Consider the following 49,257-nt stretch of genomic DNA (forward strand, 5'->3'; position numbering starts at 1 on the left):
CCCTGGGTGGCCACGCCGACGCCGGCGTCCGTCTGCCATTGGCCCGGGATGCCCAGGCGCGGCACGCCCGGCACATAGCCGGCCGAGGCGTCCAGCGAGTCGGGGTGGCGCGTGTACTTCGGCTTCATGTCGGCACCGAAGTAGCCGAAGATCACCGTGAACTTCTCGTCGTTGGTCATCGCCGCCACGGCGAGGTCGGCGCGCTTGTCGGCGTCCAGCCTGGCGTCCAGCCAGGGGCGGGCCGAAGGGGCGGCGGCGGGGCTCTGCGCCAGGGCGCCGGTGGCGGTCAGGGCCGGCGCCGAGGCGCCGATCAGCAGGGCCAGGGTCAGGCCGCGCCAGGTCGTCCGGGTCATGTGTCCTCCGTCTTTCGTCTTGTCGGCCGCGCGCCTCTGGGGGCGCATCGGGCGGGGTGTTAGGGCTTCCGGCGGGGCGGCGAGCCGCTTCCCACGGGGCCGGTGGATTCGCGCGCCACAAGCGAATGGCGCGCGAGGAAGGGGGCGTTGATCCGGCCGGCGCCTTCGTTGGCGTTCCACGCCGCGAAGGTCTGCAGCGCGCGCAGGGCCATCTGCTCGAACGGCTGGCGGATGGTGGTCAGGCTGGGCCAGATCACGCTGGCGATCGGCTGGTCGTCGAAGCCCACCACCGAGAGGTCGTCGGGAATCCGCAGGCCCCGGCGCTGAGCCTCCATGCAGGTGGCGGCGGCCATTTCGTCATTGGCCGCGAAGATCGCGGTCGGCGGCTCGGCGATGTCGAGCAGGGTCTTGGCCGCCTCGAGGCCGGTCTTGAAGGTGAACTGGCCCTCGACGACCAGCTCGGGGCCCGGACGCGGCAGGCCGCGCGCGGCGTAGGCCTCGTAGAATCCGTTGCGGCGGTGCGTGCTGGCCGCGTGGTCCGGGTGGCCGGCGATGTGTCCGATCCGCGTATGGCCCAGCGAGAACAGGTGCTCGACCACTTCCCGCGCGGCGGCGCGGTCGTCCATGGCGATGGCGGGGAAGCGAGGGTCCACCGTCGTCGGCGAGATCAGCACGCAGCGCACATCGAGTTCGCGCATCAGGTCCTTCATCGGCCCGAAGTCGCATTCGGGCGGCAGCAGGATCATCTCGCGCAGGCCGCCGTCGCGGACAAAGGCGCGGACGCGATCCTGCCAGCCGGCGACGGGGCCCTCGGACAGGTCGACGGTCAGGTGGCGGCCGGTCTCGACGCAGGCCAGCAGCAGGGCGTGGTGGATGCGGGTGTGATAGCCGCCGGACGGATCGCCCATCAGCACGCCGACCGAGCCGGAGCCTTGCGACCGCAGGCTGCGGGCCACGGCGCTGGGGTGATAGCCAAGCTCCCGCATGGCCGCCTGGACGCGGTCGCGCGTCTTGGCGCTGACGCTCTCATGATCGTTGAGAACGCGCGAGACGGTCTTGGGCGACACGCCCGCCCGCTCAGCCACGTCATGGATCGTCGTCATGGGTCCCCGCGTCCGTTCGCGCGTCAAGCTAGGCCGGGCGTTCCGCCCTGGAAAGGCTGACCGCGCGACGTCGAACGCCGATGGCTGTAGCCGATGATGTCTCGTCTGTCATGTGTTAGGACATTATGAGGTCATTTCATCGGACATTTTTAGGACATTTCAAGGCGGCCACGGCGGGCGTTCCGGGCGGGGGCGGTCGCTAGGCTCCCGGGAGGTGTCGCGCGTCAGGCCGAGGGGCTGTCTGTCGCCCAGGCATAGGGCCTCCGACCCTAGAATGGCGGTTTTTCCAGCGCTGTAAGGGATTTTTCTATCCGGGTCGGTGGCGGCCGATGTGACCGGTACCTTCCCGGCGGGCGTTGGATCACAGGGGCTGCGGCCCGTCGCTGCTCATATGACAACGTTGACATTCTTGTTGACTTGACCGGGACATTTCTGAAATGTGCCGGCGTTCGACGAAGGCTCGCAGGCCAGAGTCGGATGTCCGGGCGCTGGGGCGCCACGGCTTTTGGACAACCGCCGACCGGCGGCCGGACAAGCCCGCAAAGTCCCAGTCGCGACCCGAGACCGCCGCAAGACCGGCGGCGCCGGGCGGAGTGGGCGGCCAATAAGAACGATCTATTGGGGAGCGAGGAATTGTCTCAGGAAGCAAGGAAAGCCGTGCTCGCGCGCGGCCTGACGCTGGCGCTGGTCGCCGGCGCATCGCAGCTGGCTTTGGCCACGGGCGCTTTCGCGCAGGAAAGCAGCGCCGGCACGCAGGTCGAGGAAATCGTCGTCACCGGCGTCCGCGGCTCGCAGATGAAGTCGGTCGACATCAAGCGCAAGCAGTCGGCCATCGTCGACGCCATCTCGGCCGAAGACATCGGCAAGCTGCCGGACGTCACCATCGCCGACTCCCTGCAGCGCATCTCGGGCGTGCAGATCCAGCGCAACGCCGGTGAAGGCGCCACGGTCAACATCCGCGGCCTGGCCCAGGTCATCACCCTGCTGAACGGCGAACAGTACCTCAGCGCCGGCAACATGGGCTCGGCCCAGCCGAACCTGCTGGACGTGCCCTCGCAGCTGATGAACCAGGTGCTGGTCTACAAGTCGACCAACCCGCGCAACGCCCTGTCGGGCATCTCGGGCACCCTGGACCTGAAGACCCGCCGTCCGTTCCAGTTCGGCGAAGGCCTGACCTTCACCGGCGCGGCCGAAGCCCAGCGCGGCGACCGCACCAAGAAGGACGACTATCTGGTCAACGGCGTCGTCAACTGGCGCAACGACCGGGTCGGCCTGATGGTCGGCGCGGCCTCTAGCAAGTCTAACCTCGGCAACAACTATTCGGGCGTCGCCAGCCTGTCGGGCAACAACGACTGGGGCGGCAGCAATCCCAACAACTTCGTCTCGCCGCACGGCTTCGAGAGCTTCAACCGCGTGGTCGAGCGCAAGCGCCTGGGCGTCAACGTCGCCTTCGAGGCCAAGCTGGGCGAGGGCTTCACCCTGATCGCCGAGGGCTTCTACGCCAAGCTCGACGAATACAACCGCGCCGTCGGCATCAACATCTCCAACCGCTGGGACGGCGGCGCCTTCGGCGTCTGGACCAAGCCCACCGTGTTCGACCCGACCGGCGTCAGCGCCCCGACCACCAACGGCGGCAATGGCCGTCCCTGGGTCGCGGTCGACGAGTACGACATCGACGCGTGGTGGGTGAACTCGTTCACCGTCAACCGCACCACCAAGTCGGAATCGAAGAACTACAATCTCGAACTGAAGTACGACAACGGCGGCCCGTTCACCTCGGAAGTCCGCGCCATCCGCGCCACCGGCGACCGTCTCAGCATGAACGGCCAGGCCCAAGGCGACCTGTCGAACTGGCAGTATGGCCCCAATCGCTTCACGCTGTTCCGCGACGCCAATGACCGCACCCGCGGCACCTTCTATCCGAAGGGCATCTGCGATCAGTATCCGGCGGCGCAGCGCAGCAACGCCGTCGTCGGCAGCGCCGGCGGCTGCTACCTGAACCCGAACCCGATGGGCTACGGCCAGAACCCGCAGCTGCACTACAACATCGCCGGCGATCATCCGGTGTGGAGCGGCTTCGATCGTCCGATCATGGGTGGCCTGGGCGCCGGCAAGTCCCTCAAGGACTACATGGCCAACAAGGACAGCTACGCGATCGGGGCGTTCTCGTCGGAAGGCAACAACCAGGTCGCCTCGGACATGAACGTGTTCCGCGCCGAGGGCCACTACCGGTTCGACGACAAGCTGCTGGGCTTCATCACCAAGGTCGACGCCGGCGTCCGCCAGAGCGACCGTTCGGTCAGCGTCGAGCAGTTCCACCTGTTCTCGGGCTTCTACGGCGGCGTCCCGGGCGCGGTGCAGGCCAACGGCTCGCCCGTGCCGGCCGGCGGCTGCGAGGCCCAGTGGAAGGCCATCGACGTCGTGATGAACCAGAACCAGTGCCAGGCGGGCGAGTTCGTGCCCGACCCGATCACCGGCAAGCCGGTGTTCCAAGGCTACACGGTCAATCGTCCGACCAAGCTGACCACCTACAACAACACCGTCTGGGTCGATGACCTGGGCGGCGTGACCAGCGGCATTCCGGGCTTCTGGGCCATCGACCCGCGCGACTTCGACGACGCCGAGGCCTTCCACAAGAAGGTGTTCGGGGGTGCCATCCGCGTGATCGTCCCGGGCCAGACCTACGACGTGACGCTGAAGGAGCAGAGCGCCTACGGTTCGGCCGACTTCGAGATCGGCAACCTGCACGGCGACATCGGCCTGCGGGTCATCCAGACCGAGCTGAACGTCAAGCAGAACCTGACCGGCGACGTGCGCAACTACGGCGATACCAACGCCGACGCCGGCGACCAGGTCACCAAGCGCAAGTACACCGACTGGCTGCCGTCGGTGAACGCGGTCTATGACCTGACCGACAACATCAAGCTGCGCGCGGCCTACGCCAAGACGATGCAGCCGCTGGACCTGGGCAACTACGGCGGCGGCCTGTCGATCTTCACCGCCGACTGCGGCAACGGCCTGAACATCCGCTGCGTCACCGGCGCCAGCTCGTCGGGCAACCCGAACCTGAACCCGTGGCGGGCGTCGAACTTCGACGGCGCCGTCGAGTACTACTTCGGCCGCGCCTCGATGCTGAACATCTCGGCCTTCCAGCTGAAGATCGACAGCTTCGTCACCGGCGGCACGATCAAGGGCCGCTTCCCCGACCAGGACGGCGTGATCCGTCGCGACGTCGATGTCAGCCTGCCGCTGCAAGGCGACGGCGGCTCGGTCAAGGGCGTGGAAGTCGGCGCCAAGATCGCCTTCGCCGACGTGCTGCCCGACATGGGCCTGCTGTCGAACTTCGGGGTGGACGGCAACTACACCTACTCGCCCAGCCACGAGAGCCGCCTGGACCTCGCCGGCGACGAGATCCCGTTCTTCGACAACTCCAAGCACCAGTTCAACCTGGTGGGCTGGTACCAGGACGACAAGCTGCAGGCCCGCGTCGCCTACAACTACCGCACCGATCGCCTCTCGGGGACGATGGGCGGCGGCGGCAACCGCGTGATCCCGGTCATGCAGAAGTCGACGGGCTATGTGGACGTGAACGTCAGCTACAACGTCCGCGAAAACGTCACGGTCTACTTCAACGGGTCGAATGTCACCGGCGAGATCGAGGATTACTACCTCCGCTTCGCCAAGGGTAAGACCCAGTACTCCAGCCAGAACGAGTTCGAGCCCCGCTACACGCTGGGTATCCGCGCGCGCTGGTAAGCTTTCCCTCTGACCTCCTGCCGGCCGCCGCGCTTCCCCCTTGCGGCGGCCGCTTTTTTTGTGCGGAGGGACCTGTCGGGCCTCGGTCCCAACCGATAGCCTGACCCAACCGGACGTCAGATCCGGAATTCAGTAAGCACTCAGGGGAGCTGTCCGATGGCGGACAACAGGATCCGCAAGCTGGTGATCGTCGGCGGCGGGACCGCCGGCTGGATGGCGGCCGCGGCGCTGCGCCGGCGCTTCCAGGGCGGGCCGCTCGAAATCACCCTGGTGGAGAGCGCCGAGATCGGCACGATCGGCGTCGGCGAGGCGACCATCCCGACGATCCGCGGCTTCTACCAGCAGCTGGGCCTGAACGATCTCGAGGTCATGCGGGCGACGCAGGCGACCTGCAAGCTGGGCATCCGCTTCGACGGCTGGCTGCGCGAGGGCCATGCCTTCATCCACCCCTTCGGCCTGTTCGGCCAGGACCTGCGGGGCGTTCCCTTCCATCACTACTGGCGCAAGCTGGCCCAGGGCGGCGAGCCGACCAACATCCAGGATTACTCGCTGGGCGCGTCGCTGGCGGCGGCGGGCAAGTTCATGGCCCCGCCGCGCAATCCGAGCAACAGCCTGTCGATCTTCGACTGGGCCCTGCACCTGGACGCGGGCCTGTTCGCCCAGCTGATGCGACGCGTCGCTGAGGACAACGGCGTCCGGCGAATCGACGCCAAGATCATCAAGGTCAACCTGCGCCCCGAGGACGGCTTCGTCGCCTCGCTGGATCTCGACACCGGCGCCACCGTCGAGGGCGATCTCTTCATCGACTGCTCGGGCTTTCGGGGGCTGCTGATCGAGGAGGCGCTGGGGACCGGCTATGAGTCCTGGAGCGACCTTCTGCTGTGTGACCGCGCCTTCGCCGTCCAGAGCGAGGGCGTCGGCGATCCCGCGCCCTATACCGAGGTCAAGGCGCACACGGCCGGCTGGCGCTGGCGGATCCCGCTGCAGCACCGCTACGGCAACGGCTATGTCTTCTCCTCGCGCCACAGCAGCGACGAGGCCGCCCTGGCCGAGCTGAAAGCCGCCGTCCCCGACCGCCTGCTGCACGAGCCGCGCCTGATCCGCTTCACCCCCGGCCGTCGCAAGCAGGCCTGGAACCGCAATGTCATCGCCCTGGGCCTGTCATCCGGTTTCCTGGAGCCCCTGGAGAGCACCTCGATCGCTCTGATCGAGACGGGGATCGAGAAGATCAAGGCGCTGTTCCCCGACAAGGACTTCGCGCCCGAGCTGGTCGACGAGTTCAACGACTGGTCGCGTCGCGAGATGGAGCGCGTGCGCGACTTCATCATCCTGCACTATTGGGCGAACCAGCGGGCCAAGAGTGGAGGGGGGGGCACCGCCTTCTGGCGCGACTGCAACGCCGTGACCTTGCCCGAGAGCCTGCGCCGCAAGGTCGAGCTCTTCCGCCAGCGCGGCCACTTCGTCCGCTACCGTTGGGAGATGTTCCAGCCCGCCAGCTGGATGGCGATCTACGCCGGCTTCGAGCTCCTGCCGGAAACGATCGACCCGGCGCTCGACGGCATCGACGCCCAGGCGCTGAGCGCACCGCTCGCCGAAATGCGCAAGGCCATCGCCGAGGTCGTGGCCTCGGCCCCGCCGCACGCCGCCTTCCTCGACCAGTATTGCCGTCCCGCTCCAGTCGCGGCGCAGTAGGACCCGTAGCGATGACCCACACCCATCCCAACGCCATCCGCAAGATCGTCATCGTCGGCGGCGGCTCGGCCGGCTGGATCACGGCGGCCATGCTCAGCCACTACTTCCAGGCGGGCGGCTGCGCGGTCGAGCTGGTCGAGTCCGAGGAGATCGGCACGATCGGCGTCGGCGAGTCGACCATCCCGCCGTTCCTGCGCCTGCTGGCCAGCCTGGGGATCGACGAGCGCGACTTCATCCAGTCCACCCAGGCCAGTTTCAAGCTGGGCATCCGATTCGAGGACTGGAAGAGCCTCGGCGACCGCTACATGCACCCGTTCGGCGTGATCGGCGGCCCGTTCGGTCCGCACGAGTTCTACCAGTGCTGGCTGCGCGCCAAGGCGGCGGGGCATCCGTCCGGCCTGCACGACTTCGCGCCCGGCGCGGTGATGGCCGAGCAGGGCAAGTTCATGCTGCCGTTCAAGGCTGAGCGCACCCTGATCGGCGGCGCCAACTACGCCCTGCACGTCGACGCGCGGCTGGTCGCCCGCTACCTGCGCGACTACGCCGAGGCGCGCGGCGTCAAGCGCTCCGAGGGCATCGTCTCCGACGTCGTCACCCACACCGACGGCTCGGTCGCCAAGGTGCGGATCAAGGATGGCCGCGAGATCGAAGGCGACCTCTTCATCGACTGCACCGGCTTCCGGTCCCTGCTGATCGGCAAGACGCTGGAGACGCCGTTCGAGGACTGGTCCGACATGCTGCTGTGCGACCGCGCGGTGGTCGTGCAGACCGAGAACGTCGGCGCGCCGCATCCCTACACCCTGTCCAAGGCCGAGGCGGGCGGCTGGCGCTGGCGCATCCCGCTGCAGCACCGGGCCGGCAACGGCTATGTGTTCAGCTCACGCCACATCAGCGACGACGAGGCGCGCGCCACCCTGCTGGGCGGGCTTGAGGGGCGCGCGCTGATGGAGCCGATGTTCATCCCGTTCAAGACCGGCGTACGCCAGCGCCTCTGGGAGAAGAACGTGGTGGCCGTAGGCCTGTCGGGCGGCTTCATCGAGCCGCTGGAGTCGACCGCCCTGCACCTGATCTATCGCGGCGTCGACTTCCTGCTGCGCTTCTTCCCCGACCGCGACTTCGATCCGGCGCTGCGGGCCGAGTACAACCGCCGCATGGTCGCCGACTACGAGGAGATCCGCGACTTCATCGTGCTGCACTACTGCAAGACCCAGCGCGACGACACGCCGTTCTGGCGGGCGGTGCGCGAGGCCCCGATCCCCGACAGCCTGAAGGAACGCATGGCCCTGTTCGAGCGCAGCGGCGTGCTGCGCGAGGGCGTCGACGACATGTTCCGCAATCCCTCCTGGCAGTCGGTGATGGAGGGCATGGGCGTGAGGCCCCAGCGCTACCAGCAACTGGTCGACACCATCCCCTACGAAGTGATCAGCCAGACCCTGGACCAGTCGGCCCCGATGCTGGCCGCCCAGGTCGCGGGCTTGCCCAGCCACGGCGAGTTCCTGGCCAAGCACTGCCCCGCGCCGCCGCCCGAGGCCGCGGTCGCGCCTTTCAAGACGGTGGCGTGAGGCTGGGCGCCTTGACGGGCTAGATCGAGGCTCCCGGGCGAACCCTTGCCCGCTTCATGCGGGACGTCAGGCGATCCGGCGCTTCTCGAGCTTTCGGGCCAGGGTGCGGCGGTGCATGCCCAGGCGCCGGGCGGTTTCGGAGATGTTGAAGTCGGTCTCCACCAGGGTCTGGTGAATCCGCTCCCATTCCAGGTTCTTGATCGACGTCGCCTTGCCCTCGATCGCGGCGTCGATATCGCCCTCGCGCTTGCGGAAGGCCGCCTCGATGTCGTCGGTGTTGGAGGGCTTGGCCAGGTAGTGGCAGGCGCCCAGCTTGATGGCCTCGACCGCCGTGACGATGCTGGCGAAGCCGGTCAGGACGACGATCAGCATCTCGGGGTCATGCTCGGCCAGGGCGCGCACGCAGGCCAGGCCCGACTCGCCCGACAGCTTCAGGTCGACGACCGCGTAGCGCGGCTTGAAGTCGGTCAACGCCGCCTGGGCGGCCTCCAGCCCGCGGACGTGCGCGACCTCGTAGCCGCGGCGCTCGAAGGATCGTTTCAGGGTCCCGGCGAACTTGTCGTCGTCCTCGACCAGGATCAGCTTGCGCTCAGCCATGACGGGTGACCTCCAGCATCGCGATCGGCAGTCTCATGGTGACCCGGGCGCCGCCCGACGGCAGGTTCTCCGCCTCGGCCGCGCCGCCCAGCTTCCGCAGGACATTGACCACCAGGAACAGGCCCAGTCCGCCGCCGGCCCGCCCCTTGGTCGAGTTATAGGGCTTGCCGAAGTCGGCCAGCGCTTCGCGGGTGAAGCCCGCGCCGTCGTCCTCGACCTCGATGCGGATCCAGCCCTCGCGCATGACCGCGCTGAGCCGGGTCGTCGTCGCCGAGGCCTCGACGGCGTTGTCCAGCACGTTGTGGATCACCTGCTTCAGCGTCGACTCCGCGACGATCGGCGTGGCGTCCAGCAGGTCGGTGTCGTAGCTGAGATTGTGCTCGGCGCGGCTGGAGCGCCACTCGGCGACGACCTCGTCGAGGAAGCCGCGCAGGGTGCTGACCCGCACCTCGCCGCTGCGGGCCTCGCCCGCCGACTGCAGCACGCCGGTGACGATCGATTTGCAGCGCAGCACCTCGCCGCGCATGTCTTCCAGCTCCTGCGCCAGCTCCGGATTGGAGGTGAAGACGGGCATCCGCCGCCAGTCGCCCAGGATGACGTCCAGCGTCGCCAGCGGGGTGCCCAGCTCATGGGCGGCGCCGGACGCCAGGAGACCCATGCGGACGATGTGGGTCTCTTCGGCCTGGCGTTGGCGCAGCTCGGCGAGACGGGCGTCGTGGCGGCGCAGATTGGCCGTGATGCGGCCGACGAAGGTGACCAGCAGCAGCGCGTCCAGCACCACGCCGATCAGCATCCCCATGATGAACAGCTCGAAGAACAGCCGGTCGCTGAGGCCCGAGGTGATGATCGGGCGGTTGAAGGCCACCAGGGCCACGAAGCAGAAGCTGATCAGGGCCACGATCGCCCAGGTCGCCCGCGCCTCCAGCAGCACCGTCGCCAGGATCACGTGCAGCAGATAGAGGGTCGTGAACGGGTTCGTCGCGCCGCCGCTGAAATAGAGCTGGATGGTCAGGGCCAGGGCGTCGAGGGTCAGGGCCAGGAACAGCTCGTAGCGGCCCACGGGCTCGGCCCGCTTCAGCCGCAGCAGGCTGAACAGGTTCAGGGCGACCAGGCCCGCCAGGACCAGCATCATCGCCGTCAGCGGCAGATCGAAGCGGAAGCTGAAATGGACAACCAGGATGGTGACCACCTGGCCCAGCACGGCCAGCCAGCGCAGGTGGATCAGTTGCAGCATGTTCTGGCGCGCGATCGCGTCGGCGGGGCCGTTGGCGTTCTCGGCGGCCCGCGCGCCCGAAAGCCATCCCGAAAGCCCGGAGATGACCATGTTGGCGGTGGGCGTCATGCGGCCTCTTGCTGGCGGCCCCGGCGCGCCTGCGCCAGGACATAGACGGCCGCGCCGCCGCAGAACAGGGCCAGCGCGAACCAGGTGAGCGCATAGATAAGGTGGCTGTTGGCGAAACGCACGACGGTCAAACCGCCGCGGGGCCAGCCGCCGGGATTGGCCGTCGCGTCGGCGTCCACGAAGTAGGGGGCGATCGGGGCCAGGCGGCGCGCCTGGGCGATGGCGGCGACGTCCCGGGAATACCAGCGTCCGGCCTCGGGTTGGTTGCGGCGCAGGAAGCCGCCCTTGGGCTCGCTCATCCGCAGAAGGCCCGAGACCTGGGTCTCGCCCTCGACTAGGCCGGCCGCTCGGCGGTTCTGGGCCAAGCGATCGGCGGGGACGAAGCCGCGGTTGACCAGGACGACGAAACCCTGATCGGTCCGCAGCGGGGTCATCACCCAGAAGCCGGGACCAAGGTCGGTGACCGCCTGAACCAGGGTTTCCTGGCGATGATCGAAGGCGCCGGTCAGGCGGACGCGCCGGTAGGCGTCCTTGTCGGCGGAGATCTCGGACCAGCCGGCGGGGCCGGGAGCAGGGGCGGGGGGCGCCGCTAGGCGCTGCTCGACCCGGGCGATCAGGTCCAGCTTCCAGGCCAGGCGCTGGACCTGCCAGCAGCCCAGCGCCCCGAACACCAGCATGAAGCCGGCGCAAAGTCCGACCAGGGCGGTCGTCCTTGCGCCGGAACGCTTCACGGGACCTCGCGCATGTCGTGCGGCATGTCCGGCATCATGTGGGTGTTCAGGTTGTGCATCACCCACAGCGAGCCGCTGAGCGTGATCACCACCAGGATCAGGGTGAACATCAGGGCCAGCAGGGTCCATCCGCCCTCCGAACGCGAGTTCATGTGCAGGAAGTAGATCATGTGGACCAGCACCTGGATCGCCGCCAGCCCCATCACCGCCACGGCGGTCATCTGGGCGGTCGGCAGCACGTGGCCCATGACCAGCCAGAACGGGATGGCGGTCAGGATCACGGCCAGGACGAAGCCGATCACATAGTCCTTCAGCGAGCCGTGGGCGCCGCCGTCGTGGTCTTCGTGCGCGCCGTGCGCATCGTGGCTGGCCGCGCTCATTTCAGGACTCCGAGCAGGTAGACGAACGAGAAGACGCCGATCCAGACGACGTCCAGGAAGTGCCAGAACATCGACAGGCACATCAGGCGGCGCTTCATGTCGGCGCCGAGGCCGCGCTGGGCGACCTGGACCATCAGGGTGACCAGCCAGATGATGCCGAAGGTCACGTGCAGGCCGTGGGTGCCGACAAGCACGAAGAACGACGACAGGAACGCGCTGCGCTGGGGGCCGGCGCCTTCGTGGATCAGGTGGTGGAACTCGAAGAGTTCCAGCGACAGGAAGCTGAGACCCAGCAGGCCGGTGATCGCCAGCCAGGCCAGGACCGGCTTCACCTTCTTGGCCTGGGCCGAGATCATCGCGAAGCCATAGGTGATCGACGACAGCAGCAGCAGGCCCGTGTTCACGGCCACCAGCGGCAGGTCGAACAGGTCCGCGCCGGACGGGCCCGCCGCGTAGTTGCGGCCGAGCACGGCGTAGCAGGCGAACAGCACCGCGAAGATCAGGCAGTCGCTCATCAGGTAGATCCAGAACCCAAGCAGGGTCCCGTTCTCCGGATGATGCTCCTCGGTCATGTAGAAGCGCTTCTTGTCCGCTTCCGTCAGGGCATGGGCATGAGAGGCCATGGTCAGGTCAGGCTCCGCAGGGCTTCGGTGCGCGCGTCCTCGACGCGGACGACCTCCTCGGCCGGGATGTAGTAGTCACGCTTGAAGTTGAAGGTGTGGGCGATCGCGCTGGCCACCAGGGCGACGAAGGCGAGGGCCGCCAGCCACCAGATGTGCCAGATCAGGGCGAAGCCGAGCACCGTGCTGATCCCGGCCAGGACCACGCCCGCGCCGGTGTTAGCCGGCATGTGGATCGGGATGAAGCCGGTCGTCGGGCGCTGGTAGCCCCGCGCCTTCATGTCCCACCAGCTGTCCAGCTCGCTCACCACCGGCGTGAAGGCGAAGTTGTAGGCCGGCGGCGGCGACGAGGTCGACCACTCCAGCGTCCGGCCGCCCCAGGGGTCGCCGGTCTCGTCGCGCAGGGCTTCGCGGTTGCGGATGCTGACCACGATCTGGACCAGGAAGGCCAGAATGCCGAACAGGACGATCACCGCGCCGATGGCCGCGATCACGAACCAGATCTGCAGGGACGGATCCTCGAAGTGGCTCATGCGGCGGGTCACGCCCATCAGGCCCAGCACGTACAGCGGCGTGAAGGCGACCCAGAAGCCGATCAGCCAGCACCAGAACGAGACCTTGCCCCAGAACGGATCCAGCTTGAAGCCGAAGGCCTTGGGGAACCAGTAGTTGATGCCGGCGAACATGCCGAACACCACGCCGCCGATGATCACGTTGTGGAAGTGGGCGATCAGGAACAGGCTGTTGTGCAGCACGAAGTCAGCGGGCGGGACGGCCAGCAGCACGCCGGTCATGCCGCCGATCACGAAGGTGACCATGAAGCCGACGGTCCACAGCATGGGGACCTCGAACCGGATGCGGCCGCGGTACATCGTGAACAGCCAGTTGAAGATCTTCGCGCCTGTCGGGATCGAGATGATCATCGTCGTGATCCCGAAGAACGAGTTCACGCTCGCGCCCGAGCCCATCGTGAAGAAGTGGTGCAGCCAGACGATGTAGGACAGGATCGTGATGACGACGGTCGCGTAGACCATCGAGCTGTAGCCGAACAGGCGCTTGCCGCAGAAGGTCGAGACCACTTCCGAGAACACGCCGAAGGCCGGCAGGATCAGGATGTAGACCTCTGGGTGACCCCAGATCCAGATCAGGTTCACGTACATCATCGGGTTGCCGCCGAAGTCGTTCGTGAAGAAGTTGGTCAGCAGGTAGCGGTCGGCGGTCAGCAGGGCCAGGGTGGCGGTCAGGATCGGGAAGGTCGCAACGATCAGGACGTTGGTGCACAGCGAGGTCCAGGTGAAGACCGGCATCTTCATCAGGCTCATGCCCGGGGCGCGCATCTTGATGATGGTGACGACCAGGTTGATGCCCGAGAGCGTCGTGCCGACCCCGGCGACCTGCAGCGCCCAGATGTAGTAGTCGACGCCGACGTCCGGGCTGTAGGCCAGGTTCGACAGCGGCGGATAGGCCAGCCAGCCGGTGCGGGCGAACTCGCCCACGAACAGCGAGGCCATGACCAGAACCGCGCCGCCGACGGTCATCCAGAAGCTGAAGTTGTTCAGGAACGGGAAGGCGACGTCGCGCGCGCCGATCTGCAGCGGCACGGTCAGGTTCATCAGGCCCGTGACCAGGGGCATGGCCACGAAGAAGATCATGATCACGCCGTGGGCGGTGAAGATCTGGTCGTAGTGGTGCGGCGGCAGGTAGCCGGCCACCTCGCCGAACGCCATGGCCTGCTGGGCGCGCATCATCAGGGCGTCGGCGAAGCCGCGCAGCAGCATGACGATGGCCAGGATGATGTACATCACCCCGATCTTCTTGTGGTCGACGCTGGTCAGCCACTCACGCCACAGATAGCCCCACAGCTTGAAGCGGGTCAGCAGGGCCAGCACGGTCAGGCCGCCCAGGGCCACCATGCCGAAGGTGACGAGCAGGATCGGCTCGTGCAGCGGAATGGCGTCCCAGGTGAGACGGCCGAAGATGAATTTGACGAGGTCCGGGGACATTTGGCGTCTCTAGGAGGAAATCAACGCGCCGAGGGGCCGGCGAAGGGAGCGCACAGGGCGGCGACGAACGAGCGGAAGCCGCCGCCCTGCTCGCCGCGCCGAACGCGCTTGTCGTATTCGAGGGTGGTGACGTTGTAGACGCCCGCCATGCCGAGGCCGCCCTTGGCGTCGATCGCCATCATGTCGTGCTGGCACATCTTGCCCGGCTCGACGCAGCGGTTGACGGCCTTGTGGAAGAGGTCGGCGTCCACCGCGGCGAAGCGCTGGGGCGGGACCTTCTCGCTGGGCTTTTCCAGGACGAGGTAGCGCTGGCCGTCCAGGCGATCGGAGCCCTTGCGGACGCCGTCGGCCCAGCGGGCGAACTCGGCTTCGCTCATGCCGCGGAACTTGAAGCGCATGTGCGAGAAGCCCTCGCCGCTGTAGTTGGCCGAGAAGCCGTCATAGACGCCGGGCTTGTTGATCACGGCGTGCAGCTTCGTCGTCATGCCGGGCATGGCGTAGATCTGGCCAGCCAGGGCTGGCACGTAGAACGAGTTCATCACCGACGAGCTGGTCAGCTCGAAATTCAGCGGCCGATCGACCGGCGCGGCCAGTTCGTTGACCGTGGCGATGCCCAGCTCGGGGTAGATGAACAGCCACTTCCAATCCAGGGCCACGACCTGGACCTTGAGCGGCTTGATGTTCTCGGCCGTGCGGCCCGGCGCGATCCGGTCCAGCGGACGATAGGGGTCCAGCAGGTGCGTGCTGCTCCAGGTCACCGCGCCCAGGATGGTGATGATCACCAGCGGCGCGGCCCAGATCACGATCTCCAGGCGCGTGGAGTGGTGCCAGTCCGGATCGTACTTGGCCGCCTCGTTCGAGCGCCGGTACTTCCAGGCGAAGAACAGGGTCAGCGCGATCACCGGAACGATGATCAGCAGCATCAGCACGGTCGCGACGATGATCAGGTCGCGCTGCTGGGCGGCGATGTCGCCGGACGGGTTCATGACCACCCAGTCGCAGCCGCCCAGCGCCAGCAGGGCGGGCGCGACGGCCACGGTCTTGAACAGGGTCGAAAGCGATTTGGGACGGAGCGTCGGTCTCATGGGCGCGCCCGATACGCCATGGCGCCGCGCTGCAACATTGGACCGTTTGTCCTAGGTCAAAAACGCGCTTGTCGCGGATCAATCAACCCTGCGGTGATTTGAGGCGCCGGAGCCAGACCGTGATCAAGGCGTTTGCCAGGAGCGCTCCGTTGGGTTCATGCTCTCCTCAGACCGCCGGAAAGGCGGCGAGACTGGATTTTGGGACGGAAACGCAAAGGCAAGGGTATCGGCACATGGTTCATGATTTCGCGATTCCAACCTCCTCGGGCCTCGAGCGCGACGCTCGGCGGATGCACGCCGACGAAAGGGGGATCCGTCCGGGTGAAATCGCGCTCGGTGTGGTGATCGGCCGCACCTCCGAATTCTTCGACTTCTTCGTCTACGCCATCGCCTCGGTGCTGGTTTTTCCGCAGCTGTTCTTCCCGTTCGTCGACCGGCTGACCGGGGTGATGCTGTCGTTCGCCCTGTTCGCCCTGGCCTTCGTCGCCCGGCCGTTCGGCTCGGCGATCTTCGGCGCGATCGACCGGCGCTATGGCCGCGGCGTGAAGCTGACCGTGGCGCTGTTCCTGCTGGGCGGTTCGACCGCCGTCATCAGCCTGCTGCCGAGCTTCGCGGTGGTGGGGGCGCTGGCGATCTGGGCCCTGGCCGCGTGCCGGGTTGGTCAAGGTTTGGCCCTGGCCGGCGCCTGGGACGGCATGGCCTCGCTGCTGGCCCTCAACGCGCCGGAGAACAAGCGCGGCTGGTACGCCATGATCCCGCAGCTGGGCGCGCCGTTCGGTTTCATGCTGGCCAGCGGCCTGTTCGCCTATTTCCTGGCCAGCCTGTCGCCGGCCGACTTCCTGGACTGGGGCTGGCGCTACCCGTTCTTCGCGGCGTTCGCGATCAACGTGGTCGCCCTGTTCGCCCGCCTGCGCATTGTCGCCACCGAGGAGTTCGGCGCTTTGTTCGAGGCGCGTGAGCTGCGTCCGGTCCGCATCACCAGCCTGATCCGCGCCGAGGGCGGCAATGTGCTGATCGGCGCCTTCGCGCCCCTGGCCACCTTCGCCATGTTCCACCTGGTGACGGTGTTCCCGCTGTCCTGGGTGGCGCTGCATGACGACCACCAGGCGCTGGTCTTCCTGCGCATCGAGGTGATGGGCGCCCTGGTCGGGGTGGCTGGCATCCTGGCCTCGGGCTGGATCGCCGACCGGATCACCCGCCAGAACCAGCTGGCGCTGTCGGCCCTGCTGATCGGCGCCTTCAGCCTGCTGGCGCCGCGGCTGCTGGACGGCGGCTCGGCGGGCCAGACGGCCTATGTGATCATCGGCTTCGCGATCCTGGGCCTGTCCTTCGGCCAGGCGGCGGGCGCGGTGAGCTCGGGCTTCTCCAAGCGCTATCGCTACACCGGCGCGGCCGTGACTTCGGACCTGTCCTGGCTGATCGGCGCCGGCTTCGCGCCCCTGGCCGCTCTTGGCCTGGCGACCCTGTGGGGCCTGCCGGCCATCGGGCTCTATCTGGCCTCGGGCGCGGTCGCCACCCTGGTGGCCCTGACCCTGGACCGCCGCCGGCGGAAGGCTCGACCGGCCACCGGACGCTGAGCACAGTCGCGCTGAGGGGCTCGGAGCGCTGCTCCGAGCCCCTCAGGCCCTGGGTCGTTATATCTTACAAGGTGTCCGAGCGGTGAGACCGCTCGGACGACGGCCAAGCCCTTTGAGGTTCTTGGCCTCTTAGTACTTGAGCTTCAGGCGCGCGTACCAGAAGCCGCCGTTCATGCCGAACGGACCGCCCGAGCGCGGATAGATCTGGCCGTCGGCCGTGCTGCCGGTCAGGGCGTAGATCGGGTTGGCCGTGGTCGGCTTCAGCTTGTCCGGATAGTTGTCGAACAGGTTGTTGGCGCCGATCGTCACCGTGTACTTCTCCGCGAACGTATAGCTCACATCCAGGTCGGCCGTGATTTCCGAGCCGAAGGTCTGGCCCGGATAATCCTGATCGGTGCTCCACTTGCTGTAGTAGTTGCCGCGGGCGTTGATCATGAAGCCGGCGATCGAATAGTTGGCCGACAGGTTGGCCCGGTGCTTGGGCGTGATGTTCTCGATGTCGTAGATCCGATCCGTGCCGATGGCGGCCGGGTCGTACTTGGTGACATTACTCTTGTTGTAGCTGTAGGCCAGCGTCAGGCTCAGCGGGTTGTCCAGCAGGTCGGTGCGATAGCTGGCCACCGCGTCGACGCCCTTGGTCTCGGTGTCGAAGCCGTTGGTGAAATAGGCCACCGCGCCGCCGATGCCGACCGCCGACAGAGCCGGCTGGGCGGCGATGTCGGCCGCCGTGACGTCGAAGGTGCTGGTGATGCTGATCCGGTCCCTGACCTTGATGAAGTAGCCATCGACCGTGAAGGTCAGGTTGCTGATCGGGTTGAGGATGAAGCCGACGCCGTAGTTGGTCGACTTTTCCGGAGTCAGGGTCTTGGCGCCGAAGTACTGGGCGATGGCGCTGGTCACCGGATAGGTGCCGGTCTGGACCTGCTCGCCGCCGGGGGCGAAGGCCGTCGTCAGGATCTCGGTGTTGCTCTGGCCGGGCGAGGGGGCGTGGAAGCCCGTGCCCACCGTGCCGCGCACCGAGAACATGTCGGACACCTTGTAGAGGGCGTTGACCTTGCCCACCACGGTGTCGCCGAAGGTGTTGTACTTCTCGTAGCGACCCGCCACGCCGACCGTGAGGGCCTCGGTGACGTCGGTCTCGGCGCCCAGGTAGACGCCGAAGTTGCTCTGGGTCGAGGTCTTGGCCGAGGCCGGGCTGGTGCCGCCGTAGCCGCTGGCGCCCGGCGACTTGCTGGCCGATTCCGGCGAGCCGTTGACGATCGAGCGCGTGTAGACGCCGGGCGAGACCTGAACGTAGAGCGGCTGCACGGCGTAGGGGCCGGCGGCGTACGACTGCAGGTCGCCCGCGGTGGCTTCATACTCCTCGTGCCGGTATTCGGCGCCGCCCGACAGGGTGACCGGGCTCGCGAAGCCAAGCTCCAGCGGATAGGTCAGGTCGAGGTTCAGGTTGGTCTCGCGCTGGATCAGCTTGCCGAACTTGAACTCGGTCTGGCTCTTCGGGCCGAACGAGGCGTTGAGCGATTGGGTCATCGCCAGGTCGAGCGAGTTCTTGGCCACGGTGCCCGACAGGTCATAGGTCAGGCCGTTGTCGGCCTTACCCTTCACGCCCATGGTGCCGTAGAATTGCTCGACCACGCCCTGGAAGCGGGGGGTGAAGCCCGCCGGATAGATGGACGTGAAGTTGTAGGTGTTGGAATCCTTGACGAAGCCGCCGGCGGGGCAGGTCGCGTTGCCGGCCGGGCAGGGCGTCAGGTAGATCGGGGCGAAGGCGCCGTTGCGGCCGGGCGAGCCCGTCGCCGGCTGGCCGGTGCCGTTGTCGACGATCAGCGGCGTCGGAGCCGAGATCGGCGAGCGGTAGTTGAAGCTCTGGTCGGCGTCGCGATGGCCGACATTGGCCGTCATGTAAAGGCTGGCGTTGTCGCTGATGTCGTAGCCGGAGTTCAGGAACAGCTTGTAGCCGTGGGTCGGCGATGTCCCCCAGATCTGCACGGGGCCGGGGTAGTTGGGCAGCTTGCTGGCGAGGCTGGGATTGTTGGCGGCGAACACAGCGGCGAGGGGGCGTGTGGCGCCGCGGCTGGTCTGGCCGTCGTCGAAATACTCGCCCGATACGTTGACGAAGCCCGCGTCGAACAGCTTGAAGCCGGCGTTGACGGCGAACTGGTAGCTCTTGCCGTCGCCGGCGTAGGTCTTGCCATAGCGCGCCTGGGCCTCGAAGCCATTGTCGCTGTTGCGCAGGCCATAGTTGATGACGCCGCCGATGGCGTCGGAGCCGTACTGGGCGGTCGCGCCGTCGCGCAGGATCTGCAGGTCCTTGACCGCGATCGACGGGATCATCGAAAGGTCGACCGCCTGCGCGCCGAGGGACAGCGCGGTGTCGCCGCCGGTCACGACCTGGACCAGGGCCGAGCGGTTGTAGCGCTTGCCGTTGATCATCACGAGCACCTGGTCGGCGCCCAGCCCGCGCAGCGACGGCGCGCGCACGAAGGTCGAGGCGTCCGAGATGGTGTTCTGCGGCACGTAGAACGACGGGACGATGTTCTTGACCACGTCCAGCATGTCGGCGGCCGGCTGGCGGGCCAGCTCTTCACCGCCGAACACATCGATCGGCGACGGCGAGTCGACGACGGACCGGTCGGTCCGACGCGTGCCGAGCACGATGACCTGCTCAACCTGGGTGGCGGTCGGCTCCGTCGTGGCGGTCGGCTCCGCCGTCGCGATCGGCGCCGCCGGGTCGACCGGCGGCGTGGCCGCATTGGCGAGATGAGCGGCGGCCAAGTTAAGAGAAAGCGCCGAAACCCCCGAAAGCAGAATATTCAAAGAGTACTTAGTCATGCAGATCCCCCGTGCGCGATGTATGCGCGATTGCAATGACTCTGTGGACTTCCCCAGCGTATGTTTTCTTATGTTCTATAACCGACGACCGGCGCTTCCTTCCTGGAATGTCGCCGTTGTAACCTTTTGTCAGTCTTGAAATTGATGCGCCTGTGACAATGGATCATCCGATCCGAGCGGGAGGATCGGGATCCAGGCGCCCCTTTGCACGGCGCTTGGCCAAAAATTTCGCAGTTCGGTGATCATGATTATGGCGCCGACGGGGCCGCGATACGGACGCCGGCCGCCTTGGGGAGTCAGCGGTCTTGCCGTCGCGGGCGCCGCCGCCACGTCGCGCTCAGGCGCGGCCGGGGCGTGGTCCCGCCAGCATCGGTCCATAGGCCAGCGCGAAGCCGCCATAGGCCAGGGTCCAGAACGACGCGGCCAGGACCAGGAGCCCAGCCTGATAGCTCGGCGCAGGCGCTTCGGGTGGTTCAACATGGCGCCGACGTCTTCACCGCCCCGCCGAACCCGCACAAGGGCGGCGGCCACTAGGACGAGACGCCCCTGGGGCGGACGCGAGGAATTCGCATTCGCTTGCTCCAGAGCAAGGTCCGCCCGCCTCGGCCGGTCTATCGGTGGCCGCGAGCGGGCGGGTCGCCCGCGCCCAGACAAAGGTGAGTGAAGATGTTGAAGTCCGTTCTCGTCGCCGGCGCCATGATCGGCGTCGTGGCGATCGCCGGGGCCGCCGGCGCGGCCGAACTGCAGGTCAAGATGCAGAACCAGGGCTCGCAGGGCATGATGGTGTTCGAGCCGGCGAACGCCAAGCTGAAGGTGGGCGACACCATCCGCTTCATCCCGACCGACGTCGGCCACAATGTCGAGACCATCCCCGGCATGTGGCCGGCCGGCGTCGCGCCGGTGAAGGGCGTGATCGGCAAGGAAGTGGTCGTGAAGGTCGCCAAGTCGGGTGTCTATGGCTTCAAGTGCACGCCGCACTGGGCGATGGGCATGGCCTTCGTGGCCAAGGTCGGCGACGGCAAGCCGAACGCCGCCGAGGCCGAAGCCGCCATCGCCACCGCGCCGACCATGGCCAAGAAGCGCCTGGCGGCCGACTTCGCCGCGATCAAGTGAGGTCGCGAAGGCGCCGCCGCTCCGGGAGTGGCGGCGCTTTCGCTTTCTGGCTGTGGAAAGCTCAGCCCGCTTCGGCGAGGTTCGTCAGCACGTCCAGCCGGCGAACAACGATGCGGCGGCGGGCGCTGGCGGTGACGCCGCGCTCGTCCCAGGCCGCCAGCGTCCGGCTGACGGTGTGCAGGGGCGAGCCCGCCATTTGGCTGAAGACCACGCGCCCGGCCGCCAGCGGCCGCACGGTTCCGGCCCCGAGCACATCGGCGGCGGCGATGTCGTCCAGATGGCTGGGCCCCTCCATCGCCCATACCTACGAGCGGGTGGGGAGCTTCTTCGAGACCCTGATGCGCGAGGTCGATCTGGGCACCCGCCGCCCCGCCGTCGGCAAGGCCGCGACTCCGGTCGCGGCGGAGTCGAGCCATCGAACCGGCGTGCGTTGCTTGCGCGCCGGTTCAGACCTCGCCGCCGATCCGTTCGACCTCATCGGCCAGGGCGGGCAGATCCAGGACATGCAGGGTCCGGCCGGTCTGGCGCACGATGCCGAGGCCCGCCAGGCGGTTCAGCTCCCGCGTCACCGGCTCGCGCTGGCTGCCCAGCAGCGTGGCGAGTTCGGCGTGGGTCGGGCAGGGGTTGATCACCGCCTGCCGGCCGTCGGTGCTGGCGGCGCTGGCCATCCGCAGCAGTTCGATGTCGACCCGGCAGGCCACCGACACGGCGGTCAGCTCGAACAGCCGGTCGGTCAGGGACCGCGCCAGGCCGGCCATGTCCTCCAGCAGCGCCTTCATGAAGCGCGGCGATTCTTCGAACAATCGTCGCACCAGAGACTGCGGCAGGCGCGCCAGGCGGGAGTCTTCCAGCGCCACGATATTGACCGAGCGAGGCAGGCCGTCGATCGCCGAGATCTCGCCGAAATAGCTGCCGGCGGTGATCCGGCGATAGCCGACCTCGCGCCCGGACTTGGCGTACTGGTTGGCCAGGAGCACGCCGTCCAGCAGCAGGTAAATTCCACCCTCGCGGTCGTGTCTTTGCAGAATCATTTCGCCCTTGCCGTAGGTCAGGGTCTCGATGACGCCGCCCAGCGCTTCCACCTCCGGATGCGACATGTGGCGAAACACACGATTTGCGCGATAGTCTTTAGGCGAAGCTTCTTTCGGCGTATGGGACGGCGAGGGGGCGAGCGATGGGGAAAACGTTTTCATCGAAGGACGCTCCTGCTGTCGATCAGGGTCGACGTATGGATAGCCGACAGCGGTACAAGGCGTTTATCAGCTATAGTCATCGTGATCGCAAAGCCGCTCAATGGCTGCATCGCGCGCTGGAGACCTATCGGCCGCCGCGCCTTGTCGCCAAAGGACCTGGCGAGGTTGCAAGCGCCACGCTGCGTCCGATTTTCCGCGACCGGGACGAGCTGAGCGCCTCGTTCGACCTCAACGAAGCCATCCGGACCGCGCTCGATCATTCCGACGCCCTCATCGTTCTGTGCTCCGAGGCCTCCGCAGCCTCGCGCTGGGTCGATCAGGAGGTGGAATATTTCCTGAAGACCCGCGCCGTCGAGAAAACCATTTGTGTGATCACGCCGGAAGTCGGGGCCAATACTGACCTCGCCGCGATCCTCCCGCCATCCCTGCGCGCGGCGCTGCCGCCGGGTGTGGAGCCCTTGGCGGTGGACCTGCGCAAGAACGGCGACGGCCGCCGGCTGGCGCGACTGAAGATCGCCGCGCGGCTGCTCGGTGTGGCCCTCGACCAGCTGGTCCAGCGCGACGCCCGGCGGCGCCTGCAGCTGATGGCCGGGTTCACCACGGCGGCGGTCGCCCTGGCGATCGGCATGGGGGCCATGACCGTGGTGACCTTGAAGTCCCGCCAGATCGCCCGCGAGCAGCGCGACGAGACCGAGGCGCTGGTGGCCTTCATGCTGGGCGACCTGCGCGAGCAGCTGGAGCCGGTCGGACGCCTGGACGTGCTGGACAGCGTCAGCGCCAAGGTGCTGGCCTATTATGGCAAGGCCCAGACCGATCGCCTCGACGACAAGGCCCTGGCCCAGCGCGCCAAGGCCCAGACCCTGCTGGGCACGATCCGCGACCAGCGCGGCGATCTCGCCGGAGCCCAGAACGCCTTCGCCCAGGCCGCGGCGACGACCCACATCCTGGTGCAGCGCTACCCGCAGAACGGCGACTACATCTTCGACGAGGCCCAGAACGTCTTCTGGCTGGGCTACATGCAGTGGCGGCGCGAGGACCTGACCGGCGCCGAGCAGCACTTCCGACGCTACGGCGAGCTGGCCCAGAAGCTGGTGTCCCTGAACCCCGATCGCGCCGATTGGCGGATCGAGGTGGCCTACGCCAAGAACAACATCGCCACGCTGTATTACGAGCAGGGCCGGCCGGCCGAGGCCCTGGCGGCCTTCCGCGTCGCCTCCTCGGTGTTCAAGGGCGAGCTCGCCCGGACGCCGAAGGACCAGACGCTGGTCCAGGGCCTGGCCAATTCCTACGCCTGGTCGGCGGACTGTCTGATGCGCCTGGTGCGCCCGCGCGAGGCTTTCGTCGAGCGCCAGGCCGCCGTGCAGCTGCTGGACGCGGCGCTACGGGCCAACCCCACCGACAAGCGCCTGGCGGCGCGCGCCGTCGCCGCCGAGGTCGCCCTGGCCCGCCTGGAGCTGGATCTGGGCCGGCTGGACTCGGCGAGGGCCCGGTCGGAGCAGAACCTGGCGCGCCTGCGCAGCCTGTCGGCCCTGGACCCGACCAATGCGCGCTGGCGCGAGTACCTGGCCGCCAGCCTGATGGATGCGATCGACCTGGCCCTGTCGGCGGGCCGCCTGAGCGAGGCCCAGAAGATCCACGCCGAAACCAGCGCCCTGATCGCCAGGCCGGCCGCCGGAGACAAGGCTGAGCCCTGGGCCGCCAAGACCGAAGGCCGCCTCCAGCAGCTGGGGATCATGCTCGCCAAGCGGGCCGGCGACACCGCCAAGGCTCGCCAGCTGGCCGAGGCTCTGGCCGCGCAGCTGAAGGCCACCGTCTGGCGCAAGGAGCTAGGAGCCGTCGGCCTCTATGCTTCGGCCGAACTCGAGGCGGGGCGACCCGCTTCGGCGATCGATATCCTTTGGAGCCAGCGCGCCTCCATGACGCCTGGCAACCGCGACACGCTGGCGCGCGCCCTGATCGAGGTCGGTCGTCGGGGCGAAGCCGCGGCTATCGTCCGCGATCTGGAAAAACAGGGTTACGCCCACCCCGGTTTCCTTGCATTTTGGCGAGACTCCCTTCCTGGTGGAGCTTCCTTTCGGGAGGCGCAATCATGACTGAACACAGGCCTATGAAGATTGTTGAAATCGTTATCGGCATCGAGGGGCCGCGCTACAATTTCCTGAACTACGCTGATCCCACGGATCCCAAGCGGCTCAAGCTGGATCTCTCCGAACGATGCGAACTGTTCTTCCGCTATACCGACGAGCTGATGAACGAGGGATGGCGGTTCCAGGCCCGGCCGATCCGCATCGCCGACGACTACGGCGTCAACTTCTCCAGCTACATGTGGGTGGACGTTCTGCCCGACGAGACGGAGCTTCCGCCCCGGAGCGCGTTCAAGATCATCTATGAATGCAACCGGATGGGCATCTACACCTACAGCCTGTTCATGCTCGACCCGCTGGGCCAGAAGATCGACTTGGATCCGGACATCGAGAACGGCACCGGGCGGATTCCCTGAGCCTCGAGACGCCGTTCAATCCTGACGAGATCGCCGCGCTGATCCGGCGCGGCGAGATCCTCGCCGCCTACGATATCGCCCACGCCGCCCTGGCGTCGGACTCCCCGCCCCCCGAGGCGGCCTATTCGGCGGTGCTGTGCCTGGCGCGGGCGGGCGCCCTGGACTTCGCCCGTTCGGAATATGTCCGGCTTGGCCTGGCGGAGCGGGACGATGCTGACGCCATCGCCCTGGGCGCGCGGCTCTTGAAGGACGTGGCCCTGGGCAGCCGGGGCGAGCGGCGGGTCGCGTTCGCGCGGGCCTCGCTCGCGCGCTACGAGGCGCTGTCCCAGCGGTTCGGCGGCGTCTATGGCGCGATAAACGCGGCCACCATGACCCTGGTCGCCGGCGACCGGATCGGCGCCGCCGAGCGGGCCGCGGCGGTGTTGCGGGCGAGCCCGACGCCTGGCCTGTCTGGCGAAGCGGCCTATTACGAGGCGGCCAGCCAGGCCGAGGCCCTGTTCCTGGTCGGCGACGGCAAGGCCGCCCGCGCGCGCCTCGAACAGGCGATGACCTTCGCCCCGCGCGCCTACGCCGCCCACGCCTCGACCCTGCGCCAGATGGAGATGCTGTGCGGCGAGGTCGGGGCCGATGCGGCCTGGCTGAAGCCGTTCCGCCCGCCGGCCTGCGCACATTTCACCGGTCACATCCTCAATGTCTGCGAGGCGGAGCTACGGGAGCGGATCGGCGCGGCGCTCAGCGCCGAGCGCGTGGGCTTCGGCTATTGCGGCCTCGCCGCGGGCGCGGACCTGGTGTTCGCCGAGACCCTGCTCGACACCGGCGGAGAGCTGCACGTGGTCCTGCCCGTCCACCGCGCCGCGTTCGTGAAGGTGTCGGTCGCGCCCTCCGGCGAGCCGTGGGTGGCGCGTTTCGAGCGCTGCATGGCGCGCGCCGCCTCGATCCGCTACGCCTCGCAGGATCCCTATCTGGGCGACGACCAGGTGTTCGCCTACGGCAGTCAGTTCGCGATGGGCTGCGCCGTGTTGCGGGCCCAGACCCTGGCGACGGAGGCGGTGCAGCTGGCCGCCTGGGACGGGCGGACGGCGCCAGGCCCCTCCGGCGTCGCCGCCGACATGGCCTATTGGACGCGGAGCGGGCGCCGGGCCGTGGTGATCCCGGTCGACAGGCCCGCTCCGGCGCCGCCTGCGCCCCCGTCGGCGGCGTTCGGCTCGCGCGCCATGAAGGCCATGCTGTTCGCCGACGTCCAGGGCTTCGGCGCCCTGCGCGACGACCAGATCCCGGCCTTCATGGATCGGGTCATGGGACGGCTGGCCGAGGTGGTCGAAGGCCTGGCGGCGCCGCCGCGCCACATCGAGACCTGGGGCGACGGCCTCTTCCTGGTGTTCGACCAGCCGATCGACGCGGCCCTGGCGGCGCTCGATCTGCTGGAGGCCTATCGCGCGGTCGACCTGAGCGCCTTTGGCCTGCCGCGCAGCCTGGGCCTGAGAATCGGCGGCCACTACGGGCCAGTGCATCTGCGGACCAACCCTTTGACCAAGGCTCCCGCCGTCGTGGGGGCGAACGTCGTCGTGGCGGCCCGCATCGAGCCCGACGCCGCCCCGGGCTCGGCCTATGTCAGCGAAGCCCTGGCCGGGGCGCTGGCGACGTTCCACGAAGACCGCGTCCGCTGCGGCTATGTGGGCCGCACCCAGGGGCGAAAGGGCTTTCCGGCCACGCCGATCTTCAATCTCTCCCGCGCCTGACCGCAGCGCGAGCCCGCGAGAAAAATTGCTATTTTTCTCGATGTGAAAATCCGCACAGTCAAAACCAGCTTCACCGGAGATTGTCTGGGGGTCGACCGGCGGCGTCAGGAGCCTCTGCCCTGCAGCCACCGGCCGCGTGAACCGACCTAGGGCCCGGCCACCCGCCGGTCGGGTCCCTTTTCTCAAACCGCTCCGGGGCAGGGCCCCGGCCTGATCGGGAGTCGCGCGATGTCCCAGACCAACCCCGCCTTGGCCAAGGCCGACGTGGGCAACACCTTCCTCCGCCACGCCCTGACGATCTGGGCGCGCGAGCAGGGCGTCGCCGAACCCAACCTGTCCGACGTGGCGCGAGACGTCCTGACCTTCGCCCAGTCGGTTGTGCGCGACAACAGCGGCGAGCAGGTGCTGAGCGCCTGACGTCGCTGGCGCGGACCGACGCCTGGCCAAGCCTTGCTCCGGTCGCCGATCCTGAGCCATCCGAGCGCCGGCGCGACTTGTTCTTCGCCTGCGTTTCCGACAGCCTCGCCTTTCTCTACGACTTGGCCGTGACCCAGAGATGCTGAAGACCGACCTTCTCGCCCTGCTGAGCGTTCTCGACACCCCCGTGGTCTTCGCCGCGGCCCTGGGCCTGGCGCTGGCCGCCGCCGTCGTCGCGGGCTGGCTCGCCGGCTATGCGATCCGCCTGCGGTCTCAGCTGGCGGAGTCGCGGCGGGACGTTGTCGTCGCGCGCACCGCCCTTGACAGCGCTATCGTCGAGACGGGCTTGACGCGCGCCCGGCTGGGCGAGGTCGAGGACGCGCTCGCCAAGGCCGAGGCCAAGGCGACCGAGTTGGAGGCGCGGCTGCAGCCCGAGATCCAGATCGAGCGCGGCTTCGGCGAGAGCCGGTTCGAGGCCGCCAACCGCGTCCTGCGCGACGCGCTGCGCGACCGCCCGCAATAGGCCGGCCGCCCTGCGGGGTTCAGCGCGGTTTGCGGGCCTTGATCTCTTCGGCGGACAGCTTGCGGATGGCGGTGACCGGATAGCGCTGCACGCCGATCGCCTCCGGGACGATGATCGTGGCGTCGGAGCCCGCGCAGATCCAGGAGCCGCCCCGTGACTCCACGCCGATCCGCTGCGTCCAGTCGATGTCCGGAGAGGGCGCGAACAGGGTCAGCCGATAGACGTCCCGCCTGACCGAGACGTCCACCGTCTCCTTGTCGACCGCGTTGAAGCCGTCGACGTCCTGGGCCCGAAAGCAGGCGCGCTCGGCTTTTGGCGCGGCGGGCTTGTCGGCTTGGGCGGCGGCGACCGCCGGCGCGGCGGCCAGCGCCACGCAGATCGCGGCGCAGAGGTTTGAGTGACGCATGTCATGAACTCCGTCGAGCGCCCGCCCGCGTGAAGCTTCGCGCCAAAGCGCGCGGCGCTCAAGCCTCCGCTGCGGCGTTCCCGGGCTTGGCTGAGCGCAGGATCGCCAGGCCGAGCAGCGCCGAGGCCAGCGAGCCGACCAGGACGCCGATCTTGGTCTCGTCGATCAGCTTGGGATCGTTGAACGCCAGGCCGCCGATGAACAGGCTCATGGTGAAGCCGACGCCGCACAGCACCGCCACGCCGTAGAGCTGGGCGATCGAGGCCCCCGCGGGCAGCCGCGCCCACCCCATGCGGATCATGCCGAAGGCGACGCCGAACACGCCCAGCTGCTTGCCCAGGAAGAGGCCCAGGGCCACGCCCAGCGGCACGGGGTCGAGCAGGGCGGCCAGCCCCATCCCGGCGAAGGACAGGCCGGCGTTGGCGAAGCCGAAGATCGGGGTGACGCCGAAGGCGACGGGCTTGTGCAGGGCGTGCTCCAGCCGGTGCAACGGGCAGCGGTCGTCGGCGCGCAGAGGGATGGTCAGGGCCAGGGCGACGCCGGCCAGGGTGGCGTGGACGCCCGACTCCAGCACGAACCACCACAGCACGACGCCGAGCAGTAGGTAGGGCCACAGGCTGTAGACCTTGAGCCGGTTCATAATCACCAGGGCCGCGAGCACCGCGCCCGCGCCGGCCAGCGCCATCACGTGCAGTTGGTCGGTATAGAACAGGGCGATGATCACGATCGCCGCCAGGTCGTCCATGATGGCGATGGCGGTCAGGAAGATCTTCAGCGAGGCCGGAACGCGCGGCCCCATCAGGGCCAGCACGCCCAGAGCGAAGGCGATGTCTGTGGCCGAGGGGATGGCCCAGCCGGCGACGCTGTCGGGATGGCGCAGGTTGAAGAAGAGGTAGATCGCCGCCGGCAGGGCCACGCCGCCCAAGGCGGCCGCGCCGGGCAGGATCACGTCGGCGAGACGCGACAGCTGGCCGTCCAGCACCTCGCGCTTGATCTCCAGGCCCACCAGCAGGAAGAACAGGGCCATCAGGCCGTCGTTGATCCAGTGCAGCACGCTCTCGTCCAGATGAACCGGGCCGAGGGCGAAGCCGAGGTGCGTCTCCAGGGCCGCGAAATAGGCCGGCGCGAGCGGCGAGTTGGCGACGACCAGGGCCAGGGCGGCGGCGACCATCAGCACATAGCCGCCCGCGGCCTCGTTCTGAAGGAAGTGCGCCAGCGTCTCGCGGGCGCGGCGGCTGATCGCGCGCAGGGCCATGTCAGAGCCTCTTGAGGAAATGATGGGCCAGAGCGAGCCCCAATAGGCCAAGGCCGCACGCCCCGTAAGCCCCGGTCGCCAGGAAGCGTTCCCAGGGAATGTCCAGCCGCGCGAAAGACTTCGCGAGGAGCAGTGAGATGCTGCCCAGGTACCCGAACGAGTCCGCGACATAGATCAGGAAACCGGCCGTGCCGACCTTGCCCGTGGCCGCGATCATGCGATCGAACAGCATGGCGTTGAACGGCGTGTAGCCCATGTAGAGCCCCGCGCCGGCCAGGATCATCCACCAGCCGGGCGCCAGGACGTGAAGCTGGTAGGCCAGGGTCGCGCCGCCCAGCAGGACGAAGCCCAGCGCCACGAAGCCGAGGTTGAAGCCGACGGCGCGGCGGTTGTCCTTCACGCCCATCAGGGCGGCCAGGCCCGCCAGCACGATCGCGGCGACCGGCAGCTCCGACAGGGTGAAGATCGCTGCGGCGTTGCTGTAGCCCAGCTCGGCCCAGATCTCGGCCGAGAAGTTGTCGCGGAAGTCCCGCAGCGCCGTCAGCATCACATAGACCGCGATCAGCAGGATCAGCGCCGGGGCGTGGGCGGCGAACAGGGCGGCGCGTTCCTTGGCGTCCATCGGCGCGCGCCGCACGCGCTCGGCCTCGTCGGCGGGGCTGGGCGGCGGCAGCTGGGCCAGGGCGGCCACGGCGACCAGCATCAGCGGCGCGAAGATCAGGCCCGACAGCGCCGGCATCCAGCGTTCGTCGACACTGGCCAAGAGCAGGCTCTTGCCGACCGACTTGGCCACGCCCGACGACAGGATGAAGCTGGCGCACAGCATCGCCCCGAGCACCTCGGTCAGGCGCCGCCCCTCCAGAAAGCCGAACACCAGGCCCCAGATCATGCCCAGGCACAGGCCGTTGAGGTAGAGGGCCAGCGGTCCGGCCAGGGCGGGCAGCAGGCCAAACAGCGCCAGCGATAGCTCCGCGCCGGCGATCAGCGCCAGGATCGCGCCCGCGCGGCGTCCGGGCCGCATCTCGGAGATAACCTTGACCCCGATGAACTTGGCGGTGGCGTAGCCGGCCACCTGGGCGATCACCAGGGCGATCTTGAAGTCGAAGGCCAAGGACCAGCCGGCCGGGTGCGCGTAGGCGGCGGCCGTGAACGGCTTGCGATAGCCGAACATCGCGAAATAGACCGCGAAGGACGACAGCCCGCCATAAAGCGCGAACACCCAGGGCGGCGCGACGGAGAGGTAGCGGGTGATCCGGCCGCCGGTCGATGTGGTCGCGGCCGTAGCCTCCATGCGTGTCGCTTCCCCTCGACGGCGATCGGCCTTCAGCTAGCCCGCTTCTTCCGTCTCCCGCAATGGCCGATGGCGCGCCTGGGCCAGCCGCTGCTCGGAGACCTCGCCCAAGTCCAGCCAGTCGGTGAACGGCAGGCGATAGGCGCGGTCGAGGAACTCGGCCTGGAACCGGAAGGGCAGGCCCGCGTCGCTGTTCCACAGCATGACGATGCCGGTCTTGGTGGCCGGGTCGAACACCATGGTCGAGCGGTAGCCCGACACTGCGCCGCTGTGGCCGATCACGCGATGGCCGCGATAGTCGAAGCTGCGCATGCCTAGGCCATAGCCAGCGTGCCTGATCTCACGCGCGAACGGCGTGCGGCCGTAGGGTGCGGCGGTGCCTATGCGCGGGCGCTGGGCGGCGTCCAGCACGGCCGGCGGCAGGACGTCGGGGCGAAGACCCATCTGGGCCTGCATCCAGACGGCTAGGTCGACGATGGTCGAGTTCACGCCCGCCGCGCCGGGCACCCGGTAATAGGCCTCGGACATCGGCAGCAAGCGGCCTTCGCGATGTGGGCGCGCCCAGCTCTTGGCGTTGATCAGACCGGCCTGGCCGATCGAGGCGGTGGTCATGCCGAGCGGCGCGAAAAGCTTCCTCTGCACGGTGAGGGCGTAGGCCTCGTGGGTGCGGGTCGTCAGGATCTCAGTGATCGTGTCGTAGGCGACGTTCTGGTAGGTGTGGCAGCGCCCGGGCGCGCAGGCGACCGGCACGTCGCCGAGGGCGTGGCGGATCACCGCCGGATCCTGGCCGTCCTCCAGCCGATCGTCATAGGCGTTCTTCGGCAGGCCCGTGCGCTGCGACAGCAGTTCCTCGATCGTCAGCTCCCGCTGGGCGTCGCGCGGCAGGCGCAGGGTCGTGTGGAAGGTCTCGACGGGCTCGTCCAGCGACAGCAGGCCGTCGGCGGCCAGCTTGGCGGTCAGGGTCCCGGCGACGGTCTTGGACAGCGAAGCCCAGCGGAACACGGTGTGGGCGTCGACCGGCTGGCCGTCCTTGGCCGAGGTCAGGCCATAGCCCTGGACGAAAGACAGCCGGCCGTCCTCGACGACGGCCACAGCCAGGCCCTCCATCGAGTGGTGCGACGCCATCTGCGCCAGCCGCTGGTCGAGCGCGCGGTAGTCGATGCGGCCGCGCCAGTCCTCAGGCTTGCTCGGCAGCACGATCGGAGCAGGCGCGGGCGCATGGGCCGAGGTCAGGGCGGCGATCGGCGTCTCGGCGCGGAAGTGGAACGCCAGGGCCGCGCAGGCGACCAGCACGCCCAGCCCGCCAGCCGCCAGCCACTTGCGGCGCGACATCTTGGGGGCGGAGATCGGGTCCTGCGGGTCCGACAACGGCGATCGACTTTCGGCGGCGAGAGGGAGAGGGCCTGTTCTTATGGGGGGAGCCGCCAGCCGCGCCAAGAGGCCAAGGCGTCGCGTCGTCCAACGGTCCACAAACAAAGCGGGCCGCAAACAAAAACGCCCCTCGCGAGGGAGGGGCGTCTTCGATCCGGTGGAGGCCGGAAGCCTTAGGCGGCCTTGACCAGCGACTTGGTCAGGATGCCGATCGCGGCTTCGCGGTCGATGCGCTCGATGGCGGCGACTTCGCGGGCCATGCGGTCCAGGGCCGATTCATACAGCTGGCGTTCCGAATAGGACTGTTCCGGCTGGTTCTCGGCGCGGTGCAGGTCGCGGACCACCTCGGCGATCGAGATCAGGTCGCCCGAGTTGATCTTGGCTTCGTATTCCTGGGCGCGGCGCGACCACATGGTGCGCTTCACGCGGGCGCGGCCCTTCAGGGTGGTCAGCGCCTGGCTGACGGTGCCGCCCTCGGCCAGCGGGCGCAGGCCGGCGGTCTTGGCCTTCTTGGTCGGCACGCGCAGGGTCATCTTCTCGTGGTCGAAGGTGATGACGTAGACTTCGAGCGACATGCCGGCCACTTCCTGGGTCTCGATCGCCTGAATGTTGCCCACGCCGTGCGCGGGATAAACGACGTGATCGCCGACCGAGAATTCCAGACCAGTCTTGCTCATGTTCGTCCTCATCAATACGGACCCGCGGGGCCCGAACGCCGTCTTCTGTCCCAAACCAAAGGCGACAGCTTCCCGCTCCGCGGAATACTGGTCGCGGGGCCAAGCCTGTCAGGATTTGGAATAGAGCTCTAAGACACCCTTCGCCTTCATCGGCGGGCCGGCCAGAATGAACTCTGAAGCCGGCTTCTTCGCCAAGACGGACCGTCGCGAAGAACCGCAACCGTCACGTCGGCGAAGACAATAGCATAAAATTCAGCCCGAAGAAAGGGTTGCGTCCAGCCACGCCGGATCGCCCCGCCAAGCTTTCGCATCGCGGCGGGGTTGCAAGCTTCAGAATTCGCGGGGCGATCAGGAGCCCTTGCCGGGCTTTTCGCTGAAGTACTTCTCGAACTTGCCGGTCTCGCGCTCGAACTGTTCGCGGTCTTCCGGGGGCACGCCCTTGACCGTGATGTTCGGCCAGACCTTGGCGTAGTCGGCGTTGATGCGCAGCCACTTGCCGTCCGACTCGTCCTCGGTGTCGGGCTTGATCGCGTCGACCGGGCACTCGGGCTCGCAGACCCCGCAATCAATGCATTCGTCCGGATTGATGACGAGGAAGTTCTCGCCTTCGTAGAAGCAATCGACCGGGCAGACCTCGACGCAGTCCATGAACTTGCAGCGGACGCAGGCGTCGGTGACGATATAGGTCATCGAAAACTCGAATGAGATCGGGGACGGAGTTCGGCGGGCGCGTTTTCGAAGCCTCGCGGCCGCTTGTCAATGCGGCGTGATCGCGTACGGGCCCAGGAATTCTGAAGACGAGGCCAGCCGGCTCGCCTTTTGGTCGCAGGCGGACGGTTGCAAACCATTTCTTATGGAAGCCCGGCGACGATGCCGCGTCTCAAAGATTCAATAAAATCAATGTCGGAAACCCGACGGACGGAGGATGGCGCCCTGGCGACCGTAGTCAGCATCAAGGACCAGATTCGAGCGGGGGACGCGGCGCGCGCCCGCGCGCTGGCCTATGGCGCCTTCGTTCGCGACGCCCCGCTCCCGGCGGCCCTGCTGGATGGCGATCTCGTCCTGGTGGCCGCGAGCCCGGCCTGGATCGCGCAAGGCGTCGCGCCCGACGTGGCGGTGGGCGGCGACTGCGGCGGCCTGGTGGGAGCGGATGATCGCGGCGCGCTGCTGGCCTGCGTGCAGGAGGGCGTCGATTTCTCGCGCGTCCTGCCGTCGTCGACCGGAGACGGCGCGCACAAGGTCTGGCGCATCGAGTTCAACGCCTGCCGCGACGCCGAGGGCCAGATCTATGCGGTGATGGTGACCGCCCGCGACGTGACCGGCTACGCCGAGAACGTGCTGCGCGCCGAGCGCGACGAACAGCGCTTGCGCATGGCGCTGGAGCTCGACGATCTGCTGGTCCGGGAGTTCGACCTGCGCACGGGCGAGCTCTACTTCTCGGACACCGCGCCCGAGCTGCGCAAATGGTGCGTCTTCAAGGACGATCCGCTGGAGGTCGTGCATCCTGACGACCGCCAGCAGTGCGCCGAAGTGGTGGCCCTGCGCAAGAATGGCGAGGCGCGGGTGCTCGAGTTCCGCCTGAACCGGGACGACGGCGTCGAGACCTGGGTCCGATCGGTGGGCAAGGTCTTCGTCGACCAGGACGGCCAGCCCGAGAAGCTGGTGAACCTTTTCAAGGACATCACCGACCGCCGACGCCAGACCGAGGCCATCGAGACCCTGGCCTTCAAGGATCCCCTGACCGGCCTGCCCAACCGCGCGCTCTTCCAGCACCGCTTCAACGAGGCGGCGGCCGCCTCGGAGGCGCTGGGCGAGATGTTCGGCCTGATCATGATCGATGTCGATCACTTCAAGGACATCAACGACACCCTGGGCCACGACGCCGGCGACGCCCTGCTCAAGCGCCTGGCGGGCATGTTGCAGCGGGCCTTCCGGTCGGGCGACACGGTCGCGCGGCTGGGCGGCGACGAGTTCGCGGTGATCCTGCGCGGCCTGCACAGCGAGGCCGACATGATGCGGCCGATCCAGACCCTGCAGGCGCTGCTGCGCCGCCCGATCGAGCATGCCGGCCGCAGCTTCACCGCCAGCGCCAGCATCGGCGCCGTGCTGCACGGCGATCCCGACGCCGATCCCGAGCACATGATCAAGAACGCCGACATCGCGCTCTATCGCGCCAAGGCGGCGGGGCGGAACCGCAGCATCGTGTTCGAGCCGTCGATGCGCTCCGAGGTCGAGCGGCGGATCGAGCTGCTGCGCGACGTCCGCGCCGCCCTGGCCCAGAAGGAGTTCACGCTCTTCTACCAGCCGGTGATCGACATCCGCGAGAACCGCGTCGCCGGCTTCGAGGCCCTGATGCGCTGGGAGCATCCCGAGCAGGGGATTCTCACCCCCGCACGCTTCATGCTGGCCTTCGAGGACCAGGAGCTGTCGCTCAGCCTGGGCGACCTGGCCCTGGAGGAGGCGCTGGGCCAGATGCGCGCCTGGCTGGACCAGGGCGTCGAGTTCGGGCGGGTCGCGGTCAACATCTCGGCCGCCCAGTTCCGCAGCGGTCACCTCGCCGAAGAGATCCAGGAGCGCCTGGCGCGCTGGAACGTGCCCAGCCAGCGGCTGACGATCGAGGTCACCGAGAACGTCTATATGGGCTGGGGCTCGGACGTGGTCAGCGAAACGGTCCGTCGGCTGCACGCCTCAGGCGTGATGATCGCCCTGGACGATTTCGGCACCGGCTACGCCAGCCTGGCCAATCTTCGCCAGTTTCCGATCGACCGCCTGAAGATCGACAAGTCCTTCGTCCAGAACGCCGAGGACGAGGCCATCGTGAAGGCCGTGATCACGCTGGGCGCCTCGATGGGCATGAAGGTGGTGGCCGAGGGCGTCGAGGACGCCGCCCAGCTGGCCATCCTCAAGCGCTACGGCTGCGACCAGATTCAGGGCTACCACTTCGGCCGGCCGATGCCGGCGGAAGAGGTGGCCGGGTTCCTCAAGGGCTTTGGCGCTTGATCGGCGAGGGCGCGCCGATGCGGCCTTCCTGGACCGGCCAGAACTGGTCGCCGGTGACGATATACAGCGGCTGCCGGTAGGCGAGGCTGAGGAACACGTGGGTCTCGACCGGGGTCGGCGAGACGACATGGCTGGCGACCAGGCCGGCTCCCCCGGCATTGGCGGGCGGCGGCTGCAAGGTCAGGCAGCTGGCCGACAGCGCATCCACCTGCTTGACCGTCTGGCCGTCGGCGCTGATCGAGAAGCGATAGTGGCCGCCCACCGGAACGGCGCCGCGGGTCGGGCTGGGCGACAGCAGCCAGACCAGCCAGCCGTCGCTGGTCGGATCCTTGGCGACCACGCTGTTGAAGGTTCCGGCGCACGGCCTGGGCGCGATCCTTGCGGCGGTCATGCGCGCGGCGAAGGCGGCGCGCGCCGGTTCGCTCAGGACGCGGTCGGACGGCGCCGTTGGCTTGCCGGCGCCCTTGGCGGTGACCTCGACGTCGAAGGCGAGCTCGGGACCCTGGCCGGCGTCGCGCACGAAGCGGACGGTCTCGGCGTCGCCATGGCCCTCGACGACCCAGCCGATGATCTTCTCCTTGGCGGGATCCTTGATCTTGGCTGTCAGCGCGTCGCTGGCCAGCCAGGCGGCCCGGTCCTGGCGGTAGATCGTGGCGCCCAGCTGCTCCAGCGTCCGGGTGTCGAACGCCCGGATGGGCGGCCGCACAGTCTCTGCCGCGAGCGTGGGCGCGGCCACGACCAGCGCCAGGCCCAGCAGGCCCGAGAACAGACGCGACGCCATCTACCCCTCCGCGTAAAACTCCACTCAAGGTAGCGATCCGCGCGGCCGCGTCTAGCCCTCCACGGCCTCGTAAAGGCCCCGCGCCTCGGACGCGGGCCCGCGCCGTTCGCCGCAGTCGAGCACGCGGATCGCGATCAGCCGCCCCGCCAGGCCGAACACCAGCACGTCGCCCGGCTTCAAGGTCCGGGACGGCTTGTCGATCCGGCTCTCGGCGCCGGCGCGGGTCAGGCGGATGCGGCCTTCGTCGACGAACTTGGCGGCCAGGGACCGGGTCTTGAAGAAGCGGGCGCGCCACAGCCAGACGTCGGCCCGAGCAGCCTCCTTGCCGGCGTCGTTTCCGCCAGCCTCGCTCACGACGCCGCCTGCTTGGCGGCGGCCGGCTTGCGGCGGCGAGGGCGTTTGCGGCGCGCGGGCGGAGGCGGCGGCTCGGTCAGCTTGGCCAGGGCCGCGAACGGCGAGTCCGGCCGCGCCTTGACCGGCTTCTGTTCCAGCTTGGCCGCGCCCCGGCGCTTCCAGACGATCGGCTGGTCGGGCTTGGCGCGGATAGCGGGGGTGTAGTCGAGGGCCCGCAGCACGGCCGAGGCCTGGGCGGCGGTCCAGCCCAGCTTTTCCAGCGCCGCCTCGGTCAGCACCACGCCCCCGGGCCGCTGCTCGGCGCGCAGCAGCGTGTCGAGCGCTTCGAGCTGCTCGACCGGAACGCTGCAGCCCGCCACGGCGCGCAGGCCGCTGGCGGAGAGCTCTCGGGCCGAGGGCTCGGGCGACGGCAGTTTCTCCAGCGTCGTCAGGGCGCCGCGCCAGGCGGAAGGGTTCAGGGCTCGCGCGCAGGCGATGGCCTCGGCCCGCAGCACGCCGGGGCAGTAGAGGCTGAAGGCCCCGATCCGAACGCCCAGGCTCTTCAGCGTGCGCCGCTCGGCCTGGCTCAGCGCCTTCAGTTCGGGATCGACCGGACGCTTGTCCAGCACGCCGCCGGCTTCGAGCAGTCGGTGGGCGATCCCGCGCGGCAGGCCCTTCAGCTCCCCGCCGGCCAGGGCCCGTTCCAGCTTGCGCAACGGGGCCAGATGTCGATCGACCTCGGACGCGAGGAAGGCGTCCAGCCGCCGTTCGGCCCGCTCGCGCACGGCGGCGGGACCCAGCTCGCCCAGCAGGCGGGCGCGGGGCGAAAGCAGCGGCAGGTCGCGACGGACGGCGCCGGCCGCCTCGCCGCGCCACAGGATCATGCCGTCGGGCGTCAGGGCGAAGGCGTCGTCGGCCTCGCTGGCCAGCACGCCGAGGCGGCGGGCGATCTCGGGACCGACCGCGCGCTGGGCGGCGTTGCGCAGGGCCTTCTCTTCCAGCGGCGAGGCGCCCTTGGCCGGGGTGAAGGCCACGCCCGACAGGTGGCCGACCACGTGGCCCTCGACGGTCACCTCGCCGTCCTGGCCGACGCCGGCATAGAGGGTCTCACGCTCGCCGAGCTGTTTCATCAGCACGCTGGTGCGGCGGTCGATGAACCGAGCCATCAGCTTTTCGTGCAGGGTGTCGCTGATCCGGTCCTCGAGCTGGCGGGTCAGGCCCTGCCAGTGGGCGGGATTGGCGACCCAGTCCGGCCGATTGGCGATGTAGCTGAGCGTGCGCACGCCCGACAGGCGCGCGGCCAGGCTGTCGATCTCGCCGTCCGTGCGGTCCAGCGCCTTGAACTGGCCGCCCACCCAGTCCTCGGGCAGGCGCTTGCGGCCCGTGGTCAGGTCGTCGAACAGGGTGCGCGCCATGCGCTGGTGCTCGTCGTCGGTGGTCTTGCGGAAGTCCGGCGTCTGGCAGACCTCCCAAAGGCGGATCAGGGCCGAGCGGTCGGTCTTGCAGCGCTTGATGACGTCCTCCTGCTGGGCCAGGGCCCGCAGGGTGCGCTCGTCCAGGGCCTCGTCCGACAGCTTCAGGCCGCCGCGCTGGGGCGTCTCGGCCAGGGAGCGCAGCAGGCCCGGCAGCGAGCCGAAGTCGAGGCGGGCGTTGCGCCACTCGGCGGCGACGATGGGCTCGAAGGTATGGCTTTCCACGGCCTCGACGAGATCCTCGTCGATCTCCTCGCAGTCGCCCGTCACCCCGAACGTGCCGTCCCGGGTGTAGCGGCCGGCGCGACCGGCGATCTGGCCGACCTCCTGCGGATAGAGCCAGCGGGTGCGCTTGCCGTCGAACTTGCGCAGGCCCGCGAAGGCCACGTGGTCGACATCCATGTTCAGGCCCATGCCGATCGCGTCGGTGGCGACCAGGAAGTCGACCTCGCCGGACTGGTAAAGCGCCACCTGCGCGTTGCGGGTGCGGGGGGACAGCGAGCCCATGACGACGGCCGCGCCGCCGCGCTGGCGGCGGATCAGCTCGGCGATGGCGTAGACCGCGTCGGTGGAGAAGGCGACGATCGCCGTGCGGCGCGGCAGGCGGGTCAGCTTCTTGGAGCCGGCATACGAGAGGTTGGAGAACCGCTCGCGGCTGACGATCTCGGCGTCGGGCAGCAGGCGGCGGACCAGCGGCGCCATGGTTCCGGCGCCCAGGAACATGGTCTCGAACTTGCCGCGCGCGTGCAGCAGGCGGTGGGTGAAGATGTGGCCGCGCTCGGGATCGGCGCACAGCTGGATCTCGTCGACGGCCAGGAACTCGACCTCGCGGGCCAGCGGCATGGCCTCGACCGTGCAGACGAAATAGGCGGCGCGGGCGGGGACGATCTTCTCCTCGCCGGTGATCAGGGCGACGCTGGCCTTGCCGCGCAGCTTGACGACCCGGTCGTAGATCTCGCGCGCCAGGAGGCGCAGCGGCAGGCCGATCATGCCCGAGGCGTGGCCCAGCATCCGCTCGACAGCCAGGTGCGTCTTGCCGGTGTTGGTGGGCCCCAGGACCGCGGTCAGCTTCGAAGGGGCCAGGCCGGTCGAACGGTCGCTCATGATCCGAAAGTGGGACGGGAATCGTGCCGGGGCAAGCGTGGCGGCGAGCGGCCGATGACGTTAAGGTCTCCGCCGATGGAGGGGATCATGACCGCATCGGATCGGGAAGCCTTCGCGCCGCTCCTCGGCGGATGCCACTGTGGCGCGGTGCGCTATCGGATCAGCGCGTCGCCGCGCCGGCATTCGCTGTGCTGCTGCGTCGATTGTCGCCGCAGCGCGGGCGCGCCCCTGGTCGGCTGGGCGTGCGTGTCGGAAAGCGATCTCAGCGTCACCGGCCAGACCGCCGGCTACAACTCTTCGGGCGATATCGAGCGCGCCTTCTGCCCGCGCTGCGGCACGGGCCTGTTCTACCGTAGCGCCTCGCTGTTCCCGGGCGAGGTCGATGTCAGCACCGGAACGCTGGACGACCCGGGCGCTCTGCCGCCGACAGAGGTCATCCAGGTCGCCGACGCGCCGCCCTGGTGGGAGACGATCGGGTCGCTGCCTCGCCACGCGCGGTTTCCCGGCGAGGGATAGGCGACCCGACCCTCGGCGTCAGGCCGTGACCGCTTCCAGGGCCAGGCGCAGGCGGCGGAAGGCGGTGGTCAGGCCCGAGGCGGCCAGCGACAGGCGATTGCCGTTGCGCAGGCGGCGGTTGGCCTCGGCATATTCCCCGCGGTTGATCAGTTCAGCCACTTCGACGGCGGCCTGGTGGAACTCGCGGTGGGCCTCCACGCAGTTCAGATAGGTGTGGTTGCCGGCCCAGCGCTGCTGGAGCGGGCCGTAAAGCCATTGGCCGGACCCGCACTGGCGTTCGGCGCGAAGGGCGGCGGCGTCCACCGACCGCCGTTCAGCAACCGCGTCCCTCAGTTCGTCATAGATCTTGGTGTGCGCGTGCGCGTGTTCAGTAAGGTCCATCGCTAAACCCTAGGGTTGGCTCACATCGGTCCGCGCTTTTTTGAAAAACCCTGGTTTATACTCCGTAACCGCTCAGCGTTAACTTGGACCCGTCGTGTGGAAGCCTCTGACGCGTCTGTGGACGAAGCGGCTCAGCGGGCGAAGACCACCTTTCCGTCGACGATCGTCAGAACCGGCTGAGCCGTCAGGATGGCCTTGGGCGCGATGGTCATCAGGTCCTGGTCGAAGGCCGTCAGGTCGGCCTTTTTCCCGGCTTCCAGCGTGCCGAGGTCCTTCTCGCGGAACGCCGCATAGGCCGGCGCCCAGGTGAGCATCCTCAGCGCCTGGGCGCGGGTGACGGCCTCGTCCAGATGCCAGTCATCGTTGGCGAAGCCGTCCAGCGAGTGACGGTAAACGGCGGCGTAGAATTCGATGCGCGGATCGCCCACTTCCACGGGGGCGTCCGAGCCCGCGGCGACCACCACGCCGGCCTTCAGGAAGTCGTTCCAGCGATAACCTTCGTGCAGGCGACCCTTGCCCAGGCGCGCCGGCGCGAAATAGAGGTCGCCGATCGCGTGGCTGGGCTGCATCGAGGCGATGACGCCCAGCTTGGAAAAGCGGGGCAGGTCGGTGTCGGCGACGATCTGGGCGTGCTCGATCCGCCAGCGGGCCTTGGTGTCGCCTGCCAGCGCCTCCTGGAACCAGTCCAGCGTCATGCGGTTGCCGCGGTCGCCGATGGCGTGCATGGCGACCTGGGCGTTCACGGCCTTGGCCTGCTTCATCAGGGCCAGGCCCTGGTCGCGCTGGGTCAGCTGTAGGCCCAGGCCCTCGGCGTCGCTGTATGGCTCAAGAAGAGCCGCCCCGCGCGAGCCCAGGGCCCCGTCCATGTAGAGCTTGATCCCGCGCACGCGGATCAGGCCGGTGGCGTCGGTCTGCGGCCCCTTGGCCAGCACCTCGGACGCGCCGCTGGGGTCCATGTAGTTGTCGACACGGATGTGGAACTGACCCTTGGCCGCCTCGTCGCGCAGCAAAGCCAGGTCGTCGGCCGTGACGCTCATGTTGCCCAGACCCGTCCAGCCGCGCGAGGCGTAGAGCTGGCCGGCCTTGCGCAGGGCCTCGCGTTTCAGGGCTTCGCTGGGCGGCGGGATGACGCCCTCCACCAGGCTCTGGGCGTGGTCGATCAGCATGCCGTCGGGCTGGCCGTCGGCGCCTTTCAGGATCTGGCCGCCGGCGGGGGCGGGCGTCGCGGCGGTGATCCCCGCCTTGGCGAGGGCGGCGGTGGAGGCGACGCTGGCGTGGCCGTCCGAGCGGCCCAGCACCACGACCCGGCCGGGCGCGGCGGCGTCCAGGTCGGCCTTGGTGGGGAAGCGCTTCTCGGGCCAGTGGGTCTCGATCCAGCCGCGCCCGTAGATCGCGCCCTCGGGGTGGGCGGCGGCGTAGGCCTTCACTGCGGCGACCAGTTCGGCGACCGACTTCACCTGGTCGAGATTCAGCGTCAGCTCGCGCAGGCCGATACCGGTCAGGTGGGCGTGGGCGTCGACGAAGCCCGGATAAGCGGCCGCGCCCTTCAGGTCGATGTTCCGAACGCCCTTGGCCGCCTTGGCCTTGGCGGCGGCGAGGTCGCCGACGAACAGGATCCGGTCGTCGCGGATCAGCACCGCCTGGGCGGTCGGCGCGGCGTCGACGCCGGTATGGATCGGGCCGCCGTGGATCAGGATGTCGCCCGCCTTGGCCGTCGAAAACGACGTGAAAGCGAGCAGGGCGGCGAGAGCGAGGCGGCGCAAGGGCGATCTCCGGCGGCGAGTGTCTCAAAATCGTAAGGGCGGTTCTTCGCCGGGGGCAACAGGCCTGCTATTTTTCTTCCCATGCCGACCCAGGGTTTCGCCCTTTTCGACACCAGCATCGGGCGCTGCGGCCTCGCCTGGGGCCCCGGCGGCCTGATCGGTCTGCAGTTGCCGGAGGCCACGCCCGGCGCGGCCTGGGGGCGTCTGCGGCGGCGCTTCCCCGAGGCCGTGGAGTGCGAGCCCCCGCCCGAGGTCGAGGCGGTGATCGAGCGCATCCGCGACCTGCTGTCGGGCGGTCGCGACGACCTCGCCGACGTGCCGCTGGACCTGGGCGGCCAGTCGGCCTTCAACCTGCGGGTCTATGCGATCGCGCGCGCCATCGCCCCGGGCGAGACCACCACCTATGGCGAGGTGGCCAAGGCCATGGGCGAGCCGGGCGCCGCGCGGGCGGTCGGCAAGGCGCTGGGCGAGAACCCCTGGCCGATCGTCGTGCCCTGCCACCGGGTGCTGCCGGCGTCCGGCGGGATCGGCGGGTTCTCGGCCCCCGGCGGCGGGACGACCAAGGCCCGGCTGCTGACCCTGGAAAAGGCCAAGACCGACGCCGTTCCGACCCTGTTCGATCTTGAGTTCTCGGTGGCCCCGCCGCGGGGCCGGTAAGGGCTCATCGTTCTCGATACCACGGCCTTCCTCGCCCTCGTGGCGAGGATCCATGGCTCGGCTTGGCTAAACCTATGGCCATGGGACCCGCTATCTGCGGAGCCCCATTGTCGCGCATCGGCTGCCGAGCACTGGGCCCTAGGCACAAGGCCTAGGGAGGCGGGATCAATTTCGGCAGAACCCCACCCTTAATGCCCGCTAACGCTTGGCCGAACAGGGGCGAAACGAATCAGGACCGAATCGGCGACGTTCGCGAATTCGATCTTTGTTCCCTACAAGCTATTGTAGCCTAATTCGCGTTAACCACAAATCGAAGCTTCGCCGGCCGGCCTATTTGGCCGCCTGTTCCACCGGGCAATCGGCCGAGACGCGCTTGGCGCTCATCACGCCCGCCAGGGGCAGGCCGTTGATGGTTTTCATGTGGATGTTCAGGGTGAAGCTCTCGGGCGTGTACGAGCCGTCGGCCGTCACCGGGGCGACGCGGTCCTTCTTGTCGGTCCAGGTGCCCTTCAGCTTGATCTTGCCGTTGGAGACGACATTGGTCGTGTAGTCGCAGCGGTACTTCTTGGTGCAGATCCCGCGCGAGAACTGCTCGACGTCGGCGGGCTTCAGGCACTTGCTCTCGCTGCCGGCGGGAATCGGCCCGACCCGATAGTCGTACTCCCAGTGGCCCGGGAGAATCGTCCGCGCGGCGGCGGGGGGCGCAGGGGCCTGCCGGGCCTGGCTGGACGCGGCCATGGGCAGGGCGGCGGCCAGGGCCAGGACGGAAGCGGCGAGGGCGGTCGAACGCATACGGCGGGTCTCCTTCATGCCCTCCCTATATAGAGCGTCACATGAACCGTGCTTGAAGGCGAAGGCGTGGCGCCGGGTTCCTTCCGCGCCCGCCAACGAAACCGCCGCGCAGCCTTGACTCAAGGGGCGGCCTTCGCCTATATCGCCCGCTCTCGCGCGGCCGGCTCGTTCGGATCGCGTGCCCAAGTTCATATCTTAGCGGGCCAGGCTCTTCTCAAGAGGGCGGGGCTTCGCCCAAGCCAAGGTAACCACCATGTCGCGCCGTTGCGAACTTACCGGTATCGGTCCGATGGTCGGCCACAATGTGAGCCACTCGAACATCAAGACCAAGCGCCGCTTCCTGCCGGCCCTGTCGCCCGCCACGCTCCAGTCGGAGTCGCTGGGCCAGACCTTCAAGCTGCGCATCAGCAACGCGGCCCTGCGCACCCTGGACTTCAAGGGCGGCCTTGACGTGTTCCTGCTGGGCGCCAAGGACGAGCAGCTGTCGCCGCGCGCCCTGAAGATCAAGGCCCAGGTCAAGGCCAAGGCCAAGGCCGCCGCTCAGGCTGCTTAAGGCTGATCGGCCCTTCAAGGCTGAAGATTACGAAACCCGCCGGGCGAGAGCTCGGCGGGTTTTTCGTTGTGGGGAGCGGGGCGGGGGGCGGCTGAGCGCCGGAACGAGACATTGGGATCGCGCCGGAGATTGCTCATTCGGTGACTTCGCCCTCACCAGCGTCGCCTAGGGCTCGGTGGAGGGGTATTACCGATCTAAGCAAGGTATTTGTCTTGTCGGGGGCATGGGATAGTGAGCAGCAAGTTGAAGCTCGGCGAGGAGATCCTCACCGATCTGGCGGCGATCCAGGATCAGTCTCACCGGGACAAAATGCTCGGCGACGAGTTCGACCTGCCGCGCCTGATCGGCGTAGGGAACGGCCGCACGCTTCAGGTCACTAAGGCCATAGACGGTGCGATCACTGCATTGGCCGTTCAGCTGAAGGCGGAACGCCCCAAGCTTGTCAAATCGATCACCAGCAAAGATTTCGTCAGCTTGGTTCGCGCGGCCTGTGGCCCGATCCTCGCAGAGCTCGATCTCGACCGACCTTTCGCAGAAACAGGTGCAGAGCTCGTCACGAGGGTCGAGAAGGCCGTCGATGAACAGCTCGCGGGCCTTCCACGTCGCGAGCACGCCTTTGGCGTCACGTTGTTCGGCGACCCTGGCGTCGCGCCGTTCTCGATTGGGCCGGTCCGCTTTGAAGAATGGGATGCATGGCTAACCCGCAAACGCGCGGATGGTGGATTGTCTGCGATCACCGAACAGCGCTTGCGCAAAGCGTGGGCTGGCAAAAAACTCAATAAGCGGAAGCCTAGCATGGCCTCTGTGCAGGAACGCAACATCCTTAGCGCAATGCGAGGCGCGCCGTATGTGGCCAGCGTCCGCATCGAAGGGTTCGCTTCGAGCGCAGGTCTGGAGGCTGCCGCCACCGCCGTGCGCCTTGCAGTAACAACTGTCGCCCTGTTATGGCCCACTCCGTCGCGCGCTCTTGAAGGCATGCGCCTACGGTTCGATCCATCGCATCACATGGAAGAAGCCGTGACATTCATTCCGGGCCGCGTCGTCGCTGGGGGATCCCGTTTGCGCGGCACACCCTTCGGCCCGAGTCTCACGCCCGACGAATGGGCAAACAGTCAAGCGGCCGTCAAACCCGTCTTCAGCGCGGCCGGTGATGCCATCGCGTTGCTCACTGATCCGGACGACAATCCTCCGCGCGTGGGAATCCTGCGCGCCCTTCTCCAATCACTCATGTGGTTTTACGCCGGCTGCCGCGAGCTAAACGATCCAATCGCCATCGTAAACTTCACCGCTAGCCTCGACGCCCTAGCCAGTGGTGCGCAAGGCCAAGGGATCCTAGACGTGCTGAAGGCAAGGCTCGGATGGGCCCCCGATGCGGCCTTCTACACGGACGGCACGACCCTGAAACAGGTGGTCGAAAAGCTCTACGGTGAGGGACGCAGTCAGCTTGTCCATGGGACGAGCAAGCGGATCGGTTATGACTGGGCAGCCGAACGTGCCCAGGCGGAGAGTCTCGCTGGTCGCGCGCTCATCGCGTGCCTTGAGTTTGTGGCAGCCAACCCGAATTTGGACAAAGCGAAAGCGCTCCGAGTCTAGCAAGCGTCGGCGGGATCGGGAGGCGGCGTGAACCTCTGACCGAGCCAACCTTCCTTGAGCGCTGCGGCCTTCCGCCGTGCGCCATGTCTCCGCGTTGGCAGCATCGAATTCGCCGTCACCACGACCGCTGCCAGGAAGTGGAACCTCTGAACGGAAGCGGTGAGTCACCTCCTTCCGCCAGGAATGTTCTGGCCGCCAGGACACGGTTCGCCCGAGCAGCCCCCACCCCCAAAACAAAACCCGCCGCGGCTGGGCCGCGGCGGGTTTGTGACGCTTGGTACTGTTACGCTGGGTACTCGGAACGCTGTACTGTTACGCGGGGTACTAAGCTTGGGGCGCCTTAGCGCGAAACGGCGCCCGAGGCGGGGTTCGCGGTGTTGTAGGCGGTCAGGGCCGGGTTGTTGATCTTGGCGACGGCGTCGTTGACCGAGGCGCGGATGCAGGCCGGGTACATGTAGCCGGCGAGGGCTTCGCCGCGGATGTCCTGCCAGCAGACGGTCGAGGCCGCCTTGACGATTTCGGCGCGGACTTCGGCGGCCGACTTGCCGGCGACCTTGACGCGCATTTCAGCGGCCGAGGCCGGAGCGGCGGCGGCCAGAGCGATGGCCGAAGCGGCCAGAACGATGGAGCGGATCATGTCGATGTTCCGAAAGGGGGTTGGGCGCAACCACCTCCAGACGCGTTCCTCTGACGGTCGCCGAGGTCTTGCGCTCGCTGGATCCGTCGGTAGCGATATAGCAACGTTCTGCTGGGTGAACAACGATAATGTTGCAATGCACCCTAAAATGGGTCGGCTTCGTGGCGACTGCCGCGCGAGGGGCGCCGCAGCGTAAAAAACCCGCGAGCCGGAGAGCCCGCGGGTTCTTTGCTCGGGATTAGCGAGCCGCCACGCGCAGGGCGTAGACCGAGCGGTTCTGGGCCTTGTCGAAGGCGATCAGCTCGGCGCTGTTGGTGCGGGCCACGGCGTCGCGGGTGATTTCGCGCACGCAGTAGGGGGCCAGGTCGTTGGCGGAGGGGTTGCCGACCAGGTCTTCCTGGCAGAGCTGCTTGGCGGCTTGCAGGATCTCGGCGTGGACCTCGGCCGGAGCGCGGCCGCGCACCTTGACGGTGATTTCGCCGGCGCTGGCGGAGGTGGCGGCGGTGGTGGCCATCAGGGCGCTGACGGCGATAACGAGCAGACGGATCATGGTGATAGTCCCGGAAAGGAGGTTGGGTTCAACCGCCTCCCGGCGCGTTCCTCTGACGGTCCGTGGGTTCTCGCCTCATCAACCGTCACCGACAGACATGCATGACACCGGTGTCTGTTGCAAGTGCGAAAGCACCGATTCCGGAAAAAATGTTAGCGGTAACATATCGTTGCCAACGAAACGATTTCAAGCGCTTACGACTTTATGTTTCACGCCGCGGAGCGGTCGCGAAACGCGGGTTCAGCGCTTGCGGGCCGGCTTCTTGTGCGGCGCGGCAGGAGCCGGCGGCGGGGGAGGGGGCGGCGTCCAGTCGAAGGCCAGCAGCAGGGTGCGTTGCTTGGCGCTGACCGCCCCGTCGTCCGAGATCAGGTAGATGCGGATCGCGCCCGACGGCGAGCTGGAAAGGGCCAGCCCTTCGAAATTGTCGCGCGGCATGGCGCCGTCGATGTGCAGGGCGGCCGCCGTGCGCTGGCGGGCGGCGGGCAGGGTCGGGTCGGAGATGAAGCGCACGATGCTGCGCCAGCCGCGGATGGGGTCATAGCCCCGGTGCAGGGTGGCGACGGCGGTTCCCTGGAACGGCGCGAAGGCGGTCAGGCCCCAGGTGAAGTCCGGGCCCGACTGCGGCGCCAGCGACTTGCAGTCGGCCGACAGGCGGCAAAGCCACACCTCGCCCTCCTCGCCGCCGACCAGATAGGCGTCGGGGCCGGCGGCCGGATAGGCGGCCAGGGCCTCCATGCCCTCGTTCTCAGGGAAGATGGTGGCGGGCTTGGGGGCGGGACGGGGCGTTCCCCAGCCGCTATCGGCCTGGGCCGGATAGAGCCAGATGCGATGGTCGCCCTCGAAGCTGACCAGGCGGTCGCCGTTCGGCATCACCGCCAGGCCTTCGGCGTCGGCGTTACGCTTGCCTTGCAGCGGCTGGCCGTCGAGGCCTTTCAGCGGAAAGAGCTTGCCGCCCGTCAGGCCCGCCAGGCGCCCGGCGGCGTCCAGCTGGATCCTGGCCTCGAAGACGTCGCCCTCGTCGCTGATCGCGGTCAGCACGTCGCCCGCGCCGATGCGCAGGTCCGAGAGGCCGTGCAGGCGGCTGGTGTCGGGGCTGGTCAGCACCAGGCCGCCGGCATAGGTGAACCCGCCCTCGGCCGTGACCTTGGCCGGATCGGCGGCGTCCATCGGAATGGGCGTGGCGACGACGGTGATCTCGGGGCCCGCCTTGACCGGCGCGGCGGGGACGACCGGCGGCGGCGGGGCGGCGTGCTGGGCGCAGCCGGCGACCAGGCCGCCGGCCAGGGCCAGGCTCAACGCCAGCCGAGCCCTCACGCCGGCGTCCTGGCGGGCTTGGCCGCCTGCGGGGTCACCACCGGGAGCGGCGCGAGCAGGCCGCGCGCGCGGGCGATCTGGCGCGGCTCTTCCTCGAACAGGGCCGCCAGCTGCTCGACCAGCACGCCACCCAGTTGCTCGACATCGACGATGGTCACCGCGCGGCGGTAGTAGCGCGTCACGTCGTGGCCGATGCCGATGGCGATCAGCTCGACGGGGCTCTTGCCCTCGATCTCGGCGATGACCTGGCGCAAGTGGCGCTCCAGATAGTGGCCCGAATTGACGCTCAGGGTGCTGTCGTCCACCGGCGCGCCGTCGGAGATCACCATCAGAATGCGGCGAGCTTCGGGCCGGCCGACCAGGCGCTGGTGGGCCCACATCAGAGCCTCGCCGTCGATGTTCTCCTTGAGCAGCCCCTCGCGCATCATCAGGCCGAGGTTCTTGCGCGCCCGGCGCCAGGGGGCGTCGGCGGCCTTGTAGACGATGTGGCGCAGATCGTTCAGACGGCCAGGCGCGGCGGGCTTGCCGGCCTTGATCCAGGCGTCGCGGCTGGAGCCGCCCTTCCAGGCGCGGGTCGTGAAGCCCAGCACCTCGGTCTTGACCCCGCAGCGCTCCAGGGTGCGCGCCAGGATGTCGGCGCAGATCGCCGCCACCATGATCGGCCGCCCGCGCATCGAGCCGGAGTTGTCGATCAGCAGGGTGACGACCGTGTCGCGGAACTCCTGGTCCTCCTCCTGCTTGAAGGACAGCGGCGCGGTCGGGTCGATGATCACCCGCGTCAGGCGGGCGACGTCCAGCATCCCTTCTTCGAGGTCAAAGGTCCAGGCGCGGTTCTGCTGGGCCAGGAGGCGGCGCTGCAGCTTGTTGGCCAGGCGCGAGACGACGCTGGAGAGGGCCGACAGCTGCTGGTCGAGATAAGCCCGCAGCCGGGTCAGCTCCTCGGCGTCGCACAGGTCCTCGGCCTGGACGATCTCGTCGAACTCGGTGGTGAAGATCTTGTACAGCGGCTCTCCGCCCTGGGCCTGGCCGGGATCGGGACGGGCGGGCTTGGCGCCGTCGCCCATGTCGGGCGCCTCGTCGGTCTCCTCGACCTCGCCGTCCTGCTCGGACTGGACCATCTCCTCGTCGCCGGACTCGGATTCGCGGTCGGAGGCCTCGCTCTCCTGCGGCGCGGAGCCTTCGGGCTGCTCGCCTTCGCCCTCGCCTTGTTCGTCGTCGGAGCCTTCGGTCGGGGAGTCGTCCTCGTCGCCGTCGTCCTCGTCGGCGCTCTCGGTGGAGTCGGCCATCTCTTCGCCCAGGTCGAGATCGCGCAGGATGTCGCGGCTGACGCGGGCGAAGGCGGCTTGGTCGTCGATGGCGGCGGCGAGGCGGTCGAGGTCCTTGCCGGCCCGCGCCTCGATGTCGGCGCGCAGGATGTCGACCAGAGCCTTGGCGCCGTCGGGCGGGGCGTCGCCGGTCAGGCGTTCGCGGACCAAGAGGCCCAGGATCTCGGCCATCGGGGCGGACTGGGTGTCGGTGGCGACCGCGCGGGTCAGGCCCTGCTTTTCCAGCCGGGTCTCGAGGGCGGCGGTCAGGTTGGCGCGGACGCCGCCCAGGGCGTTGGCGCCGATCGCTTCCAGCCGTGCTTGTTCGATCGCCTCGAAGGCGGCCTGGCCGTCGGGCGAAGCGGGGCGGGCGCGGGCGTGGGCGACGG

The 49,257-nt window shown here is 68.4% G+C and carries 42 protein-coding genes and 1 pseudogene; 15 read left to right on the plus strand and 28 right to left on the minus strand.

All coding sequences use genetic code 11. The features are described from left to right. Both DI526_RS11245 and DI526_RS11250 read right to left on the minus strand, forming a co-directional pair. Window positions 1-353, minus strand: a pseudogene (locus DI526_RS11245) (glycosyl hydrolase); the annotation flags it as partial. 59 nt (window positions 354-412) lie between these two features. Further along, window positions 413-1,456, minus strand: coding sequence for a LacI family DNA-binding transcriptional regulator (locus DI526_RS11250; protein WP_304277644.1), 1,044 nt, complete (start codon window positions 1,454-1,456; stop codon window positions 413-415). A gap of 633 nt (window positions 1,457-2,089) precedes the next feature. On the opposite strand from DI526_RS11250, the gene DI526_RS11255 reads away from it, so the two are divergent. The 3 genes from DI526_RS11255 to DI526_RS11265 all read left to right on the plus strand — a co-directional run bounded on the left by DI526_RS11255 (window position 2,090) and on the right by DI526_RS11265 (window position 8,466). Next, a complete protein-coding gene (locus DI526_RS11255; protein ID WP_304277645.1) occupies window positions 2,090-5,212 on the plus strand; it encodes a TonB-dependent receptor in 3,123 nt (1,040 codons plus the stop codon). A gap of 156 nt (window positions 5,213-5,368) precedes the next feature. Then, window positions 5,369-6,904: a tryptophan halogenase family protein gene (locus DI526_RS11260; protein WP_304277647.1), complete on the plus strand. Its 1,536-nt coding sequence runs from the start codon at window positions 5,369-5,371 to the stop codon at window positions 6,902-6,904. A gap of 11 nt (window positions 6,905-6,915) precedes the next feature. Then, window positions 6,916-8,466 (plus strand): tryptophan halogenase family protein, encoded by a 1,551-nt coding sequence (locus tag DI526_RS11265; protein WP_304277649.1) that lies wholly within the window; start codon window positions 6,916-6,918, stop codon window positions 8,464-8,466. 66 nt (window positions 8,467-8,532) lie between these two features. Here DI526_RS11265 and DI526_RS11270 read toward each other — a convergent pair whose 3' ends face one another. The 7 genes from DI526_RS11270 to cyoA are packed head-to-tail and all read right to left on the minus strand — an operon-like array spanning window position 8,533 to window position 15,224. Further along, window positions 8,533-9,063, minus strand: a complete 531-nt coding sequence (locus tag DI526_RS11270) for a response regulator transcription factor (protein WP_304277651.1) — start codon at window positions 9,061-9,063, stop codon at window positions 8,533-8,535. Continuing rightward, on the minus strand, window positions 9,056-10,405 hold the full coding sequence (locus tag DI526_RS11275; RefSeq protein ID WP_304277653.1) for an ATP-binding protein: 1,350 nt from the start codon (window positions 10,403-10,405) through the stop codon (window positions 9,056-9,058). The genes DI526_RS11270 and DI526_RS11275 overlap by 8 nt, the downstream gene beginning before the upstream one ends. Then, window positions 10,402-11,082 carry an SURF1 family protein gene (locus tag DI526_RS11280; protein WP_304277718.1) on the minus strand — a complete coding sequence of 227 codons (681 nt, stop codon included), beginning with the start codon at window positions 11,080-11,082 and terminating at the stop codon, window positions 10,402-10,404. The genes DI526_RS11275 and DI526_RS11280 overlap by 4 nt, the downstream gene beginning before the upstream one ends. A gap of 50 nt (window positions 11,083-11,132) precedes the next feature. After that, complete coding sequence (cyoD, locus tag DI526_RS11285; RefSeq protein ID WP_304277655.1) at window positions 11,133-11,516, minus strand: cytochrome o ubiquinol oxidase subunit IV; 384 nt, start codon at window positions 11,514-11,516, stop codon at window positions 11,133-11,135. Further along, complete coding sequence (gene cyoC, locus DI526_RS11290; protein ID WP_304277657.1) at window positions 11,513-12,139, minus strand: cytochrome o ubiquinol oxidase subunit III; 627 nt, start codon at window positions 12,137-12,139, stop codon at window positions 11,513-11,515. The genes cyoD and cyoC overlap by 4 nt, the downstream gene beginning before the upstream one ends. A 2-nt stretch (window positions 12,140-12,141) precedes the next feature. Beyond that, the gene (cyoB, locus tag DI526_RS11295) at window positions 12,142-14,139 is read right to left on the minus strand and encodes a cytochrome o ubiquinol oxidase subunit I (protein WP_304277659.1); all 1,998 of its coding nucleotides are present in this window, start codon (window positions 14,137-14,139) and stop codon (window positions 12,142-12,144) included. A gap of 20 nt (window positions 14,140-14,159) precedes the next feature. Then, window positions 14,160-15,224: a ubiquinol oxidase subunit II gene (gene cyoA / locus DI526_RS11300; RefSeq protein WP_304277660.1), complete on the minus strand. Its 1,065-nt coding sequence runs from the start codon at window positions 15,222-15,224 to the stop codon at window positions 14,160-14,162. 233 nt (window positions 15,225-15,457) lie between these two features. On the opposite strand from cyoA, the gene DI526_RS11305 reads away from it, so the two are divergent. Beyond that, the gene (locus DI526_RS11305) at window positions 15,458-16,801 is read left to right on the plus strand and encodes an MFS transporter (RefSeq protein ID WP_304277662.1); all 1,344 of its coding nucleotides are present in this window, start codon (window positions 15,458-15,460) and stop codon (window positions 16,799-16,801) included. Between the two features lie 129 nt (window positions 16,802-16,930). Here DI526_RS11305 and DI526_RS11310 read toward each other — a convergent pair whose 3' ends face one another. Further along, the gene (locus DI526_RS11310; protein ID WP_304277663.1) at window positions 16,931-19,576 is read right to left on the minus strand and encodes a TonB-dependent siderophore receptor; all 2,646 of its coding nucleotides are present in this window, start codon (window positions 19,574-19,576) and stop codon (window positions 16,931-16,933) included. A 723-nt stretch (window positions 19,577-20,299) separates the two neighbouring features. Here DI526_RS11310 and DI526_RS11315 point away from each other — a divergent pair. Further along, window positions 20,300-20,746, plus strand: a complete 447-nt coding sequence (locus tag DI526_RS11315) for a pseudoazurin (protein WP_304277665.1) — start codon at window positions 20,300-20,302, stop codon at window positions 20,744-20,746. A 61-nt stretch (window positions 20,747-20,807) separates the two neighbouring features. On the opposite strand, the gene DI526_RS11320 is transcribed toward DI526_RS11315, so the two are convergent. Beyond that, window positions 20,808-21,041: a hypothetical protein gene (locus DI526_RS11320; RefSeq protein ID WP_304277667.1), complete on the minus strand. Its 234-nt coding sequence runs from the start codon at window positions 21,039-21,041 to the stop codon at window positions 20,808-20,810. Between the two features lie 151 nt (window positions 21,042-21,192). After that, window positions 21,193-21,939: a Crp/Fnr family transcriptional regulator gene (locus DI526_RS11325; RefSeq protein WP_304277669.1), complete on the minus strand. Its 747-nt coding sequence runs from the start codon at window positions 21,937-21,939 to the stop codon at window positions 21,193-21,195. A gap of 35 nt (window positions 21,940-21,974) precedes the next feature. Between DI526_RS11325 and DI526_RS11330 the strand changes: the two genes are divergently transcribed. The 5 genes from DI526_RS11330 to DI526_RS11350 all read left to right on the plus strand — a co-directional run bounded on the left by DI526_RS11330 (window position 21,975) and on the right by DI526_RS11350 (window position 27,118). Beyond that, on the plus strand, window positions 21,975-24,032 hold the full coding sequence (locus DI526_RS11330) for a toll/interleukin-1 receptor domain-containing protein (protein ID WP_304277671.1): 2,058 nt from the start codon (window positions 21,975-21,977) through the stop codon (window positions 24,030-24,032). A gap of 14 nt (window positions 24,033-24,046) precedes the next feature. After that, on the plus strand, window positions 24,047-24,439 hold the full coding sequence (locus tag DI526_RS11335; RefSeq protein ID WP_304277673.1) for a hypothetical protein: 393 nt from the start codon (window positions 24,047-24,049) through the stop codon (window positions 24,437-24,439). Then, window positions 24,331-26,178, plus strand: coding sequence for an adenylate/guanylate cyclase domain-containing protein (locus DI526_RS11340; RefSeq protein WP_304277674.1), 1,848 nt, complete (start codon window positions 24,331-24,333; stop codon window positions 26,176-26,178). Before DI526_RS11335 ends, DI526_RS11340 begins: the two co-directional genes overlap by 109 nt. 228 nt (window positions 26,179-26,406) lie before the next feature. Continuing rightward, window positions 26,407-26,595, plus strand: coding sequence for a hypothetical protein (locus DI526_RS11345; RefSeq protein ID WP_304277676.1), 189 nt, complete (start codon window positions 26,407-26,409; stop codon window positions 26,593-26,595). A gap of 139 nt (window positions 26,596-26,734) precedes the next feature. After that, window positions 26,735-27,118, plus strand: a complete 384-nt coding sequence (locus DI526_RS11350; RefSeq protein WP_304277677.1) for a hypothetical protein — start codon at window positions 26,735-26,737, stop codon at window positions 27,116-27,118. 19 nt (window positions 27,119-27,137) lie between these two features. Here DI526_RS11350 and DI526_RS11355 read toward each other — a convergent pair whose 3' ends face one another. The 6 genes from DI526_RS11355 to fdxA form a co-directional block, all read right to left on the minus strand. Beyond that, window positions 27,138-27,524, minus strand: coding sequence for a DUF6491 family protein (locus tag DI526_RS11355; protein WP_304277678.1), 387 nt, complete (start codon window positions 27,522-27,524; stop codon window positions 27,138-27,140). A 58-nt stretch (window positions 27,525-27,582) separates the two neighbouring features. Further along, window positions 27,583-28,779 (minus strand): Na+/H+ antiporter NhaA, encoded by a 1,197-nt coding sequence (gene nhaA, locus DI526_RS11360; protein ID WP_304277679.1) that lies wholly within the window; start codon window positions 28,777-28,779, stop codon window positions 27,583-27,585. A 1-nt stretch (window position 28,780) separates the two neighbouring features. Continuing rightward, entirely contained in the window at window positions 28,781-30,070 is a 1,290-nt protein-coding gene (locus DI526_RS11365) for a DUF5690 family protein (protein WP_304277680.1), read from the minus strand. A 36-nt stretch (window positions 30,071-30,106) separates the two neighbouring features. Continuing rightward, the gene (locus DI526_RS11370; RefSeq protein ID WP_304277682.1) at window positions 30,107-31,438 is read right to left on the minus strand and encodes a serine hydrolase; all 1,332 of its coding nucleotides are present in this window, start codon (window positions 31,436-31,438) and stop codon (window positions 30,107-30,109) included. Between the two features lie 176 nt (window positions 31,439-31,614). Further along, a complete protein-coding gene (locus DI526_RS11375) occupies window positions 31,615-32,118 on the minus strand; it encodes a CarD family transcriptional regulator (RefSeq protein WP_013080781.1) in 504 nt (167 codons plus the stop codon). A gap of 348 nt (window positions 32,119-32,466) precedes the next feature. Beyond that, window positions 32,467-32,808, minus strand: coding sequence for a ferredoxin FdxA (gene fdxA / locus DI526_RS11380; RefSeq protein ID WP_304277687.1), 342 nt, complete (start codon window positions 32,806-32,808; stop codon window positions 32,467-32,469). 210 nt (window positions 32,809-33,018) lie between these two features. Here fdxA and DI526_RS11385 point away from each other — a divergent pair, with 210 nt between their 5' ends. Beyond that, window positions 33,019-35,118, plus strand: a complete 2,100-nt coding sequence (locus DI526_RS11385; RefSeq protein ID WP_304277689.1) for a bifunctional diguanylate cyclase/phosphodiesterase — start codon at window positions 33,019-33,021, stop codon at window positions 35,116-35,118. Here the strand turns inward: DI526_RS11385 and DI526_RS11390 are convergent. The 3 genes from DI526_RS11390 to DI526_RS11400 are packed head-to-tail and all read right to left on the minus strand — an operon-like array spanning window position 35,099 to window position 38,808. Further along, entirely contained in the window at window positions 35,099-35,899 is an 801-nt protein-coding gene (locus DI526_RS11390) for a hypothetical protein (protein WP_304277691.1), read from the minus strand. The genes DI526_RS11385 and DI526_RS11390 overlap by 20 nt on opposite strands. A gap of 51 nt (window positions 35,900-35,950) precedes the next feature. Then, entirely contained in the window at window positions 35,951-36,253 is a 303-nt protein-coding gene (locus DI526_RS11395) for an RNA-binding S4 domain-containing protein (RefSeq protein WP_304277693.1), read from the minus strand. After that, window positions 36,250-38,808 carry a helicase-related protein gene (locus DI526_RS11400; RefSeq protein WP_304277694.1) on the minus strand — a complete coding sequence of 853 codons (2,559 nt, stop codon included), beginning with the start codon at window positions 38,806-38,808 and terminating at the stop codon, window positions 36,250-36,252. Before DI526_RS11400 ends, DI526_RS11395 begins: the two co-directional genes overlap by 4 nt. 87 nt (window positions 38,809-38,895) lie before the next feature. Between DI526_RS11400 and DI526_RS11405 the strand changes: the two genes are divergently transcribed. Then, entirely contained in the window at window positions 38,896-39,324 is a 429-nt protein-coding gene (locus DI526_RS11405) for a GFA family protein (RefSeq protein WP_304277696.1), read from the plus strand. An 18-nt stretch (window positions 39,325-39,342) separates the two neighbouring features. Here DI526_RS11405 and DI526_RS11410 read toward each other — a convergent pair whose 3' ends face one another. Then, window positions 39,343-39,705 carry a CZB domain-containing protein gene (locus tag DI526_RS11410; RefSeq protein ID WP_304277698.1) on the minus strand — a complete coding sequence of 121 codons (363 nt, stop codon included), beginning with the start codon at window positions 39,703-39,705 and terminating at the stop codon, window positions 39,343-39,345. A gap of 131 nt (window positions 39,706-39,836) precedes the next feature. Further along, window positions 39,837-41,468 (minus strand): amidohydrolase, encoded by a 1,632-nt coding sequence (locus DI526_RS11415; protein WP_304277700.1) that lies wholly within the window; start codon window positions 41,466-41,468, stop codon window positions 39,837-39,839. Between the two features lie 81 nt (window positions 41,469-41,549). Between DI526_RS11415 and DI526_RS11420 the strand changes: the two genes are divergently transcribed. Then, window positions 41,550-42,125 carry a methylated-DNA--[protein]-cysteine S-methyltransferase gene (locus tag DI526_RS11420; protein ID WP_304277702.1) on the plus strand — a complete coding sequence of 192 codons (576 nt, stop codon included), beginning with the start codon at window positions 41,550-41,552 and terminating at the stop codon, window positions 42,123-42,125. A 330-nt stretch (window positions 42,126-42,455) separates the two neighbouring features. Here DI526_RS11420 and DI526_RS11425 read toward each other — a convergent pair whose 3' ends face one another. Next, a complete protein-coding gene (locus tag DI526_RS11425) occupies window positions 42,456-42,917 on the minus strand; it encodes a DUF3617 family protein (protein WP_304277704.1) in 462 nt (153 codons plus the stop codon). Window positions 42,918-43,170: 253 nt separating this feature from the next. On the opposite strand from DI526_RS11425, the gene rpmB reads away from it, so the two are divergent. Together rpmB and DI526_RS11435 are read left to right on the plus strand one after the other, a co-directional pair. Next, entirely contained in the window at window positions 43,171-43,470 is a 300-nt protein-coding gene (rpmB, locus tag DI526_RS11430; RefSeq protein WP_304277706.1) for a 50S ribosomal protein L28, read from the plus strand. 231 nt (window positions 43,471-43,701) lie between these two features. Further along, window positions 43,702-45,063, plus strand: a complete 1,362-nt coding sequence (locus tag DI526_RS11435; RefSeq protein WP_304277708.1) for a hypothetical protein — start codon at window positions 43,702-43,704, stop codon at window positions 45,061-45,063. 340 nt (window positions 45,064-45,403) lie between these two features. On the opposite strand, the gene DI526_RS11440 is transcribed toward DI526_RS11435, so the two are convergent. The 4 genes from DI526_RS11440 to cobT form a co-directional block, all read right to left on the minus strand. Continuing rightward, on the minus strand, window positions 45,404-45,700 hold the full coding sequence (locus tag DI526_RS11440; protein WP_304277710.1) for a hypothetical protein: 297 nt from the start codon (window positions 45,698-45,700) through the stop codon (window positions 45,404-45,406). Window positions 45,701-45,938: 238 nt separating this feature from the next. Beyond that, window positions 45,939-46,250, minus strand: a complete 312-nt coding sequence (locus DI526_RS11445) for a hypothetical protein (protein ID WP_304277712.1) — start codon at window positions 46,248-46,250, stop codon at window positions 45,939-45,941. 240 nt (window positions 46,251-46,490) lie between these two features. Then, window positions 46,491-47,564 carry an esterase-like activity of phytase family protein gene (locus tag DI526_RS11450; RefSeq protein WP_304277714.1) on the minus strand — a complete coding sequence of 358 codons (1,074 nt, stop codon included), beginning with the start codon at window positions 47,562-47,564 and terminating at the stop codon, window positions 46,491-46,493. Then, the coding region (gene cobT / locus DI526_RS11455; RefSeq protein WP_304277716.1) for a cobaltochelatase subunit CobT at window positions 47,561-49,257 on the minus strand (1,697 nt) is incomplete at its 5' end. The genes DI526_RS11450 and cobT, both read right to left, overlap by 4 nt.

It is taken from the genome of Caulobacter segnis (assembly GCF_003243465.1).
GTDB classification, from domain to species: Bacteria; Pseudomonadota; Alphaproteobacteria; order Caulobacterales; family Caulobacteraceae; genus Caulobacter; species Caulobacter segnis_A.

Excerpts from the sequence above, each read along its gene's own strand:
- DI526_RS11250 (WP_304277644.1), bottom strand. The coding sequence starts at position 1,456 with ATGACGACGATCCATGACGTGGCTGAGCGGGCGGGCGTGTCGCCCAAG.
- DI526_RS11260 (WP_304277647.1), top strand. The coding sequence starts at position 5,369 with ATGGCGGACAACAGGATCCGCAAGCTGGTGATCGTCGGCGGCGGGACC.
- DI526_RS11265 (WP_304277649.1), top strand. The coding sequence starts at position 6,916 with ATGACCCACACCCATCCCAACGCCATCCGCAAGATCGTCATCGTCGGC.
- DI526_RS11270 (WP_304277651.1), bottom strand. The coding sequence starts at position 9,063 with ATGGCTGAGCGCAAGCTGATCCTGGTCGAGGACGACGACAAGTTCGCC.
- DI526_RS11275 (WP_304277653.1), bottom strand. The coding sequence starts at position 10,405 with ATGACGCCCACCGCCAACATGGTCATCTCCGGGCTTTCGGGATGGCTT.
- DI526_RS11280 (WP_304277718.1), bottom strand. The coding sequence starts at position 11,082 with ATGCTGGTGTTCGGGGCGCTGGGCTGCTGGCAGGTCCAGCGCCTGGCC.
- cyoD (WP_304277655.1), bottom strand. The coding sequence starts at position 11,516 with ATGAGCGCGGCCAGCCACGATGCGCACGGCGCGCACGAAGACCACGAC.
- cyoC (WP_304277657.1), bottom strand. The coding sequence starts at position 12,139 with ATGGCCTCTCATGCCCATGCCCTGACGGAAGCGGACAAGAAGCGCTTC.
- cyoB (WP_304277659.1), bottom strand. The coding sequence starts at position 14,139 with ATGTCCCCGGACCTCGTCAAATTCATCTTCGGCCGTCTCACCTGGGAC.
- cyoA (WP_304277660.1), bottom strand. The coding sequence starts at position 15,224 with ATGAGACCGACGCTCCGTCCCAAATCGCTTTCGACCCTGTTCAAGACC.
- DI526_RS11305 (WP_304277662.1), top strand. The coding sequence starts at position 15,458 with ATGGTTCATGATTTCGCGATTCCAACCTCCTCGGGCCTCGAGCGCGAC.
- DI526_RS11315 (WP_304277665.1), top strand. The coding sequence starts at position 20,300 with ATGTTGAAGTCCGTTCTCGTCGCCGGCGCCATGATCGGCGTCGTGGCG.
- DI526_RS11320 (WP_304277667.1), bottom strand. The coding sequence starts at position 21,041 with ATGGAGGGGCCCAGCCATCTGGACGACATCGCCGCCGCCGATGTGCTC.
- DI526_RS11325 (WP_304277669.1), bottom strand. The coding sequence starts at position 21,939 with ATGAAAACGTTTTCCCCATCGCTCGCCCCCTCGCCGTCCCATACGCCG.
- DI526_RS11330 (WP_304277671.1), top strand. The coding sequence starts at position 21,975 with ATGGATAGCCGACAGCGGTACAAGGCGTTTATCAGCTATAGTCATCGT.
- DI526_RS11335 (WP_304277673.1), top strand. The coding sequence starts at position 24,047 with ATGAAGATTGTTGAAATCGTTATCGGCATCGAGGGGCCGCGCTACAAT.
- DI526_RS11340 (WP_304277674.1), top strand. The coding sequence starts at position 24,331 with ATGCAACCGGATGGGCATCTACACCTACAGCCTGTTCATGCTCGACCC.
- DI526_RS11345 (WP_304277676.1), top strand. The coding sequence starts at position 26,407 with ATGTCCCAGACCAACCCCGCCTTGGCCAAGGCCGACGTGGGCAACACC.
- DI526_RS11350 (WP_304277677.1), top strand. The coding sequence starts at position 26,735 with ATGCTGAAGACCGACCTTCTCGCCCTGCTGAGCGTTCTCGACACCCCC.
- DI526_RS11355 (WP_304277678.1), bottom strand. The coding sequence starts at position 27,524 with ATGCGTCACTCAAACCTCTGCGCCGCGATCTGCGTGGCGCTGGCCGCC.
- nhaA (WP_304277679.1), bottom strand. The coding sequence starts at position 28,779 with ATGGCCCTGCGCGCGATCAGCCGCCGCGCCCGCGAGACGCTGGCGCAC.
- DI526_RS11365 (WP_304277680.1), bottom strand. The coding sequence starts at position 30,070 with ATGGAGGCTACGGCCGCGACCACATCGACCGGCGGCCGGATCACCCGC.
- DI526_RS11375 (WP_013080781.1), bottom strand. The coding sequence starts at position 32,118 with ATGAGCAAGACTGGTCTGGAATTCTCGGTCGGCGATCACGTCGTTTAT.
- fdxA (WP_304277687.1), bottom strand. The coding sequence starts at position 32,808 with ATGACCTATATCGTCACCGACGCCTGCGTCCGCTGCAAGTTCATGGAC.
- DI526_RS11385 (WP_304277689.1), top strand. The coding sequence starts at position 33,019 with ATGTCGGAAACCCGACGGACGGAGGATGGCGCCCTGGCGACCGTAGTC.
- DI526_RS11390 (WP_304277691.1), bottom strand. The coding sequence starts at position 35,899 with ATGGCGTCGCGTCTGTTCTCGGGCCTGCTGGGCCTGGCGCTGGTCGTG.
- DI526_RS11400 (WP_304277694.1), bottom strand. The coding sequence starts at position 38,808 with ATGAGCGACCGTTCGACCGGCCTGGCCCCTTCGAAGCTGACCGCGGTC.
- DI526_RS11405 (WP_304277696.1), top strand. The coding sequence starts at position 38,896 with ATGACCGCATCGGATCGGGAAGCCTTCGCGCCGCTCCTCGGCGGATGC.
- DI526_RS11410 (WP_304277698.1), bottom strand. The coding sequence starts at position 39,705 with ATGGACCTTACTGAACACGCGCACGCGCACACCAAGATCTATGACGAA.
- DI526_RS11420 (WP_304277702.1), top strand. The coding sequence starts at position 41,550 with ATGCCGACCCAGGGTTTCGCCCTTTTCGACACCAGCATCGGGCGCTGC.
- DI526_RS11425 (WP_304277704.1), bottom strand. The coding sequence starts at position 42,917 with ATGCGTTCGACCGCCCTCGCCGCTTCCGTCCTGGCCCTGGCCGCCGCC.
- rpmB (WP_304277706.1), top strand. The coding sequence starts at position 43,171 with ATGTCGCGCCGTTGCGAACTTACCGGTATCGGTCCGATGGTCGGCCAC.
- DI526_RS11440 (WP_304277710.1), bottom strand. The coding sequence starts at position 45,700 with ATGATCCGCTCCATCGTTCTGGCCGCTTCGGCCATCGCTCTGGCCGCC.
- DI526_RS11445 (WP_304277712.1), bottom strand. The coding sequence starts at position 46,250 with ATGATCCGTCTGCTCGTTATCGCCGTCAGCGCCCTGATGGCCACCACC.